This window comes from Elusimicrobium simillimum (assembly GCF_049639735.1).
In the GTDB taxonomy this organism is placed as follows: Bacteria; Elusimicrobiota; Elusimicrobia; order Elusimicrobiales; family Elusimicrobiaceae; genus Elusimicrobium; species Elusimicrobium simillimum.
Genome location: NZ_JBEVVA010000003.1, coordinates 1,266,101 through 1,323,771, shown reverse-complemented (window position 1 = coordinate 1,323,771; position 57,671 = coordinate 1,266,101). Strand labels below are relative to the sequence as shown.

At 36.3% G+C, this 57,671-nt stretch carries 50 protein-coding genes, 2 tRNA genes and 2 pseudogenes (2 of these 54 running past the window's edge); 31 read left to right on the top strand and 23 right to left on the bottom strand.

Annotation, left to right across the window (positions count from 1 at the left end):
• From AAIR98_RS06960 to AAIR98_RS06950, 3 genes are all read left to right on the top strand, one after another.
• Positions 1 to 856, top strand: partial view of a heavy metal translocating P-type ATPase gene (locus AAIR98_RS06960; protein ID WP_423971473.1) — the end only. The gene continues 1,613 nt to the left of window position 1, outside the view; only the last 856 of its 2,469 coding nucleotides appear in the window; its start codon lies off the left edge, out of view; it ends in the stop codon at positions 854 to 856.
• Between the two features lie 224 nt (positions 857 to 1,080).
• The gene (locus tag AAIR98_RS06955) at positions 1,081 to 2,730 is read left to right on the top strand and encodes a phosphoethanolamine transferase (protein ID WP_423971472.1); all 1,650 of its coding nucleotides are present in this window, start codon (positions 1,081 to 1,083) and stop codon (positions 2,728 to 2,730) included.
• Between the two features lies 1 nt (position 2,731).
• Positions 2,732 to 3,442: a phosphatase PAP2 family protein gene (locus tag AAIR98_RS06950; RefSeq protein WP_423971471.1), complete on the top strand. Its 711-nt coding sequence runs from the start codon at positions 2,732 to 2,734 to the stop codon at positions 3,440 to 3,442.
• 44 nt (positions 3,443 to 3,486) lie between these two features.
• Here AAIR98_RS06950 and AAIR98_RS06945 read toward each other — a convergent pair whose 3' ends face one another.
• Genes AAIR98_RS06945 through AAIR98_RS06930 form a run of 4 tightly spaced genes read right to left on the bottom strand, consistent with a single transcriptional unit; the run spans position 3,487 to position 6,485 of the window.
• On the bottom strand, positions 3,487 to 4,050 hold the full coding sequence (locus AAIR98_RS06945) for a thermonuclease family protein (protein WP_423971470.1): 564 nt from the start codon (positions 4,048 to 4,050) through the stop codon (positions 3,487 to 3,489).
• 58 nt (positions 4,051 to 4,108) lie between these two features.
• A complete protein-coding gene (locus AAIR98_RS06940) occupies positions 4,109 to 5,188 on the bottom strand; it encodes a metallophosphoesterase (RefSeq protein ID WP_423971469.1) in 1,080 nt (359 codons plus the stop codon).
• A gap of 10 nt (positions 5,189 to 5,198) precedes the next feature.
• Positions 5,199 to 5,939 (bottom strand): SDR family oxidoreductase, encoded by a 741-nt coding sequence (locus tag AAIR98_RS06935; RefSeq protein WP_423971468.1) that lies wholly within the window; start codon positions 5,937 to 5,939, stop codon positions 5,199 to 5,201.
• A gap of 9 nt (positions 5,940 to 5,948) precedes the next feature.
• Entirely contained in the window at positions 5,949 to 6,485 is a 537-nt protein-coding gene (locus AAIR98_RS06930) for a flavodoxin family protein (protein WP_423971467.1), read from the bottom strand.
• A gap of 120 nt (positions 6,486 to 6,605) precedes the next feature.
• Between AAIR98_RS06930 and AAIR98_RS06925 the strand changes: the two genes are divergently transcribed.
• Positions 6,606 to 7,064 (top strand): MerR family transcriptional regulator, encoded by a 459-nt coding sequence (locus AAIR98_RS06925; protein ID WP_423971466.1) that lies wholly within the window; start codon positions 6,606 to 6,608, stop codon positions 7,062 to 7,064.
• On the opposite strand, the gene AAIR98_RS06920 is transcribed toward AAIR98_RS06925, so the two are convergent.
• Positions 7,061 to 7,708, bottom strand: a complete 648-nt coding sequence (locus AAIR98_RS06920; protein ID WP_423971465.1) for an outer membrane beta-barrel protein — start codon at positions 7,706 to 7,708, stop codon at positions 7,061 to 7,063. The genes AAIR98_RS06925 and AAIR98_RS06920 overlap by 4 nt on opposite strands.
• Before the next feature lie 157 nt (positions 7,709 to 7,865).
• Between AAIR98_RS06920 and AAIR98_RS06915 the strand changes: the two genes are divergently transcribed.
• The 4 genes and pseudogenes from AAIR98_RS06915 (at position 7,866) to AAIR98_RS06900 (ending at position 12,247) form a co-directional block, all read left to right on the top strand.
• Entirely contained in the window at positions 7,866 to 8,327 is a 462-nt protein-coding gene (locus tag AAIR98_RS06915) for a MarR family transcriptional regulator (protein ID WP_423971464.1), read from the top strand.
• A gap of 194 nt (positions 8,328 to 8,521) precedes the next feature.
• A pseudogene (locus AAIR98_RS06910) lies at positions 8,522 to 9,780 on the top strand (MFS transporter).
• A gap of 313 nt (positions 9,781 to 10,093) precedes the next feature.
• Complete coding sequence (locus AAIR98_RS06905) at positions 10,094 to 10,873, top strand: hypothetical protein (RefSeq protein ID WP_423971463.1); 780 nt, start codon at positions 10,094 to 10,096, stop codon at positions 10,871 to 10,873.
• Positions 10,874 to 10,903: 30 nt separating this feature from the next.
• Complete coding sequence (locus tag AAIR98_RS06900; protein ID WP_423971462.1) at positions 10,904 to 12,247, top strand: hypothetical protein; 1,344 nt, start codon at positions 10,904 to 10,906, stop codon at positions 12,245 to 12,247.
• A gap of 522 nt (positions 12,248 to 12,769) precedes the next feature.
• On the opposite strand, the gene AAIR98_RS06895 is transcribed toward AAIR98_RS06900, so the two are convergent.
• From AAIR98_RS06895 to AAIR98_RS06870, 6 genes are all read right to left on the bottom strand, one after another.
• Positions 12,770 to 15,016 (bottom strand): AAA family ATPase, encoded by a 2,247-nt coding sequence (locus AAIR98_RS06895; RefSeq protein ID WP_423971461.1) that lies wholly within the window; start codon positions 15,014 to 15,016, stop codon positions 12,770 to 12,772.
• A 17-nt stretch (positions 15,017 to 15,033) separates the two neighbouring features.
• A complete protein-coding gene (locus tag AAIR98_RS06890; protein ID WP_423971460.1) occupies positions 15,034 to 15,516 on the bottom strand; it encodes a protein-tyrosine phosphatase family protein in 483 nt (160 codons plus the stop codon).
• Positions 15,517 to 15,612: 96 nt separating this feature from the next.
• Positions 15,613 to 16,671 (bottom strand): hypothetical protein, encoded by a 1,059-nt coding sequence (locus tag AAIR98_RS06885; protein ID WP_423971459.1) that lies wholly within the window; start codon positions 16,669 to 16,671, stop codon positions 15,613 to 15,615.
• Positions 16,672 to 16,802: 131 nt separating this feature from the next.
• The gene (locus AAIR98_RS06880; protein ID WP_423971458.1) at positions 16,803 to 17,636 is read right to left on the bottom strand and encodes a type I restriction enzyme HsdR N-terminal domain-containing protein; all 834 of its coding nucleotides are present in this window, start codon (positions 17,634 to 17,636) and stop codon (positions 16,803 to 16,805) included.
• Positions 17,637 to 17,731: 95 nt separating this feature from the next.
• The gene (locus AAIR98_RS06875; protein ID WP_423971457.1) at positions 17,732 to 18,181 is read right to left on the bottom strand and encodes a hypothetical protein; all 450 of its coding nucleotides are present in this window, start codon (positions 18,179 to 18,181) and stop codon (positions 17,732 to 17,734) included.
• Between the two features lie 62 nt (positions 18,182 to 18,243).
• Entirely contained in the window at positions 18,244 to 18,693 is a 450-nt protein-coding gene (locus tag AAIR98_RS06870) for a hypothetical protein (protein WP_423971456.1), read from the bottom strand.
• A 351-nt stretch (positions 18,694 to 19,044) separates the two neighbouring features.
• Here AAIR98_RS06870 and AAIR98_RS06865 point away from each other — a divergent pair, with 351 nt between their 5' ends.
• From AAIR98_RS06865 to AAIR98_RS06855, 3 genes are all read left to right on the top strand, one after another.
• Positions 19,045 to 19,848: a hypothetical protein gene (locus AAIR98_RS06865; RefSeq protein WP_423971455.1), complete on the top strand. Its 804-nt coding sequence runs from the start codon at positions 19,045 to 19,047 to the stop codon at positions 19,846 to 19,848.
• A gap of 116 nt (positions 19,849 to 19,964) precedes the next feature.
• Positions 19,965 to 21,269, top strand: a complete 1,305-nt coding sequence (locus AAIR98_RS06860) for a site-specific DNA-methyltransferase (RefSeq protein WP_423971454.1) — start codon at positions 19,965 to 19,967, stop codon at positions 21,267 to 21,269.
• Between the two features lies 1 nt (position 21,270).
• A complete protein-coding gene (locus AAIR98_RS06855; protein WP_423971453.1) occupies positions 21,271 to 21,708 on the top strand; it encodes a DUF5681 domain-containing protein in 438 nt (145 codons plus the stop codon).
• Positions 21,709 to 21,750: 42 nt separating this feature from the next.
• Here the strand turns inward: AAIR98_RS06855 and AAIR98_RS06850 are convergent, their stop codons facing one another.
• Positions 21,751 to 24,300 (bottom strand): AAA domain-containing protein, encoded by a 2,550-nt coding sequence (locus tag AAIR98_RS06850; protein WP_423971452.1) that lies wholly within the window; start codon positions 24,298 to 24,300, stop codon positions 21,751 to 21,753.
• 179 nt (positions 24,301 to 24,479) lie between these two features.
• Between AAIR98_RS06850 and AAIR98_RS06845 the strand changes: the two genes are divergently transcribed.
• The 3 genes from AAIR98_RS06845 to AAIR98_RS06835 are packed head-to-tail and all read left to right on the top strand — an operon-like array spanning position 24,480 to position 25,322.
• On the top strand, positions 24,480 to 24,692 hold the full coding sequence (locus tag AAIR98_RS06845; RefSeq protein WP_423971451.1) for a hypothetical protein: 213 nt from the start codon (positions 24,480 to 24,482) through the stop codon (positions 24,690 to 24,692).
• 5 nt (positions 24,693 to 24,697) lie between these two features.
• On the top strand, positions 24,698 to 24,895 hold the full coding sequence (locus tag AAIR98_RS06840) for a DUF5681 domain-containing protein (protein ID WP_423971450.1): 198 nt from the start codon (positions 24,698 to 24,700) through the stop codon (positions 24,893 to 24,895).
• Entirely contained in the window at positions 24,885 to 25,322 is a 438-nt protein-coding gene (locus tag AAIR98_RS06835; RefSeq protein WP_423971449.1) for a DUF2924 domain-containing protein, read from the top strand. Before AAIR98_RS06840 ends, AAIR98_RS06835 begins: the two co-directional genes overlap by 11 nt.
• Positions 25,323 to 25,336: 14 nt before the next feature.
• Here AAIR98_RS06835 and AAIR98_RS06830 read toward each other — a convergent pair whose 3' ends face one another.
• Complete coding sequence (locus AAIR98_RS06830; protein ID WP_423971448.1) at positions 25,337 to 26,365, bottom strand: trypsin-like serine peptidase; 1,029 nt, start codon at positions 26,363 to 26,365, stop codon at positions 25,337 to 25,339.
• Between the two features lie 83 nt (positions 26,366 to 26,448).
• Here AAIR98_RS06830 and AAIR98_RS06825 point away from each other — a divergent pair, with 83 nt between their 5' ends.
• Positions 26,449 to 28,113 carry a recombinase family protein gene (locus AAIR98_RS06825; RefSeq protein ID WP_423971447.1) on the top strand — a complete coding sequence of 555 codons (1,665 nt, stop codon included), beginning with the start codon at positions 26,449 to 26,451 and terminating at the stop codon, positions 28,111 to 28,113.
• Between the two features lie 60 nt (positions 28,114 to 28,173).
• Entirely contained in the window at positions 28,174 to 32,733 is a 4,560-nt protein-coding gene (locus AAIR98_RS06820) for an AAA domain-containing protein (RefSeq protein ID WP_423971446.1), read from the top strand.
• A 323-nt stretch (positions 32,734 to 33,056) separates the two neighbouring features.
• Here AAIR98_RS06820 and AAIR98_RS06815 read toward each other — a convergent pair whose 3' ends face one another.
• Together AAIR98_RS06815 and AAIR98_RS06810 are read right to left on the bottom strand one after the other, a co-directional pair.
• Entirely contained in the window at positions 33,057 to 34,037 is a 981-nt protein-coding gene (locus tag AAIR98_RS06815; RefSeq protein WP_423971445.1) for a carboxymuconolactone decarboxylase family protein, read from the bottom strand.
• 204 nt (positions 34,038 to 34,241) lie between these two features.
• Positions 34,242 to 35,612 (bottom strand): TrkH family potassium uptake protein, encoded by a 1,371-nt coding sequence (locus AAIR98_RS06810; RefSeq protein WP_423971444.1) that lies wholly within the window; start codon positions 35,610 to 35,612, stop codon positions 34,242 to 34,244.
• 124 nt (positions 35,613 to 35,736) lie between these two features.
• Between AAIR98_RS06810 and AAIR98_RS06805 the strand changes: the two genes are divergently transcribed.
• The 3 genes from AAIR98_RS06805 to AAIR98_RS06795 are packed head-to-tail and all read left to right on the top strand — an operon-like array spanning position 35,737 to position 38,221.
• Positions 35,737 to 36,234 (top strand): sigma-70 family RNA polymerase sigma factor, encoded by a 498-nt coding sequence (locus AAIR98_RS06805; RefSeq protein ID WP_423971443.1) that lies wholly within the window; start codon positions 35,737 to 35,739, stop codon positions 36,232 to 36,234.
• The gene (locus tag AAIR98_RS06800) at positions 36,231 to 36,806 is read left to right on the top strand and encodes a hypothetical protein (protein ID WP_423971442.1); all 576 of its coding nucleotides are present in this window, start codon (positions 36,231 to 36,233) and stop codon (positions 36,804 to 36,806) included. The genes AAIR98_RS06805 and AAIR98_RS06800 overlap by 4 nt, the downstream gene beginning before the upstream one ends.
• A gap of 38 nt (positions 36,807 to 36,844) precedes the next feature.
• Positions 36,845 to 38,221, top strand: a complete 1,377-nt coding sequence (locus AAIR98_RS06795) for a hypothetical protein (RefSeq protein ID WP_423971441.1) — start codon at positions 36,845 to 36,847, stop codon at positions 38,219 to 38,221.
• Positions 38,222 to 38,277: 56 nt separating this feature from the next.
• Here AAIR98_RS06795 and AAIR98_RS06790 read toward each other — a convergent pair whose 3' ends face one another.
• Positions 38,278 to 38,733, bottom strand: a complete 456-nt coding sequence (locus AAIR98_RS06790; RefSeq protein WP_423971440.1) for a MerR family transcriptional regulator — start codon at positions 38,731 to 38,733, stop codon at positions 38,278 to 38,280.
• Positions 38,734 to 38,848: 115 nt separating this feature from the next.
• Between AAIR98_RS06790 and AAIR98_RS06785 the strand changes: the two genes are divergently transcribed.
• The 4 genes from AAIR98_RS06785 (at position 38,849) to AAIR98_RS06770 (ending at position 47,794) form a co-directional block, all read left to right on the top strand.
• The gene (locus AAIR98_RS06785; protein ID WP_423972041.1) at positions 38,849 to 39,862 is read left to right on the top strand and encodes an alpha/beta hydrolase; all 1,014 of its coding nucleotides are present in this window, start codon (positions 38,849 to 38,851) and stop codon (positions 39,860 to 39,862) included.
• Between the two features lie 93 nt (positions 39,863 to 39,955).
• Entirely contained in the window at positions 39,956 to 40,312 is a 357-nt protein-coding gene (locus tag AAIR98_RS06780) for a cyclophilin-like fold protein (RefSeq protein WP_423971439.1), read from the top strand.
• Positions 40,313 to 40,420: 108 nt separating this feature from the next.
• The gene (locus AAIR98_RS06775) at positions 40,421 to 41,335 is read left to right on the top strand and encodes a Fic family protein (protein WP_423971438.1); all 915 of its coding nucleotides are present in this window, start codon (positions 40,421 to 40,423) and stop codon (positions 41,333 to 41,335) included.
• Positions 41,336 to 41,893: 558 nt separating this feature from the next.
• Positions 41,894 to 47,794, top strand: a complete 5,901-nt coding sequence (locus AAIR98_RS06770; RefSeq protein ID WP_423971437.1) for an alpha-2-macroglobulin family protein — start codon at positions 41,894 to 41,896, stop codon at positions 47,792 to 47,794.
• A gap of 12 nt (positions 47,795 to 47,806) precedes the next feature.
• Here the strand turns inward: AAIR98_RS06770 and AAIR98_RS06765 are convergent, their stop codons facing one another.
• Positions 47,807 to 48,538, bottom strand: a complete 732-nt coding sequence (locus AAIR98_RS06765; protein ID WP_423972040.1) for a DUF5131 family protein — start codon at positions 48,536 to 48,538, stop codon at positions 47,807 to 47,809.
• Between the two features lie 28 nt (positions 48,539 to 48,566).
• On the bottom strand, positions 48,567 to 49,586 hold the full coding sequence (gene tcmP, locus AAIR98_RS06760; protein WP_423971436.1) for a three-Cys-motif partner protein TcmP: 1,020 nt from the start codon (positions 49,584 to 49,586) through the stop codon (positions 48,567 to 48,569).
• A gap of 168 nt (positions 49,587 to 49,754) precedes the next feature.
• Here tcmP and AAIR98_RS06755 point away from each other — a divergent pair, with 168 nt between their 5' ends.
• Positions 49,755 to 50,669 carry a Fic family protein gene (locus AAIR98_RS06755; protein ID WP_423971435.1) on the top strand — a complete coding sequence of 305 codons (915 nt, stop codon included), beginning with the start codon at positions 49,755 to 49,757 and terminating at the stop codon, positions 50,667 to 50,669.
• 305 nt (positions 50,670 to 50,974) lie between these two features.
• Here the strand turns inward: AAIR98_RS06755 and AAIR98_RS06750 are convergent.
• Positions 50,975 to 51,049, bottom strand: a tRNA-Arg gene (locus AAIR98_RS06750).
• Between the two features lie 282 nt (positions 51,050 to 51,331).
• On the opposite strand from AAIR98_RS06750, the gene AAIR98_RS06745 reads away from it, so the two are divergent.
• The 3 genes from AAIR98_RS06745 (at position 51,332) to AAIR98_RS06735 (ending at position 52,667) form a co-directional block, all read left to right on the top strand.
• Complete coding sequence (locus AAIR98_RS06745; RefSeq protein WP_423971434.1) at positions 51,332 to 51,805, top strand: PC4/YdbC family ssDNA-binding protein; 474 nt, start codon at positions 51,332 to 51,334, stop codon at positions 51,803 to 51,805.
• A gap of 346 nt (positions 51,806 to 52,151) precedes the next feature.
• Positions 52,152 to 52,433 carry a hemerythrin domain-containing protein gene (locus AAIR98_RS06740; protein ID WP_423971433.1) on the top strand — a complete coding sequence of 94 codons (282 nt, stop codon included), beginning with the start codon at positions 52,152 to 52,154 and terminating at the stop codon, positions 52,431 to 52,433.
• A gap of 143 nt (positions 52,434 to 52,576) precedes the next feature.
• Positions 52,577 to 52,667 (top strand) — tRNA-Ser (locus tag AAIR98_RS06735).
• A 167-nt stretch (positions 52,668 to 52,834) separates the two neighbouring features.
• Here AAIR98_RS06735 and AAIR98_RS06730 read toward each other — a convergent pair.
• The 4 genes from AAIR98_RS06730 to AAIR98_RS06715 are packed head-to-tail and all read right to left on the bottom strand — an operon-like array spanning position 52,835 to position 55,639.
• Positions 52,835 to 53,992, bottom strand: coding sequence for a tyrosine-type recombinase/integrase (locus AAIR98_RS06730; RefSeq protein ID WP_423971432.1), 1,158 nt, complete (start codon positions 53,990 to 53,992; stop codon positions 52,835 to 52,837).
• Position 53,993: 1 nt separating this feature from the next.
• A complete protein-coding gene (locus AAIR98_RS06725) occupies positions 53,994 to 54,653 on the bottom strand; it encodes an ATP-binding protein (protein ID WP_423971431.1) in 660 nt (219 codons plus the stop codon).
• Positions 54,628 to 55,389, bottom strand: coding sequence for a hypothetical protein (locus AAIR98_RS06720; RefSeq protein WP_423971430.1), 762 nt, complete (start codon positions 55,387 to 55,389; stop codon positions 54,628 to 54,630). Before AAIR98_RS06720 ends, AAIR98_RS06725 begins: the two co-directional genes overlap by 26 nt.
• A 7-nt stretch (positions 55,390 to 55,396) precedes the next feature.
• The gene (locus AAIR98_RS06715; RefSeq protein ID WP_423971429.1) at positions 55,397 to 55,639 is read right to left on the bottom strand and encodes a hypothetical protein; all 243 of its coding nucleotides are present in this window, start codon (positions 55,637 to 55,639) and stop codon (positions 55,397 to 55,399) included.
• A gap of 276 nt (positions 55,640 to 55,915) precedes the next feature.
• Here AAIR98_RS06715 and AAIR98_RS06710 point away from each other — a divergent pair, with 276 nt between their 5' ends.
• From AAIR98_RS06710 to AAIR98_RS06695, 4 genes and pseudogenes are all read left to right on the top strand, one after another.
• A complete protein-coding gene (locus AAIR98_RS06710; RefSeq protein WP_423971428.1) occupies positions 55,916 to 56,383 on the top strand; it encodes a helix-turn-helix domain-containing protein in 468 nt (155 codons plus the stop codon).
• A pseudogene (locus tag AAIR98_RS06705) lies at positions 56,284 to 56,571 on the top strand (LexA family protein); the annotation flags it as partial. The gene AAIR98_RS06710 and the pseudogene AAIR98_RS06705, both read left to right, overlap by 100 nt.
• A gap of 201 nt (positions 56,572 to 56,772) precedes the next feature.
• Entirely contained in the window at positions 56,773 to 57,192 is a 420-nt protein-coding gene (locus tag AAIR98_RS06700) for a hypothetical protein (protein ID WP_423971427.1), read from the top strand.
• Between the two features lie 49 nt (positions 57,193 to 57,241).
• Positions 57,242 to 57,671, top strand: partial view of a hypothetical protein gene (locus tag AAIR98_RS06695; protein ID WP_423971426.1) — the 5' portion only. It continues 503 nt past the right edge of the window; only the first 430 of its 933 coding nucleotides appear in the window; the start codon lies at positions 57,242 to 57,244; the stop codon falls past the right edge of the window.

Sequence of the window (57,671 nt, the reverse complement as noted above, 5' to 3'; positions counted from 1 at the left end):
TGAATCAGGCAATATACCGCTGTACTTTGCGGAGGATAAAAAACTGCTTGGCACAATTGTTTTGGCCGACACCATTAAACCCGCCAGCCCAGCCGCAGTAGAAGAATTTAAAAAAATGGGACTTGAGGTTATCATGATTACGGGCGACAATACCGCCACGGCCAACGCCGTTGCCAAAATTGCCGGCATAGACAAAGTAATAGCGGAGGTTTTGCCCCAAGACAAAGAACGTGAAGTGCGCGCTTTGCAGGAGCAGGGTAAAAAAGTAGCCATGGTAGGCGACGGCATAAACGACGCGCCCGCCCTTGCCCGCGCGGACGTTGGCATAGCCATTGGCGCGGGTACCGACGTCGCCATAGAATCCGCGGGTATTGTGCTTATGAAAAGCAGTTTAACGGACGCTGTGGCGGCCATTAAGCTAAGCCGCGCGGTTGTGCGTAATATTAAACAAAACCTTTTTTGGGCGTTTATTTATAACACCATAGGTATACCCGTGGCGGCGGGGGTGCTATACCCAAAGTTTGGCGTTTTACTCAGCCCAATGATAGCGGCGGCGGCTATGAGCTTTAGTTCCGTTTCCGTAGTAACAAATGCGCTAAGATTAAGGTTTTTTAAAACTGATTTTGAAGATAAAAAGGAGAATTATATGAAGAAAACAATAAAAATTGAGGGTATGAGCTGCGGCCACTGCAGCGCGGCCGTAACAAGAGCGCTTAAGAGTGTGGCGGGGGTAGAAAGCGTGGAAGTAAACCTTGCCGCTAAAGAAGCTGTGGTTAAAGCGCAGCCCACTGTAACGGACGATACACTACGCTCCACAATAGAAAAAGGCGGCTATAAAGTAACAGATATTAAATAAAAAAATCTCCGCAAAAAGCGGGAATGCTTATTGATTTAAACGGAACCCCCGGCTTACCGGGGGTTCCGTTTAAGTTTTATCTTAATTACAAAAATGTAATAGGTGTGTAAGTATTATGTGCATAGTATAGTTTTAAAATATAATTAGCCTGTTAAACACCAAAAGTGAAATATGCGAAGCAGGTTACGCGGTTATTTTATATTGAAATAATTAGAGAGAGATATATGCTAAAAATATTTAAAAAACTTAAACAAAAATTAAACGTAAAAAGCAGTCATTTAATTATAATAACAGCCTTATATTTTGGCTTGGTATTAAACCTTAGTTTATGGCGGTTTGTTTTACAGCATATAGAGATAAATCTTGGAGGAATTTTATTTTTTTCTTCTTTTGCGCTGCTTATTTTTAGCTTGCTTTATATTATATTCAGTATTATAGTTGTGCCTTATATAGCCAAGCCGCTTATAATGGCGCTTTTGCTTATTTCAAGTTCTACAAATTTTTTAATGTTCCGTTTTGGCGCTTTTATAGACGTGGACATGCTGCGTAATACCTTTGAAACTACCGCCAGAGAAGCGTCAGATTTTTTTACACTTCCTTTTATCATTACTTTTGTTATTACCGGGCTGCTGCCCGCGCTGCTGCTGGTGTTTACAAATATTAAATATAACTCTTTATATAAAGAGGTTAAGTTTAGGGCAATATCTGGTGCGGTGTTGCTGCTAATATCTGTAATATTCGGTGTTTTTGTTTATAAAGATTATGCCTCTTTCGCGCGTAATAACAGAGAGTTTAGAAAGCTGGTAAACCCCAGCAATTACATATACGCCACCTTTAGATACGCACAATCTTTATATCAGGTAGAAAAGGCGCTTGTGCGTATTGACGAGGATGCCGCCCTTGCCCCTTATGAGGACGACCTTATAACAGTAGTTGTGTTTATAGTAGGGGAAACCGCCAGAGCAAAAAACTTTTCTCTCTACGGTTATAAAAAAGAAACAAACCCTATGCTTGCCAAGCGGGACATCATAGCCTTTAAAGAGGTTGGGGCCTGCGGCACCTCTACCGCGGTCTCTGTGCCGTGCATGTTTTCAGACAAAACCCGCAAAGATTTTAGCGTTGGCGAGGCAAAGTATACAGAAAACCTTGTCGACCTGGCCATGCAGTCCGGTTACGACGTAATATGGCTGGAAAATGACGACGGTTGTAAAGGCGTTTGCCAGCGTGTTTATACCGAGGATATGCGTAACCCCGGCAACCCCAAATACTGCGACGGCCGCTATTGCAAAGACGAAGTTCTTATACATGATTTAGAAGACAGACTGAAAAAGATAAAAAAAGATACATTTATAATTTTGCATACAATGGGTTCGCACGGGCCCACCTACCACAAACGCTACCCCGATGAATTTAAAAAGTTCACCCCCACCTGCGACAGCGCCGATATTCAAAAGTGCTCTAAAGAGGCCGTTATAAACACCTATGATAACACCATTTTATATACAGACTATATAATATCAAGCACCATTGATATTATGGATAAATTTCCGTTTGAGGGTGGGGTATTGTATGTGTCTGACCATGGGGAATCTTTGGGTGAAAATAATATATATTTGCACAGTCTGCCCTATAAAATAGCGCCCAAAGAACAGCTGCAGGTGCCCATGGTTTTGTGGATGTCTGAGAATATGAAAAAGTGGGATTATATTGACTATGACTGCCTTAAAAAAGAAGCGCGGCAAAATACTTACTCGCATGATAATATATTCCACTCAATAATAGGACTGTTGGAGATAAAAAGCAAACTTTACGATAAAAATATGGACGCTTTCAGCTCTTGCAGAACAAAAGAATTGCCGGGCTATACTAAGTAAAATGAAAATACAAAAACAACTTATAATTACAGCCTTGCTGCTTGGTGTAGTTTTACTGGCGGAGCAGTTTACATCCATGGACATAAAAGTACAAAACATGTTTTTTGATTTTAGTACTTGCTCGTGGGTGTTAAATAAAAGCGTTAATACGGTTTTACATTTTTTGTTGTATGACGGTATAAAAATATTAATTATAGCTTTAAGCATATTGGTTATAGGATTGTTTGCTTATTCTTTTAAAAACACAAAATTAAGGCAGTACAGGTATGGCTGCCTATTGTTTATTTTAACAATGGCTTTGGTACCGCTAACGCTGGCCGGCGCTAAAAAATATACTAATGTTTACTGCCCCGCACAACTGGCGTGCTACTGCGCGGACAAACCTTATGCCAAAGTTTTTAGTTCCTATCCGCCGGATTTTGACCGCGCGGCAAATAAAAAAGGCAGGTGCTTTCCTGCCGGGCACGCCAGCGGCGGGTTCGCGCTTATGTGTTTGTTTTTTTGTTTTAAAAGGAAAAAATATAAAATAGCCGGGCTTATTACGGGTTTATCTTCAGGCTTGGCTATGGGTATATACCAAATGCTGAGGGGTGAGCACTTTCTCACACACACTTTAATAACAATGCTTGGCGCATGGTTTATAATATTGCTTTTGGTTTTGTTTGTTAAGCGGGTGAATAAGAAATTTCCCGCCGTAGCTATGCTTGATTAAATAACAGGTAAGCAAAAAGGCGCCAGTTGTCTGCGCCTTTTTATTTATTTTTTATTATTTTTGCGCCAGGTCCAGGGCGGGGTGGGGTTTTTGTCTTTCCACAAACCTATTTTGTCTTGGCGGGCGCGGTATTGTAATTCTTCCAACCTTTCGCAGCCTAATGTTTTGCAGTATTGCGTGTATACCCAGGCATGGCCATCTTCTACCATATTGCGGTTTATATCGGTATCATTAAACCTAACCTTAGCTACAGAACGGCCGTATTGGTCTATTTCTAAAACATTTAAAGTAACTTGTTGCCCGGCTATCATGGCAGCTAAAGCCTTGCGGGAAGCATTGCCGTAAACTTGTTTTGTTTCGGGCGCGTCTATGCCGTATAATCTTACTTTAAGCTGTTGCTTGTCTGCGTTTAAAACGGTAATAGTGTCGCCGTCTGATACCTTTATAACTTTGCCCTCTACAGTGCCTATAACGCGCGGGGCATCGTCATACTTTAAACTGTTTTGGGCGAAAAACGCGCCTATGATAAGCGTTATTACAAGCGCTATCAGTTTGTTAAGCTGTTTGTTTAATTTTTTATTGCCTGATGTTCTTTTACATTTAGCCATAAGATATTTTAACAATAAAAAAGGCGCCCGTGGATAAGCGCCTTTTTTATTATTGTTATTAGTTTGCAGGTTTTAGGGTTATAAGGGTAAGCTCGTTATTTGTACCTAAACGCATTTTGGGTAAAAACGTGCCCACGCCCTGTGATACATATATGCGTGTGCCTTTATACTCCGCCAAGCCTTTGTTGTACGGGAACGCCGCCTTAGCCAAAAACGTAGCGGGGAATAACTGCCCGCCGTGCGTGTGGCCCGCTATTACCAGGTCAACGCCGTGTTCATTCATATACTCCAAGCCCCAGGGGCCGTGGTGTAAAACTACTTTGGGCATGTCACCGCTAAGATCTAGCGTAGGCAAAGTGTCTTTAATAGTTTCGTCTGTTACCTGGTGCGGGTCGTAGACGGAATCGTCCGCTTTCATATAGTTAAGGCCTATAAGCTTTATGCCGTTGGTAAGCAGAGTTTCGTTCTGTAAAACCCGCACATTGTTTTCCCGTATCTTAGCTAAAATTTCAGGCAGGCCTACGTACACGTCATGGTTGCCGGATACAAAGTAGGCGGGGGCCTGTAAATCTTTTAGCGGGGTAAACATGTTTTTAGTTAAGGCAACTTTACTGTCCGTTATGTCGCCTGTGATTACAACTATATCAGGCTTAAGCTCATTGGTTTTATTAATTATTTTTTGCAGGTAATTTTTGCCGCGCGCGGCGCCAAGGTGCACGTCCGTAATTTGCGCTACGCGAACCTCTTGTTTAAGATTTTTTAGCGTTATATCAACGCTGACAGTTTTGAAAACAGCCGCGTTAATAAGCGAGTACACCGCCACCGCCGCCGTTAAACCTATTATAACCCACGCGCTTGCGGAACGTGGCAGGCGGTGTATAAGGTTAATAACCTCAAAAATAACCATAAAACATGTGAGGTATAAAAATATACCCAACCAGGCCGACGTTATGTTATAGTACGCGTTTACAAGCACGTTGTCATACTTTGTAACCAACTGCATTACTATAAGCGCTGACGCTATGCCGGCGGCAAATAAAGCGTACAGCCATATTTTGCTTTGCAGGCCCCCGCCAATGCGCCACGGCAGGTAAATATTTAAAACTACAACAAGAGCTAATTGTAAAACCATTATCATTAAGCGTCTCCTAAAATTCCTGCGTGGTGGGCCTTATCACAATTTCGCTTATGCTGGTATTATCCGGCTGCGAAATGGCGTAGGCTATGGCGTCGGCCACGGTTGTGCCCGGTATTTCATGTTCCGCGTAGCCTGCTATAGTTGCTTCTTTGGTGGCAGGGTCGCTGGAGCAGTATTTAAGTTCTGACTCTGTGTAACCGGGGGAAACTATGGTGCTTCTTATTTTGCCAAGGTATTCCATGCGTATGCCTTCTGATATCGCCCTTACCGCGTGCTTTGTGGCGCAGTATACTACGTTACCCGGCGCTACTTTTAAACCCGCTATAGAGGCTATGTTAATAATATGCCCTTTGCCCTGGGCCTCAAACAGCGGCAGTACGGCGGCTACGCCGTAAAGCAGGCCTTTTATGTTTACGTCTATCATATTATCCCATTCGTCGGTTTTTAAAAGCGAGAGGGGGGCTGCGGGCATAATACCCGCGTTGTTAACCATAACGTCAACCTTGCCGTACCTTTTGGCGGCGGAATCGACCATATTTTTAAGTTCTTCTTTATTGGTTACGTTTACTACGTAGTAGGAGGCTTTGCCGCCTTTTGCCTCAATATCGTTAACTATGGCGTTAAGCCTGTCTTCTCTTCTGGCGGCTAAAACTAGTGTCGCGCCCTCTGCTGCTAACTTTTTTGCCGTTACTTCGCCCAGGCCGCTGCTGGCGCCTGTTATAATTACTACTTTACCCTTTATATTTCCCATAATACTCTCCTATATTTTTTTGCCCATGTTGTAGGCGGCTTGCATAAATTTTGTATTTTTTACTTCTCCCACGGCGTTTACGCCGCTGGCGAAAAGCGTGTCTTTTATTTCTCCGCCTTCAAGGCAGTCAATAAAACTTTGTACGCCCGCTACGGTGGTTGCGGTGGTGCTCTTACTGCTGTCAAAGGCTGTCATGATAACATAGAAATCTTTGTTGCTCATTTCCGTATAGCGCGGGCAAGAGCGGTCTATAAGCGTTTTAAGCTGGGCTGACATATTGTAAAAATATATGGGTGTGGCAAAGACAATTATGTCCGCCTGTACCATTTTATCAAGAATGTCCGCCGCGTCGTCTTGGATAACGCATTTAGCCGTGTTCATGCACGCCATACAGCCTTTGCAATAAGCTATATTTTTACCGCTTATAAATACTTTCTCAGCGGTGTGTCCGCTTTCTTTTGCGCCTTTTATAAACTCGTCACAAAGAATGTCTGAGTTGCCGCCCTTTCTTGGGCTGCCTGAAATAACTAATATTTGTTTTGCCATATATTTTATTAAGCCTCTCATTAAAAACATTGTACAAGTATAGTATAAACCTTAGAGTTAACTCTAAGTCAAGCTTTATTTTTTAATTGTGCTATAATAGGGGTAACAAACGGAGGATTTATGAAATATACCATAGCCCAAGTAGCCGAGATTTACGGCTTAACCGCGCATACGCTGCGCTATTATGATAAAGAGGGTTTACTGCCTTTTGTGGACAGGACGGACAGCGGCATACGCAGCTTTAAGGAAAGTGATTTTGAATGGCTTAGCATAATAACCTGCCTTAAACAAACAGGCATGCCCGTGCGGCAGATACGAGAGTTTATAGAACTGTGCCAAAAAGGGGATAGCACCGTAGGGCAAAGGCTTGAGCTGTTTAAGCAGCAAAAAAAGAATATAGAACAGCAAATGGCGCTGTTAAACAAACACTTAGAAAAAGTTAACTTTAAAATCTGGTATTACAACACGGCGGCAAAGCACGGTCTGGATTATGTGCAAAAACATAAAAAGTATCTTGCCGCGCTTAAAAAAGAAAACTGTTCTACAAAGCAAAAATGCACAACCTGCGGAGTAAGCTAAAACTTGCGAAATAAACGCAGTGAAAATGAAAAATAGTTAGCGCGCGGGTAGAGGCGCACTCTGTCGCCGTTGGATATGTTTTTGTCTACTTTAAAAGTGTTGTGGTTGTACCTTAACTCAGCGCCGGTGCCCCACTTCTTGCCAAAGTAATATTCCGTGCCAAAACCTAATTTAGCGCCAAAACCAGTGTCTTCAAACTCTTCTCTTTTGGCTAAATCAGCGTATGCTTTAAGAAATGCTATGCCTATAGAAGCCGCGGTATAATATTTAAATTTGGCGGCGGGATTAAAATAATATCTTGTTAAAAACATTATATTTGAAATATTTGTGCCCACTTCTTCTTCTACGCCGCTGGCGATAACGTCGGCAAATTCATTGTGGCCCGTTTGCAGTCCTACGGCAATGCTGCTGTTAAGAAAGTAAACCGCCTCCAAATTACTGCCAACGCTCCATTTACCAAGTTTTGCGTCATGCCTTACGCCAGTGGTTAGGTTATCCACATAATATTCCCCGCCCCAGGTGCCCAAAAACGGGTAGGCTGTGGATATTGAGACGCTTAACTGTACGTCGCCTTTTTTATATTCAACCGCGCATAAAGGGGACAGGGGCATAAGCGCGAGTAAAGCCAGCAAAAATTTTTTCATTAAATATAACCTTTGACAAATTATTTATACAAACAGTATAACAAAAAAATATACCGAGCGGTAGAATTTTTATAATCTTATTTACCATAAAGGTTAAAAGCTTTAAAGAAACAGAAATAAAAAGTTATAATTAAAATATCAGGCAGGTGATGGTTATATGAACAAAAGAGCGCAGGTTCTGGCGGGTTTTAGGAATATATATAATAAGATGTCCTGGCTTAATAAGCTGAAGATGGAAGACTGCCTTAAAGGTTATAAGTCTTCTGAGGTGCACTGCATTGAATATATAGCCGGCAACAGCGGGGCCAATGTGACAACGCTTGCGCAGTATTTTTACATGACCAGCGGCGCAATAAGCAAGCTAACTAAAAAATTATTGAAAAAAGGCCTTATAGAAAGTTACCGCAGCCCGGATAACAAAAAAGAAATTTATTTTAAGCTCACTAAACGGGGTAAGGCGGTTAATAAAACACATGAAAGTCTGCATAAAGAGTTTGCTAAACGTGATAAAGTTGTGTTTGACAGTGTAACCGCCCAGCAGTTTGACAGCATACTTAGCTTTGTGGAAAAATACAACAAACACCTGGACACTGAAATAAATAAACGCGGCGCTAAATAAGCGCCCGGGATTAAATTTAAGCGGTAAAGCGCGGCCCGCCCCACAACGGGGGCGGGCTATATTTTTATTGCCATTTTGTTGACAAGGAAGCAAAATAGTGATATTATAATTATGCTTCCATGGAAACAAAAGCATGGTTTGTCAGAAGAAAGATAACCTGTTTGTAGGGCCTATTAAAAGGAGAAGTAATTTTTATGTGTAAGAAAATTCCGTTTTCAAAAGATTTTATGCTTGTGGCGGCGGGGCAGATTATTTCTATATTCGGCAACCAGATATTAAGGTACGCCCTGCCGCTGTATTTGTTGCGGGAGACAGGCTCCGCGGCTTTGTTTGGCACAATTTTGGCGGTCTCTTTTATTCCTATGCTTATATTATTCCCTATAGGGGGGATAATTGCCGACCGCGGTAATAAAAGAAATATTATGGTGATTTTGGATTTTAGCACTGCCGTGCTTATATGCTTGTTTTATTTGATGGCGGGAAAGGTGGGTGTTGTGCCCCTTATCGCTGTTACAATGGTTATTTTGTACGCAATACAGGGCGCCTATCAGCCGGCAGTGCAGGCCAGTGTGCCTGTTTTGCTGGAAAAGAAGTATATAATGCAGGGCAATTCTATTATTAACCTGATAACGTCTTTGTCAAGTATGGTGGGGCCGGTGGCGGGGGGATATTGTTTTCCGTCTTTGGGCTGGCGCCTATTCTTTATGTAAGTATTGTTTGCTTTTTTGCTTCGGCGGTAATGGAAATTTTTATTAATATTCCATTTGAGAAGAAGAAAACAACCTCAAATATTTTTGTTACCGGGTTTAATGATCTTAAAGAAAGTTTTAACTTTATGTTTAACAGACAGCCTGTTTTGTGGAAGTTATCTTTAATATTCGCGGCTATTAACTTGTTTCTAACGCCTTTAGTTTTGATAGGATTTCCTGTTTTAATTACCCGGTATTTGGGGTTTGGGCAGGATAGCGCCAGCCGTTTATACGGCTACGCGCAAGGCGCTATAGGCGCGGGCGCCGTGCTGGGGGGCCTGGGCGCGGGAATGCTGTCAAAAAAGCTAACTTCAAAGGCGTGCCCGTTTATTTTAGCGGGCTGCGCTTTGTCTATGCTTGTGGCTGGTGGCGCGCTGCACGCGTTAAAAGTGCCAATGGTGGTTTATATTATGCTGGTGGCGGGGGGAAGTTTATTAGTGGCGTTATCTACATTATTTCAAATTCAGGTAATGACATATTTGCAGCTTTTAACGCCCAAAGACTTAATTGGCAAGGTTATTTCATGTTTTATTTGTGTTTGTATGTGCACGATTGCGTTGGGGCAATTTATATATGGCATTATTTTTGACAATATAGACGGTAATATGTATTCCCCATTTTACGCGGCGGGGTTAATAATACTGGGTATTACAGTCTTTACCCATCGTATTTTCTACGGGATAGAATCTGAATATTTAATGTGATCTAGTAAAGAAAAGATACTGGGGTTGATGAATCTATCAAAGTTTCTGTTCTATTTATATTTAAAACAAAAAGATAAAAAAAGGAGAGTAGCTTATGAATAAGAATATTAAAACAGTAGAATCTTCGCATATGTTTAATCTAGATCATTGTGCAACCATGGAAGAGCAGCTTGAAGAAATAGTGGGAAAATTATGAAATGCGTTAGTTTTTATGATAGAGATATTCAATTCTATTTGCATTACAAAGACTATGAAAACTACAAGTCTGCTCCAATTCCTTAGAAAAATATCGGGGAATTGGTAAAATAGAATTATGCAGAAATATTCAAATAATAAAAAAAATATTGAGACGCTTTTTTATCCAACAATGTGTGGAATAAGCAGGGCATCCCTTTTTCTTGCAATAGCATTAAATGGTAAAAATAAGATTAATATTGAATCATGGGACATTGTAGATGGCGCCTCTCTCTTTTCCCTTCCAGTAAAATCAGAATCTTTTCTGGAGATATTTGATGAATTCAAGAGTTTTGTAGTAAAAAATTCGTTAAGAGAAATGATAGAGCTATTCGAAAAAACGATGGTAAAGATATTTAGCTTTTTTCACTCAATTGATAATGACAAAGAGACAGCTGGTTTATCAATGGGTACGGCGGTTAAAAATTTTTCTAGAAAATCTTTTCCTGAGAAATTAAAACAAGTTGCTTTGTTAATAAATAGTCAGAAATTAGACCTGGCTTTTTTGCAGGCTATACAGGATATAAGAAATATAATAACCCACAATATGAGCATCGTGGACAAGGAAAATCTTATTTTAGTTCTCCCGGTTTTTAATAGTATAATCAAAAATATAGATACAGGTGAGGAAGTTCAGGTCCCATTAGGTAGACACATAAAAGCACCAAACGGGTCTTTGGAATTTTCTTTTTCCATAACTATGCAAAATAAAATTTTTAAAAAGGGAGAAATTGTTTCTTTTTCTTCTGAAGAAATATATTATTTACTTTTTGCAATGATAATCTCAGTAGACGTTTTAAAGAAAGAAGTTGTCAATTCTTTAGAGAGCAGGAAAAAAATATGGACTCAAAGTCTTTAAGGAAATAATTTTAAATTATTATAATAAGATATGGAAAAGGAACAAGATAAACTTAACGCAATGGCCGATGAGAAGATATTGCACCTTCTTGATGCAGAAACTGATTTGGCAGAAAAGAACCTACAAAAGCATGGTTTGAGTTTCCAAGTGCTAATATTTGCAGTCGCGGCATTGATATGGTTATTTTTGGAAATGCTCTCAGATACGAGTGCAAATCCTTTTTGTTTTCCTAGTGTTTTACAACTTTATATCTCTTTAGTTTTAGTTTGGCATATTTGTATAGTCGTATGGTTTAGGGTGGATATGCTTGCAATCAAGAAACGGGCACTAATATCCACAGAACATCTTTCAGTTCTAGTATATAGTTTAACTCCTTCTTGTTGGCTTTTATCCGTTATATATACTTTTGGACTTGCCGTATTGTGGCTTTTCTTTCCACTGCCTAAAATTTATTATTTTTTGATTCCAATAAGTCTTATACTTTGGTCTTTATTCTTCTATTTGTTTTTTTATATGAATATAACTTATGGAAAGCATATTTCATATACTATCCCGAACTCAAAATATAATTATATTGATCGTGTGGCTTTTATTGTCATAATTATTGGAACAGTACTATCAGTTTTTGCCTGTTTTAAAGAATTGGATTTGAACATGGTAGATATAAAATATGCATTTATGTTATTTGCGATAACATTTTTAATAGATAAGATATTAGCAATTTTTTCTAAGAGCAGGCTTTATAATACTACGATCAAAATCAAAAGAGACTTTTTGTCCAATAGAATTAGTGTCGCGACTGTGCGGAAGAGACTGAGGTTTTTTATAACGGGTGAAACATGTGGAGAAGCAATTGAAAGCGAATTACAGCGAATTCGCGAAACTATAACGGCCAAAACGATTGATATTCCATTTAATACTTTGAAAAATCTTTTACCTGAGCTTCTCTCCTATCTAAAAAATAATGAGAAGGCAGAGATAGGTGTTGATACTATTATTTGTAGAGATCTTTCATTTTTATTAAATTTTATAGCCTGGAAAAGAAGCGAGATTGAGCGAATAAAAATAGAATTAAAGATCTTGGAAGATGATTATCAAAAATTTGACTATGATTTTAGATTTCAACTTGGTGAAACTCCCGCTCCTTTTCAAATATATGAAGATCTCTCTGATGAGTTGGCCATTATAGAAGGCTCGGTTAATATCTTGGAAGAGCAACAAGTTAATTTATTTAAAGAATATATGAACTGCTTTGCTAAAATTATCCCGGCTGTGAAAGAATACTCCCCGTTAAATAGTCTAGAAAAGATTGAAAAAATTAAAATTCTATTAAAAGAATATGTAAAAGGGAGAAAGAGTGCCTCTGGAAAATAGGTGATTGTATAGACCTATACAAGAATAGTAAGGGGTAAAACCACAAAAACTCTCGTGGTAGGAATAATTTAAAAATGCAAAAGGGGCACACTTTTAAGTGTGCCCCTTTATAATGGTGCGCTGCAATGAAGTGCGTCTAGCTTACAGCAATGGCGGAGGTATCTTCGCAGTTATTCCCTGTTAACAGGGAAAATACATGTTTTAAAGGGTTTTAGTGGCTTCTTTTTCGGTGTTGAAGTGCCTTTCGCCTATATAAATGAAAGAGTAACATTTCAAATTCCCTAAGAATAAAAATAGGGTATAGGTCTTTAAGGGCTACGGAATTTAATTATAGTGTGTAGGGATTCTGCAATGAAAGGGCTACCTCCCCATGTGTTTAAAACATTTGAGTTTAAGAGGTATTTTTGCCAATACAAAAGGCCATAATTCCCGCGTTCAGAAAGTTAGTGGATTTGCTATTAAAATACAATTATTTTGTCATTTTTCGCAATAAATTCAGATTGTATTTTTGTTTTCGGTTTTTTAAGCGGAGAGACTGTCTATTTGGCCCTTGAATTTAGACTCAATGTATTTGCACACGGTTTCACAGGATTTTTGTAGTTCCTCTTCACAAATAGGTTTTTCTAATCGCCAGTTTCCATGGGATAGGTCATTAATCATTTGTTGCAAATACGCATTGCTCTTAAGGATATCGTTTTCTTGGATAAAATCGTCTAAATTTTTATCTCTGTGTTCGGTAAATTTGCATATAGTTTCCAAAACATGTCTGATAGAATTAGGAATTGTATGTAAGAATGAACATTCTATACCAGGTATTAATTTAGAAACATATAAAATATCTTCTAAATGGGAGTAGTAGGGAAGCAATGCCTTATTCCCCATTCTTTTTAATTCTCCTTCTCTAGAGATAAAAAACTGTCCATTTATAACATGATTCCTTATAAGGGTACTCATAAATTCTAGACTATGTGTAAATATTATTATTCTTTCTCTCTTTATTTTGGGGAAAAGGCGAGAGATGTCCTTTATTATGTTACAAACGGCATAGTTATATCTGAAATCTAGGCTTGAAATTGGGTCGTCAATTATGAAAAAAAGATTTTCATACTCGCTATCATTTTCTATTAAGGAGTGTGTCATTGCCAAATAAAAGCAAAAGCTTAAAACCCTACGTTCACCTTCGCTAAAAAAATAGCTTATTTTGTCTTGGATAGAAGTGTCTTGGAATGTTATTTCTCCACTTTCAACATCAAAAGAATATTTGTTTGGGAAAAAACTTTGAATTAGTCTAGAGAATTCATTATAGACGATATCCTTTTTTAAAGCTTTTTCATTGTTTTCTTTTTCTTTTATAGATACTTCTAAATCATTTTTATCTTTGACCAGTTTAAATAATTCTTCAATCTGCTCTTTGTTTGCTTTTTTCAGATCATTTAAGCCAGAGATGCATAATTGTCTTTTAAGCATTCTAATTTCATTGCTGATTTTTGATTTCGCAGTATTTATCCCAAGAATATGAGCATTACATTGTTTTAAAATGCTTTCCAATGTCGTGAAATTATTTTTAATATTTTTTATGTCGATATTCTCATGTATATTAGAAGCAATATCTTTCTTTTTTTCATCTAATTGTTTTATCAGTGTATCCAAAGAAGGTTTTATATTCCCCAAAAGATCTACATTTGGAAAAGAAACATTAGAATAAGACGGCAGATAGCTTTTTATCTCATCAAAAGCTGTTTTAGCTACTAAATAATTTTTTTCTAATAGAATTAAGCTTTTGTTTAAGCTTTCCGAAAGGGTTTTAAATTTATCTATTTCTTTTAATACTTTTGCTTCTTCATCATTGAAATAATTCTCATATATCTCTATGACCTTCAATGCTGCATCAGTCAAGTTTTGTTCGCAGAAAGGGCATTTAGAATCCTCTATTTTTAAGGCTAACCCGGTTTCATAGAAGCCTGAATTAGCAGATATTCGTTGTTTCACGATCTCAGAAATGGTGCTCTTGGAATAAGAAGTTTTTAAAAGAGTTTCTACATTATCTAGAAATTTTTTATCAAGTAAAAAAGATATTTCTATAATATCCTTAGTTTCTGGCATGCTAGAGGATTTTTCATAAGAAGTTTTAATGGTCTCAATGGAGGGCAAGGTCTCGTCAATTGGAGTGATAAAATTTTCATAAGTTATTTTGGAAAACTCTTCAAGACTGGCGTATACTTTTAAAGCTTTTAGTCTGTCCTGAAGTTTTTTGATTTCTCGCTTAAGAGCATTTTCTTTTTCATCAAATTGTTCTTTTATTTTTGTTAACTTTTCTTTTTCTTCTTTTAAATCTATTTTCTCTTTACCAACTAAAAGTATTTCCCCAGGAACATCTAATAATGCGGTGGTATAAGAATGTGTTTGTAAATTGTTTTTAATAAAATGTTCATTAAAAACATGAAATATATAAGAACCCCTTTCTGGAATATTAACGCCATTGCTGCGATTCAGTTCTGCCTTAAAAGAATCTTTGGTTGGGGAGTTTTTATTTTTAACAGAAAAATAAAATTCTCCATTTGTTTCGCCTAAAGATATTAATTCAGTTGGAATACTCTCTAAAATGCTATCTTCTGGTTTAAACAAATTAAAAAGACTGCTTAAAAAAGTTTTTCCCCTGCCATTTTCTGCAAAAATCCCCATTTTCAATGAGTTAACCTCATATTTTGCATTTAAGTTTTTATGAGGACCTATTTTGCTTGCTTTTATTTCAAATTCTATATCTGCCATATCTGAATATCACTTCCTTAAAAAATAGGCGCTACGACTAAATCTTGCCAATTATTATTTAAATAAAGTCTTATTCCTAACCCCAGGTTAGCATTAGGATATATTTTTATAAAATCTGATTCTGCTTTTTGAAGATTTTCTTTAGAAATAGCTTCTTTTCTAGCTAAATATAATAGAGCAATACCGCAAGAGCGAGATGCGCCTTGGTTACAGTGAATGAGTATTTTATTGTTTTCTATATGTTTATCTATAAAATTCATAGCTGCATTCATGATCGGATGTGTAAATTTAGGAAGGAATTCCCTTTCCATGTCTACCATATTTAGAAATAAATGTTCTGAAGTTTCTGCGACCAGATATTCTGGATGATTCTGAGGAAGACTACCTCGATAGCCTAAATGTTTTTGATGGCAAGTTTTGCAAGCATGAATGGTTTTGAAATTTTGAGGAGAACAATCTATATCACTCCCAACAAACAAGTTTTTATATATTTCTTTCATAAATACCCCTTTGACCGTTTTGTATATAATTTATGTTACCAAATATTAATTATCGGGTATTGCAAAAAAAATACTGTATTGGATATTTAAAGTTATTTATTTGCTGTTTAAGCGTGACAATATGCTGAGTAATTTAACGTTGTCTGGAGTGGATAGATAAACAGGTTCTTTTCTGTTGGAAAGCAAAAAGGAAATTAGCTTATATCTTTCCATGATTCTGATTTTCATTATATTTTTAAAAAGAATTTTTGTTGTTCCTGTACCGATAAGTATCAGACACTTATCGGTTAAAAGAGTGTCAACCTCTTCTTTTTCCTTGAAGCCTTTTTTTGTGTATTTGATAGTGTTGCGGGAATATCTACCTAGTGTCGTAAAGGTTATAACTTTACCATGGCCTTCATAGTAACAATCTTCTTTAATTTGAAAGGACGGTTCAATTTTTGCGGGTTCTGCGTGAAATTGTCTGTTTTTATCTAAAAGTTTTTCAAACTTATCCTTATTTTCTTCAGTCAAATTTAGTGTTGTTATAAGCTTATTTATATAATTCAAGGCTTCTAATGATATTTGTGTATTTAGTTCCGAATTAAAGATTTGAGAGATATAATATGCATTTATATTTTTTAAATCAAAGGGATTTGCTATTTTTTGCAAAATTGCTATGCTTTCCATTTCTTGCTCCTCTACACCGTCATCAAGTATTTCGGTATAAAGCCTAAGAATAATACGATTTTCGTGCTTTCCAAGGTTAGGTTGCAAATTAAAAGAGTTAATTGTTTGATTAAAACTTTTAAAATCCATATCCTTTAGCATTTTAAACAAAGGCGCGTATTTTTTATTTTTATTTCTTTGCATAATCTTTATAACAATTATGATTATGAGTGGAATCAGTGTAAAAATTAATAGAGTGGGGGATGATAGTAAGCAAATGACAGAAAGTATTATTGAACCCCATAAGCATGTTTGGTAAAAACCGCCGGGTTTTGGAGTGGAAAGGTTAGGGGTGGGTATTTCTGTTAAAAAGGTTTCATCTTGTGTATAACCAATATTTGTTTGAATCACATCTATTGTGTCATCTGATGGATATAACTCTCTTGCTACTATTTCAGCTGAAATAAGATTTGTTCCCTTAGAAAAAAGTCCTTTTGTCTTATACATATTAGCCCCTTAAAAATGCTCATGTTATTATTTTATATTACTAAATTTAATAAAAAATGAAATTGCTTATCTATCATAACTGAAAAAAGCGAGGCTGTTGGGCCTCGCTTTTTGCATTTATTACTTTACTATTAAGACGGTTGGTTTTCTGAAGGAGTTTCTGTTGCTGGTGCAGGTTCTTCAGAGGGCGCAGTCTGTTTTGCGGCAGAGTTAGCGGCTTCTTTTTGCTTGTTTTGCTTGCTATAAAATCTTTTGATCTTGGCAAGAGTTTTTACGGCATCGTCGCCTTCAAGTATTTCTCTTTTTAAAACTTCTGCTTTAATGATTTTTTCTATCTCATCATTGTCTACCTTAACTCCGTCAGCAAATTTGCGCAACTCTCTTTTAATTGCAGAAAGTACAGGTTCAGATAAAATTAAACCACCGACAACGAACCTGTTCACGCACTGGGTTTTTTCGTAAAAGTTTTCTCTATGGTCTTTAGAAAGGCCGCCTTTGCAGAGGACAAAGATTTTTTCTAAATCATCCTCTTTTTTAGCAGATACTTCTAACATATTAAAAGAGCAAACTAAATCATAGCTAATGGGTTGTTCAAATTTAATTCTATAAATTTCCCAATCTATACCGTTGGTAAGCGCCACCCACGGAACACCTAATTTTGCGCCATAGTCCACTACTTGTCTTAAGTGGTTATCTTTCAGGGTTGTTCCGATAGACTTACATTCAATTATAAACTGAAATTTGCCTTCTATCTTTATGGCTAAGTCACACCATGTGCCTTTAACAGCAAGTTCGCTGGTAACTTCAAGATACTTGTCGTAACCAAAGATATCGGACATCATGTCGCTTATTATAACTACTGTGTCGCTTTCATTTAAATCTCTATCTTTAGCTACTTTAAGAATATTTTGGTATTTTGTTAAATTAGCATTTATTCTCTTGTCAGCTTTTGCTGTTATTGCCATTTTAGAACCCTCCTAATAATTAAACTTATATAGTTATTTTAATATATAAAAACAAAATTGGCAAAGGCGAATTTCTTCGCCTTTGCAATGTGTAACTAAGCGGCTTCTTTCTTTTCAGGGTCTCCGTTTATAATACTTTCTAATAATTCAGGTGTCATAGCGCGCTCTTTGTTAATTTCCATTATTTTAAAGTATTCTTCTTGTGTGATAGCAAAATTAGTTCCTACACGCGCTTTTATTAAGGCGTTATTTGGGATAATTTCTTTAATTTGTTCACGCTTGATAATAGGTTCAAAATCTAGCGTGCGCACCATGTCTGCAAAAAGTTGCCCTTTCTCTTCAAACACGTCAAGTATTACAAATTCAGATACTATCCCGCCTTGAGGCCCAGAAATCAAAAACAGGACTACATCGTATTTTTGAATTTCTTTTTTATGTTGATTTATGGACCAGATGTAGTAATCGTCCTCTTTAATATCATCAATCAACTTTTTTCCTTTTAGCCAGTCTGCATCGGGGTTGCCTTGAAAAATCCAATATTTCATAACGCCTCCTTTTAAATCTGAAAATGGAGCCTGAAGCTGTTAATAGACAGGCTCCATATATTTTATTTTGCAATTAAGTTAGGGTAAGGCAATTTGCCTGTTCGTAAGTAGTTGGAGAAAATCTTCTCATTACGAGGGCATTGATTTTTGGCTAATCCGCCATAAGCGGAAGCGTTTCTTAAACATGTTATTTCAATCTCATAGCCGCCGTCTACTGGGGTTTTTGTTACGCGGTATCCATAGGTTATGCTGTAAGCGCTATTGTCGTTAGTGGGGTTATACGTGTCAATTAAGTGGTCATTGGCTGTTTGTATTTTCATGGAAGAATTTTTAGCCACGTAACTGTTTGCTCTGCCCCAAGCATCTGCTATATCGGCTTTGGCTATAACAACTTTATTTGTTTCATTTTGGATAGAATCCAAATATACCTGTTCTTCTGAAGTTAATTGTGCTGTAGTGGCACAGGCGGCCATAAAAAGTATGCTCGCCAGTATTACTATGTTTTTTTTCATTTTTTTCTCCTTTTGATTTTTTGAACACCTCCTTTTTGACAATAAAAAAGGCGATGATCGTATGAGAGAGATCAAGCACCCATAACGAAACATCGCCCGCCATGCCCCGGAGGGCATGGCAAAGTTGGCGAGTTCGTTTTTGGCTTTGATCTCTGCTTTGCTAATTTCTTAACAAAACTGCGCCGGGCTGTCCGGCTTCCAAAAACAAATTCTTAAATTGTATTTACATCCTGCTAATTCAATTTTACTAAAATTAGCCCTTCTTTACCTCCCACACACATTTACGCTTATTTCCCGAAGTAAATCAAGTCCTTTTTTGCAAGGTCGCTTGAAAAATTATAGAGTCTAAATATGAAACCTACTGATAAAATAACTTTTAAACATAATTACAGAATATCTGATGCGGATATTGAAGACAACTTCCTTGAACTATTGGAAAATGAAAAAATAAAAAATGAGTTTGAAAAATATAAGGTTACCTTTAAAGAAGTTATTCCTATTCTTCGACAAATAAATGAATATCCTGTGACGTCTAAAAATAAAGCCGCTTTTAAATTTGCAGAGTTGGCCAAAACTATTCCAGAAATTACAGAAAAATATTATGATTTTGAAAAAATGACCGTGGAGCAAGTGATTCCAATACTAACTACAAAAACAATAAAAATTGATTTTGCCAGTAAGGATAAGATCTTGAAGAATTTGCACGAATCTTTGAATACCATCTCTCGTACTAGGTATATTTTGACTCAAATATATTCATTGCTGCCAGAAGACAAGGATATGCAAGGCTACCATAACAGATATGCACCCTTTGAAACATATTCCTCTACCCGCCGAATTAAACGCATCATCTTTTTGCTTTCTGGGTATTTATACACAAAAGGTATAAAGAAAATTCCTACTTCAGCCAAAATAATAGGGGAGCTTTTGTGGACAGTTATTCCCCAGGATACGAATGTCGTAAGTAATGAGTATATTTCTACGATGTTTAAAAGAGAAAAGAATTGGGCTCAATTTATAGAGGAATATGCTGAGATTCAAGGCTTTCCTATTAAAACAAGAGATAATTTAACTCAAAAGTTACTTATAAAATACTCTCTTGCAATACCTCCTTCCGTAAGGATGGTTTCCAAGCGAAAAAAGCGAATTTCCTAATCAAATATATAAAAATATAGGACAAGCCAATTTTTTTTGAAATTGGCTTGTCCTATACTGCTTTTTTTCTACGCTGTATACTATTTCTGACGTAAATTAAATAAAGGAGATACAGTATGTCAGAAAAAGAGAATTTAAAGTTAGAATATCTGCCAATCGGAGATATAAAGCCTTATAAAAACAATCCGCGCAAGCATAAGGAAAAGCAGGTCCGGCAAATAATTAATTCAATTAGCGAGTTTAATTTTAACAATCCCATTATTCTTGATGAAAACAATGAGGTCCTAGCTGGACATGGACGCTTATTGGCCGCGAAGAAACTGCGAATAGAGAAAGTGCCTACTATTAGGCTTACTCACCTTACAGCAGAACAAAAACGCCTTTACAGGATAGCAGACAACAAACTCACAGAAAATGGCGAATGGGACAAGGATTTGCTTAAGCTGGAGTTTAAGGAATTGGAGGATATAGAAATATCCCTTGATATAACAGGCTTTGAAATGCCACAAATAGAAGGTCTGGTTGTTGGCAAAGAAGAACTGGATGAAAAATTAAACAACATTCCAGAGGTTGAAGATGATGAGATTGTTTCAAAATTAGGCGATATTTGGCAGTTGGGCAGCCATAGGATAATATGCGGAGATTCTTTGAAGCGGGCAACTTTTGAGGCTTTGATGGAGGATAAAAAAGCCGATATAATCTTCGCGGATAGCCCGTATAATCTTAAAATCAATGGTCAAGTTTGTGGCAAAGGCGCAGTTAAACACGAAGAGTTTGCTATGGCATCTGGAGAGATGTCTTCAGAGGAATTTCAGAACTTCCTACGGACAACATTTGCTCTGCAAGCAGAATTTTCAAAAGATGGCAGTATCCATTTTCAATGCATGGATTGGCGTAACGTAAAAGAAATTATGCTGGCCGCAGAGGACGTTTATACCGAGTTAAAAAATATCTGCGTATGGAATAAGGATAATGGCGGAATGGGCAGTCTTTATCGTTCTAAGCACGAACTTGTTTTTGTCTTTAAGAATGGGACTGCGTCGCACATAAACAACGTGGAACTTGGCAAAAATGGCCGTTATCGCACAAATGTGTGGGATTATGCCGGGCTTAATTCTTTCAGCGGGGATAGAGATTTGTTAAAAATCCACCCCACATGTAAGCCCGTTGAAATGATCCGCGACGCGATTTATGATGTTTCTAGCCGCGGAAATATCGTTTTAGACGCGTTTTTGGGTTCTGGGAGTACTCTTGTGGCGGCAGAGAAGACAAAACGCGTGTGCTATGGAATAGAGCTGGAGCCAAAGTATATCGATACAACAATAAAACGCTGGGAAGCGCTAACTAGAAAAGACGCCATTCATATAGCCTCAAATCAAACCTATAAAACCAAACTTAAGGCCATAAAGGAGGACAAATAATATGGGAGACAAAAACTATGATGTTGGATATGGCAAACCTCCAAAAGAGCATCAATTTAAACCTGGGCAGTCTGGCAATACGCGCGGACGGCCTGTGAGGTTAATACCTCGTGTAAGTTTACTTCCAGAAGAAATATGTAATGCTCTGAATTGCTCAGTCAACATAAAGGAAGATGGAAAGCGGCGGGCTATTAGCGTGAAGGAGGCCATTGCTAAAAGATTAGTAAATGATGCGATGAGTGGTAAAATATCTGCTGTAAAATATATTGCGCGAATGACAGCCGATTTGGATGTGGATTATATGCGTGAAAGTTTGCATGAAATTGCCCAGATGAATGAGGAAATAAAAAAAGCTCATAGAAGACGAAGAAAACAGAGAGAACTAAAAAAGTTTGAAGTATTGGAAGAACTCCAAGTAAATGATGAGAATGAAGGATAATTAAAATGGGCGGGGTTATTTTCATAACTCCGCCCATAACAATTAAGAAGAAGCCATGATTTCGTTTAGCTTTAATTCTAACAGCTCTTGTTCACGACTACCAGTGGTTTCGAATCTTATAAATGGAAGGTTATATTTTTCCAATATTCTATTTTTTAAGATATCGCGCTCTGCTTGACGTGTTCCTTTGGCATGGAATGACGCGCCATCAACTTCAACTATTAGGCGTGGTGTTTTTCCTAGTTTCTCAAAGATAAGGAAATCAACATGTGTTAGTGAGTTTGCAGCATATAGCTTTTCATTTGCTTCTAGCTTGTTTAAATTGCGGAGTATCATTCTTAACGGGACATGTACAGATACATCAAATTTTCTAAATCTTTCCATATTTAAAACATCACATATTAAGTTGTACATTAGATTTTCGCTGTCATATTCAGATATTTTCTTTTTATTACGCAAAAACTCTTTTCTCTTATCGGAATAGCATTTATACAGATAGTCAAAAACAGAGTATATTTCACTATTAACAATTTCCAAGTTATTATATTGGATGTAGCGCATAAGATCTCCAATATTTTTGTCTATAGCCTCATCTCCGCCATTAACTATGACAATTAGTTGTTCAATTGCGCGGGAAACGGCAACATTTAAGCGGTTTGCATTATCTGCAAATTCAGTAATTTTATTATCAACGGTTGATAAGATTACTATCTCTTTTTCGCGCCCTTGAAATTTGTCCACAGTATCTGCCTGAATACCTGTTTTTGCAAAAGCTCGTTGCAGTTCATTTGTTTGATTTCTATAAGGAGTGACAATTCCTATAGAGGTTGGAATGCACCCTGCAGTTTGTTGGGGTATAATTTCGTTCTTAATAACGTCAATTTGACGCTGGTTAATATTACTACGTGCATGATTTCCCGGAGTTGTTTTATAGAGAATAAGAGGTTGTTTGTTAAATTTGTTTTCAGTAAGTACGATTAATTGATTGTTATAAAATTTTTTGTTGCAAAATTCTATAATTTGAGGGTGGCAACGGTAATGTTCATGTAAAAATGTTTTTGGAGCAGTTGGAAACATTTCTGAAATAGAAAGTAGTAAGCTGTGAGTCTTATATCTGTAGCTTTCAGGTAGTTTGAATTTATGAAATATGTCATCTGTAACTCGAGCCGAAATACGATCAACTACGTTCGGAAGCTGTTTTTGATCTCCCACAATAACACCTTTTCGTGCACATGAAAGAGCCAATGCCCCAGTAGCTATATCAACCTGCGAGGACTCATCAATAATCACATAGTCATACATAACAGTATGATTCAGACTACTGCGTAGTGAATATGTTGTACTAAGGATTACAGGATATTCAGAGATAACTTTTTGAGCATTTCTCCATAAGTCTTCAAGTTTAAATTTGGTTCGTTCAGTATTTTTATATTTATTGGCTAGTTTATTGCGAAAGAGTTTTGCAGATAAACTTGAATAGTCTTTCATTTTTTTTGTGAAATCAAAATTATCTATATCTTTCTGAAGCGTTGAGACGGGTTCTGTCAATTCGTTGATTTTTGCTCTATACCATCGCTTTTGACAGAGGGCGATCATCATTTCGGGGTCACTATAGAAAGTCTTATTTTTTACACCATATTTAAGACGGTTAATAATTCTTCCAAAAAATCCAGGCATTTTGTTACGTTCAATATATTTTTCGCATAAAAACCATAATTGAAGCGCTTTAGTTGAAGATGTTGGTTTTAAGTATAAAGATACAGTTTTGTCGTTATAATCACAGTATTCAACAAAATGCTTGTGTTCAAGCTCAAGAGAGTTGAGCTCGCTACGCAGTTTTGATAATTCATTTTTCATTAAAAGAGTATCATTTAGTGCTGTGTAAAGAGATTGAAGCGTTTTCTTGATTTTATTTTCTTCTTCAACTGTAAGTTTCCATGGCGTTAAATTCGGAAGAGGTTTTTGAGAGTTGATAAATTCCTGTTTGTTGTCAGCGTTGCCTAGACATGCGGCGATAAAATTGAAACCATATTTTTCTAATTTTTCAAACACATTAAAAGTTGCTGAATTATTGTTTGATACTACAGCAACACTTTCGCCATTCATAATTGCATTTGCAATGATATTTAAAATCGTTTGTGTTTTACCGGTGCCGGGAGGTCCTTCAATTATTGAAAGAGTATTTTCCATAGCCTTATCTACGGCACTCTTCTGGCTTATATTAAAGCCAAAAGGGAATATGGGAGTAGTTGTTATTTGTTTTATGTTCTTAAGCACTCCTGTTAAGAATACTGCTAGCATGCTTTCCTGGCTGACAAAATCTATTTTATTATAACGGTTTAATAATATGTTACCACCCTCAGGATCGCTTAGGCTAATAGTTTCGGCTATTTTTTTGAGATATTTAAAACGGTGAAGTGCAGTGGCATTTGACAGGGCAGAGGGTCTGATTTGCACCTTATCCGCATTATAACGGTAAGTTTGTCCATCTAGGAATGTTATTTCTATCTTATTACCATTTCGGATGCAAGCACTTACCCTATCAGTTTTATCCTCGCCATTTATAATAATTTGTTCTTTGTTTTTTAACATATGCAGTAGCACAACCCCAAAATAGTTTTTATGATAAAAATTTTAAAAATAATATATTTCTTAGCTTCATGGTATCAAAATATAGTAATCAATGTACATTAAAAGACTATTTCTAACTTAAATATAAACTTGACTTCTCTCCCTATAGTAAGCGGTAATGTGTTTAGGAGGAAGTTATTATGAAAAAAGAAGAGAAAATTAATTTTTTAAAGCAATCTTATAATGTTTTAGAAGGTTTGGCTAAAGATATAAATCAGAAAATGGATGATGCAAAAAGTGGGCTTGAGGAGGAGAACGCCAATTTAATAATAGGCAGTCTCTCCGGTATAGAAGAAACTGCACAACATTTAAAAAATATTTATGAAGCTATGCTATTTATACATCGGAATTGATCTTTATGACTAGAGTGCCACCTATTGAACAAAGATTTAAAAAAGGGGCTTCTGGGAATCCATATGGACGCCCTAGAGTCACAGAGCGGGATGTCTTTATTTTAACAACAGCTATTTTTGAATTGCTTATAAAATACAAAAACAAAGATCGTAGTGTTCAATATAAACTGAAGAGAATTAAGGAGATTTTAGATGAGAAGTAAAATGGTTTTACCCAATAGTTTTGAAAAGCTAGGAAAGCTTAAATATGAAGATTTATGCGTCTTATGGCGCAGATATTATGACAGTGAGTCTAGAGCAAAAAGCTCCATGTTAAGGCCACTATGGTATAAAATCCAATGTGAAAACTTTAATATGCGACTTGATCAAAAGTATATAACCCGCCTTAACAAATATGCTAATAATCCTGAGGAATACATTCAAAGAGCTAATAAAAGTAAGTATAACTTAAGTTCAGGAACAGAAATAATAAAGCAATATCTAGGACAAGAGCACAAGCTTACAGTTAAAGGGGAGAAAGAGTTTGTGTATAAAGAGCAAAGTTACCGCACATTATCAGCGGTAGCTAAAGCAATCTGTGGCAAAAAAGTCAGTGGGCCTGACTTTTTTAATATCGTAAAGCAATTGTGAAAATTTGATATAGATTAGAGATAATTTTCGAAGTTTAAATCATATTCAGGAAATATTTCTTTTGATATCTTTTTTATAAAATTTGAAGATATTGCCATATAAAAAGGATGATGGATTGTCTTAGAAGTGGATGCATCGGAGGATCCTCCTTCATTAACAACTATTCCTGCAATATGACCTTTTAACGAAAAAACGGGACCCCCACTATTCCCGGGTCTTGTTATTGAGGATATGAGAATACACTCACAATTGTCAGTGGTATGATTGCCGATTGCATTTATTTCGCCATTTTGGGAAATTATTGTTGCTTCTCTCAATCCCGTATTAGGTGGATATCCAAGGGTTAGTGTTTGATCGAGTATATATGCCTCTCCTAGATATGGGTATGTGTCATAAGTTAATTTTTCCGATAGAATAATAAATCCAATATCGTATTTAGGATGTACAACATGCTTTTTTATAGGGAGGTTTTGGTTTCCTAGCCAACAGGAATGTTCCTCTAAATCTGTAATATTGTGTTTACAAGTTAGAATTAAATCGGGGGCAATAAGTACTCCCGAACCCGTTCCACATCTTTTATTTGAAAGGTATTTGCCCTCTATTCTTATTGTATATTTAGAAACTAAATTTTTCAGAAAACTACTGCCAAGAACTTCTCCTAGCCAAAATAAATTATTTTCCTGTAAAGAGGTAAGTTCGATATGGGAATAATAACAGAGGTGCATAGGAGGGCTTCCCCCTTTTAAAGAAGTTCCCGCATCAGACAAATATCCAGCATTCTCAAATTTTTTTATTAAAGAATAAATACTTTTTTCATATTGATAAGGATCAATAGATTTATTTTGCGTATTGTGATTTTTTAAAAAAGTAAAAAGATTCCCTATGGAAAGAGGTCGCAAAGTTCCTTTTTCTATAGGAAGAGATAATAACCCTCGGTTTTCTGTATTATTTGATGGACTAAAGAAGTTTAGGATGCTAACTGATAGAAATTGTAGTTCTTCTTGTGATAAAGGTCTCAATACTGAGTATATAACTTGTCTCATTTCTTTAACCTCAATTTGCTTGACTTTTTCCGCTTAGTAAGCGGTAATGTGTATAGGATTATTATAGTAAAAAAGGTCTAGATATGAATAAAGTTAATTGTGCGATATATGTGAGGAAATCTACGGAGCATGGACTGGAGTTAGAATTTAATTCGCTGCATAATCAGGAAGAGGCCTGTAAGGCTTATGTGGCTAGCCAAACCTTTAATAGATGGGGTTATCACAAAACCTACTCCGATGGTGGAATAAGCGGTGGGACCATGGAGAGGCCTGGGCTTCAGAAGATGCTTAAAGATGTCCGGGATGGGAATGTGAACATGGTAGTAGTTTATAAGGTGGATAGGCTCTCCCGTTCTATAGTGGATTTTCATAAAATGATTCAGGAATTAGAGAGATATAATTGTAATTTTGTCTCTGTCACACAGGCTTTTGACACTAGCAATTCTATGGGAAAGCTAACACTTAATATGCTTCTCTCATTTGCGCAGTTTGAGCGAGAGGTAGGGAGTGAGCGTGTTCGTGATAAAATAGCCGCTACAAAGGCTAAAGGCATGTGGGTAGGGGGAACTCCACCATTAGGATATGATTTGGTGGATAAAAAACTGATTCCCAACCCTAAAGAAGCGGAGATGGTTAATAACATATTCAATAAATACTTGGACTTGGAAAGTATCTTGAAGTTAAAAGATTGGACTGTAGAGCAAGGTTATAAAGCAAAAGAGTGGAAGACTAAGAAAGGGCATATGAAAGGAGGCAAGCATTTTTTAGTTGCAACATTGCATGAGTTTCTTAGGAAACAGCTTTATATCGGTATGATTGAACACAAAAGTAATAATAAGGTGTATAAAGGGCAGCACGAGGGAATTGTTCCCAAAGATGTTTTTGATAAGGTTCAAGAGATGTTAGGGCGGAGATATGAAAATAAGGTTAAACGAAAGAAGTATGAGTATGCTAAATGTCTATTTAATAAAAATCTTGTAACCGCTGATGGAAAAGTATTTTTGCATACAAGCAGTAAAAAGTCAGCTAGAAGATTCAACTATTACTATATCAGAGGTGGAAACTGCATCCCTACAGAACAAATAGATAAAATAGCCTTGGCGGCCATTGGGCAAATCAGAGATGTTAATCTGAGGGATATGCTTCCAGAGGATACTAAGCTCGCTATTAAGCATCTTGAGCCCTTTCATATGTCTAATGTAAAGAACTTTTTAAGTAAAGGATTATATTTGAAAAAAGAGAACATTTCGGAATTGATGCTACATGTAAATATATCCGAATTTATCAAATATACTCAAAGGAATAATAACCCGAACTATCTTAATGATATAAGTATTAGAAATGACGGTGGTATTACCCCCTCAAATGATAAAAAAGAATTAATCATAAAAGTAGAATTTGTAATTGATAATACGAGTAGTACAAAACTTAAAAATACGTGTAGCAATAACATTTTGACAATAAGCCAAATGAATGAAAGTTTAGTGCGGGCAATAGCCTATGGTTGGAAATTTGCCAAAGCTATGGAATCGGGGGAAACTGTAACGGAACTAGAAAAAGAGTCGGGCCTCCAACGCAGACGTATTTATAAATATATAAATCTAACCTATCTATCTCCTAGAATCATTGAAGATATTTTTGAAAACAGGAACCCCAAAAATACAAAACTTAATGAAATATTGGACATCGCCTCTAGCAATTCCAGCTTTATAGAGCAGGAGAGAAAATGGTATAAAAGAGAGGAATAAATTATGATAGAATAAAAATAATACTTTTGTACTATTGGGAATAAGTGCTGAATTTCAAAAATGAATACGAACGAACAAAAAATAAAAGAGAATACCAAAGAAATTGAGTTTGTAAAACAAATCTCCAGGTATTTCATGGACTTTTTGGAAACGGACTTTAAAAAAAGAAGGTATCCAAAAAGAAGTGTTAAGCATGTAAATAAGGACAATCTCTTAATTGGAATATCTCTTGCAAAATATCCTTCTTTTGTTAATGTTGTATGGAAAAATCTTAATAAAAATTTTGAAAACAATATATCTATCCCAGCAAATACCTATAAAACAAAGATACCGCAAAACGTTTTTAAGCTAATTGAACTCCAAATTGAAAAAATTTCAACTGTCCAAATAGAAAAAGTTTTAGAAACTATCAGACAAATAATTTTAAAAAGCATTAGAGATTGTAACTCGGATTTTGAATTAACTGTTGGAAAAGTCACTCCATTAATTAACAATGTTCTAAAACAGGAAATTGTGGTTCCATTTGCGAAAAATATTGAAACCTCACTTCTTCAGTTAAGTGCGGATGATCTTAATGTGATTTTTCTTGTGGAAGAAGAGTTGACAGAGATTTTATTTTCTATGTTGTATGGAAAGCTAATAGATATTATCCAAAAAGAAATTCTTAAGGACGAGATTGATATTGTAAAAGAATTTTTTGCTGTTTTCAGAATAAAAGATATAAAAGAAGCAATACATACGTTCTTTAAAAGCTTTCAGGTAGGGGATTTACGTTCTGAAGTGCTTGAATTGAAACGCAACAATAGAATTTTAGACAAGCAGGAACTTTATCTTTATTTTTGTGATATAACCTACGCAAAAGAAACTTTTCCTATATTTTATATTCCAATTGAAGTTGATTCTGATAATACTATAGAGTTTGCCTCTCAGGTATATATTAATAAAAGGGCAATTGATTTTATTGTTCAAGAATACAACAAAGTGAATGATAAGAGCGGCACCATAGACGCTATTAAAGAGAGAATAATATATCTAGCGCATCATACCAATGATTTTCCTCAACAAATCAATAAAATACTTGAGGAGATTACAACGTTTTTTGGATTAGATAAAAAAATAGATATAACTTCTTTTGAAAAACAAATTTCCAAAGGGCTTTTTTGCAATATCTCAAATAGTTGTTATATCGCTTTGTTTGATAGGTCTGACGAGGCTCTTGTTAATGATTATGAGGAGATTTTGGACCTTTTGGCTAAGGAAGACTCTGCGTTAGTTGCATCTTTTGGTACTCTTATTAATGATTTTATATATAAAGAGCCCGAGTCTTTTACAGCAGAAATAGGTGAAAAATGGGACAGTTTAACAGTTGGTGATAAACTTGTTTATAATACCCCTATTCCTCTAAATAGTGAACAGCGTTCAATATTATCCGCCATAAGAAAAGATGGGTGCAAATATATCGTGGTAGAGGGCCCTCCGGGAACAGGGAAAAGTCATACAATTACGGCAATAGTATGTGACGCTATTTTAAGACATCAGTCAGTTCTCGTTCTTTCAGATAAAAAAGAAGCGCTGGATGTAGTGGAAGATAAGATAACTGATGCTATTAATAAAATTCGTGACAATAAAGATTTTCAAAATCCTATATTAAGGCTGGGAAAAACTGGTTCTACATATAATCAAATACTTAATACGGGAAGTATAAACCAAATACGTTTATTTCATAAAGTTATAAATAAAAAGTTTTTAGAAATAGAAAATGAAGTTGAAAAATTAAATACAACGTTAAAAGAGGATATTCAAACGGAAATCATATCCTATGAGGAAATTAAGCTTTCAGACCTTTATGAGTTAATGCAATTAGAAAAACGTTTTTCTTTGGCTAATATTTCTATCGATACAAAAGAATTTTTTAAAACAATTCAAGCTATAAAAGATTTATGTGATATTAGGGAGTGCTTGTTATCTATTAAAAGTGGTCTTGCCATTGAGGAAGTTCCAATTTTAAAAATATTAGATTTTTCTATATCTGATTTTAAAACAATTAAAGAATTCCAGGATTATATTAATTGCTTGAAACTTTTGATAAAAACTTACGATAAGTTAAAAAATGTTTATACTTACAACCTCAATAAATTTAACATTTTTACGGAATTTAGCTCGCCGGATTTATGGCATTTGAATAATATTTTGGAAAAATATGAGAAAGAGAAAACTCCTGTTTTTGGATTTTTGTTTAAAAAGAAAAAAATTTTTACGATCGATACTGAATTTAAGCAAATATTTGATTTGTCGGCAGAAATAGAGCCGCACAAGAATTTGATTGACTTGGGCATAGTAAAAGCTATATCCAAATTTGCACAAGAGTATTATGCAAGTATTTGTACTAATCAACAAAAATACGATGTCATAAAGGTGTTGCATAAAATTATAACAGAAGAGAGTACTTTAAGCGAATTGCAAAACTTCTTTTCAGTAGAGCAACATATAATCAATCTTTCAAAATTTTTGACAAAATACCCTTCGATACAAGAAAATAACGATATTTTAGCCTCTTTCTCCAATTTTGAAAATAACTTTTTTACAGATTATTCAGACGAAGATTTTGAGACATTGATATCTTATTTAACTCTTAAACACAATGTTACAAGTGCTTTTGATGCTATCCCGCAAACTAATTACTCCGCGCGAAAGGATTATCTTGAAAAAGACATAACATATAAAATGGCATATATAATTGATGAACGTTTGATAAATTTTTATGATAATAACAAGGCTACTGCCACAACTCTGAAAAATATCATCCGCTCTAAACAGAAGTTTCCTAAAAATGTTTTTTCTAAGTTAAAGGAAGCCTTCCCATGTATTTTGGCCGGAATAAGAGATTATGCGGAGTATATACCGTTACAACCTGAAATTTTCGATTTAATTATTATTGACGAGGCATCTCAAGTCAGCATCGCCCAGGCCTTTCCGGCGCTGCTTCGTTCTAAAAAGGTGTTGATTTTGGGTGATAGAAAGCAGTTTAGCAACGTTAAAACCGCCCAAGCAAGGACAGAGGTTAATAGAGAATATACTAATAACTTAAAAGACTGTTTTGTCAAAAACATATCAACGGATAATGAAAAGCTTGTCAAAGTAGATAAGTTTAACATAAAGACATCTATTTTAGATTTTTTTGATTATATCTCAAACTATAGCACGCAACTTCTTAAGCATTTTAGAGGGTATAAAGAATTAATATCCTATTCCAATCGATATTTTTATAAAAATGACCTTCAAGTCATGAAGATAAGGGGTAAGGCGATAGATGATGTTCTTAAATTTTCTTTTATTGAACATGACGGAAGGGAAGAAGATGTTGCAAATACTAATACAATGGAAGCTGAATTTATAGTTTCCCAATTAAACTTATTAAAAGAATCCGGAGACGCTTCAACTGTTGGTATAATTACCCCACATACAAATCAGCAAAAGTTATTAATCCAATTGATTGATAAAACCATAAATAAAGATTATTTCTACGATACCTTAAAGCTGAAAATAATGACCTTTGACACTTGCCAAGGTGAGGAAAGGGATGTTATTTATTACTCTATGGTGGCTACAGAAAAGATGGATAGACTATGGGGCGTCTTTATAAAAGATTTAGCAAGCGTAGATATTGAGGAAGATGGCAAAATAAAAGCGCAAAGGTTAAATGTTGGTTTTAGCCGCGCAAAAGAACAAATGCATTTTGTACTTAGCAAACCTTTGGAATCATATGAAGGTGCAATAGGGGATGCTCTTAGACACTATTATGGCGTTTTATTGGATGTTAAAAAGGAATCAAGTGCAACTGAAACCGATGAAAATTCGGAGATGGAAAAGCATGTACTCAATTGGTTTTATCAAACTAGCTTCTGGCAGGAAAACAAAGATAAGATTGAGTTTAAACCCCAATTCGAATTAGGTAAATACCTTGCACAATTAGATAAAACTTATACACATCCTAACTATAGGGTAGATTTTCTTTTGATATATAAATCTTCGCCTAAAGAAGAGTGCAAAATAATAATAGAATATGACGGTTTTGAAGAACATTTTAAAGACCCTGAAGCAGTAACAAATTTGAATTATATGGAATATTATACAGATTCAGATGTTTTCCGTCAGAAAGTATTAGAAAGTTATGGTTATAAGTTTCTAAGAATAAATAAATTTAATTTGGGTGAAAACCCTGTGAAAGTATTGGATGATAGACTTAAAAATTTGCTTAAGAAAACAGATATCGCTTATGAACTCAAGGATAGTATAAGACAGACTTTTAAGGGGATTTCAAGTGGAGACATGAAAGAGTGTCCCAAATGTAAAGAAATCCGCGCTATCGGCGATTTTAAAGATGATAAACTGATTACCGGTCATGGAAGAATTTGTAGACATTGCAAAAATGATTTTACATATGTGCCGGAAGAGCATGACCATTATAAACCTCCAAAGGTGTTTTTTAATACTGGTGGACATGAAGGCTGCCCTATTTGTGGATCAAGCATGCGTTTACGGAGAGGAAAGTATAACAACTTTTATGGCTGTTCTCGGTTTCCACTATGTCGGGGCACAAGGTCTGCAAGGGGATCATAAAGTAGTGCCTTTGGGAAATAAGGCATTGTATAGGTTGGTCATAAAAAGGCCGTATTTACCCAGAGTATAGGCCTATACAAGAATGGCAAGGGGCAAAACCACAAAAACTCTCGTCGGAATATTTATTAAAAAATACAAAAGGGGCACACTTTTAAGTGTGCCCCTTTAAAATGGTGCTTTTAATAGGAATCGAACTTATATCCCCAGGAGCAATGCCCCTCTTCAGAGGGGTATTAAATTTCTCATTCTGCCATACACATTTAGCCTTACTTTGGGGAGAAAGTCAAGGTGCTTTTTGTGAAACACCTTGACTAATATATGCCTTATTTATATTGTTCCTCCGTCACAGGTTCAAGCCAGACGGCTTTATTGTTTGGAACATTGGTTTCTATGGATATATGCGTAAACCAAGTGTTTGGCGCGGCGCCGTGCCAGTGTTCAATATCTGGCGCAATGCGCACGGTGTCGCCTTTCTTTAATATTCTTATGTCTTTGCCGCGTTCCTGATAGCGGCCTTCACCGGCGGTAACTAAAAGGATTTGCCCGCCGGAATGTTTGTGCCAGTTTGTTCTTGCGCACGGTTCAAATGTTACATTGCCTATTGGGGCGTTAAAAACATCATCATTGGCGTTTAGCATATTAAGATATGTCTGCCCGGTAAAAAATTTGCCGTAAGGGTTTTCTTCCCCGCGAGCAAAAATAGTATCAAGTTTTTCTTTGTTTGTGTTTTTGGCCAAAGATATTGCGGCTTGTATTTTTGCGTCTGAAATTCCGATATTTTTAGACATATTAATATGTGAGTTTAATTGCGGTTGTGCCCCTTCTAAAACAGAAAGCATGGCAAGCGTGGCAAGTTCTCTGTCCTGATGAGACAATACCCCGCGCCCGAAAATATCTGCAAACAAATGCTCTTTAAGAAACATATCTATGGCAGGCGCAAAATCCATCGCGCCGCCTTTAACTTCCGCGCCAACAAGCTCTGTTTGCACTTTGGCTCCGTAAGCGCGTTTGTCCGTGCCGGCCGGCAGGAATTTGCCCGCTTCGCCTTCGGTGTCTTTAATGCTTTTTGCCTGACGTCTTTTTAATACATCCATAAAAGCGCCGATTGCGTTTAAGCTGCGCGGAAAGCCCGCGTACGCATAGACTTGTACTAAAACTTCTTTTATTTCATTAACTGTTAATCCGTTATCCAAAGCGCTATTTAATGCAGGTGCCACTTCCGCCATATTGCCCGCAGCGCTGAATGCCGCGATATTTACTATGGCTGCTTCTCTTTTGCTTAGTAAGTTTGATTCTTGTGTCATGTTTTTATCCCCTTTTGTACAGCAGAAATTTAGACATACAACAACAAATACTGCCGATATAAGTATTAATGCTGCCGTAAAAATATACTTTTTTTGCATTTTTCCCTCCTTTTTAATATGTATGTTTATATTCTACAACTTAGAGTTAACTCTAAGTCAATAGTAATTTGGGAAAATGTGTGTGGAGGTAAAGAGTGGAAATTGTTATACGGCCAAGTCTTCTCTTTCGCAGGCACGGGGTTCTTGGTGCTGGCGTCTTAACAGTGACATTCCGAAGGTAATCACCCCGACGCGGCCTATAATCATTGTAAATATTATTATAATTTTGCCCAAAACGCTTAAGTCTTCTGTTATACCTCTGCTAAGGCCAACGGTACCTAATGCGGACGCCGCTTCAAACAACAGGTCGGCAAGAGTTGCCTTTTCCGTGCAGGCCAGTAAAAAAACGCTTACAAATAAAACCAGTACATAAAATATAAATGTTGACGTGGCTATATAAAGCCTGACTAAAGGGATTCTTCTGCCCAAAAATGTAATTTGCTCGCTTCCTTTAATTCTGTTATACACAACCGCCATTACCGCCGTAACTGCAGTGGTTTTTATACCGCCGCCTGTGCCGGAGGGGGAAGCGCCTATACACATTAAAACAATTAAAATTAAAACAGAAGCAAGCGACATCGTTTGCATAGAAGTTGTGTTAAACCCAACGGTAGTCATTGCAGACATTGTTTGAAAAAATGACTCAGCCAAATTAATATTATTTGTTATATATATGAAAAACGTGCCAAATACAAGCATTATAGAAGTGGCAAATAATATTATTTTTGTGGTATAGGAAATAGCAGTTGTTTTTCTTGTTACTCTGTTAAATAAATCTGTCACTACAATAAAGCCTATTGCCCCGCAAAGAGATAATATGGAAATAACAATGTTTATTGTTTTGCTGTCGGCAAAACTTTCCAAACTGTTTGGAAAAAGGCTAAACCCCGCCGTACAAAAAGCGGATATACTGTGAAAAACGCCATAATACAAAGACTGCCAAAAACCATAGCCGTGGTGGTTAAAATAATTAAATAAAAAAACCGCGCCTGTAATTTCAACAAGTAGGGTAAAAGTAACAACGGCCTTTAAAAAATCTTTTAACCGCAGGTTGTTTGGTAAACTGAATTCAACGTTTAAAACTTCTTTGTGGCGGTGCGCTATTCTTTGGGAAAGAGAAAGATGTAAAAATGATGTTATTGTCATGTAGCCTATGCCGCAGGCTTGTATTATAAGCAGAACAACAACTTTGCCAAAAAATGTGTAGGAGTTTGCAAAGTTTACGGAGTTAAGCCCCGTGGTTGTAACAGCAGAGGCCGATGTAAACAAGTTGTCCAGCAAAGAAACGCCGTTATTTGAAATAAAAGGAATTGAAAGTAAAACCCAGCCTATTATTGTATAGAGAAAAACCGTAAACGTCAGGTTTTGATAAGGTGAAAGATGGAGAAGGAAAACCAAATATTTTTTTAAATTACCTTTTAAAAAGTTTTTTAACCTGCTACTCGGGGGCTCATCAGAATTACTGTTTATTTTCATACTAACATTATAACAATATTAAAGGTTTATAACCAAGATAGTACTGTTTTGCTATTCTTTATATATAAACTCAAAATATTTTGTGATACTTTTTTAAAAACTGCATACTAATAGCGGAGAGGCTATGTTAAACTTCGATAAAATTTATGATGAGTACTATGATATTGTGTTCTCTTATATAATAGCAAGGGTTAGAGATGAATCCTTGGCGGAAGACCTTGCCGCAGGTTTATGGCGGCGGGTTTTTGAAAAACTGCATTCCTACGATGACTCCAAAGGGATAATGCGCCAATGGCTGTTTGGTATCGCCAGAAACGAGATTAATATGCACTACCGCTTATATTATGTGAAGAAATTCCTTTCTCTTACTGATTTTGAGGAATCAACCCCTTCAAATGAAAAAGAGCCGGCCGCGCAAGCGGAAGAAAGTGAGCTTAACGCAAAACTGCTTAATGCAATGGCAGAACTTAAAAGTAAAGAAAGAGATATAATAGCGCTTAAATTTTATTCAGGTTTAAATAACCGAGAAATTGCTTCTCTGATAAATATCGGTGAGTCTAACGTCGGTACTATAGTAAATAGAGCGATAGCAAAATTAAGATTTTTGCTGGAGGAAGTATGAAAAATAAAGATAAAGAAATAATAAAACAATATCAGGACTCAAGGTTTGATTCTGACCCGGGCAGAAAAGGCAGAATATACGCTAAGGCCACCGCGCCAAAACGTGGGGGCAACTTTAAATGGGCGTATGCCACAGGCGCGTCATTTGTGTTGTTGTTTGGTTTTTTTGTCGGCGTTTACAGCGACAGAATATTTTCTTCCAAAACCCAAAGCGGTATTATTTGCTCCGTTATAGAAACCGATAAGCAAAATATTATTGTATCTGCTGCGGAGCCTCAAACACCTTCTACCCAAGATTTAACGGAAGAAGACTGCGCCGAAGTTAATACAAAATATCTGCTTGCGCGGGCCGCAGGAGAGCAAAGTATACTTCTTGCAAGGGCAAAAAACTGTCCCACAGCGTCCGAGCCTATAAGCAGCTATGACAGTAAAATTATAGCCGCCCTGGAGCGTGAAATGACGATGTATTCCAAGGATATTTTTTCTGAGCAGGATATGAATAAATTGCGTGTCTGCACTGATAAGTACAAGCCAAAAGTAGAGCCGCTGTTTTTATATAAAGTTGCTTGCTAAGAAGTAAAATAAACTAAAAATTGAGTATAGGAGATAATATGATAAAAAAATTTATTTTTATCAGCATGGCGGCGCTTTGTCTTATTTTGCCTTGTATGGCGCAAGATAATGCGGCCTTTGCTGAGCAGGAGAAAATAGATGTAGTGTTCTTTACATCACCTTATTGCGGATATTGCAAAAGATGTATGGCGGAGTTTATTCCAAGCTTTATAGAAGCAAACAAGGACCGAATAAACTTTATAGAGCACAATATCTTTGAAGAAGGCAAAAATGGCATATTTTATGACGCTGTGAAAGAGTACAAGCAACAGTCCTCAGGTGTGCCTGCTATGGTTATAGGGGACCATTACTTTTTAGGCTATCCTTACCAAATAGGTAATACCGCGCAAATGGCTTTAGACGATGCTATAGCAAAAGGCCAAAAGACAAGAGTAAGAAAACTCGCCATTGCCGCACCTGAGCCCCAACAAGAACCTGTAAAAAAAGAGCTTACCCCCGCAAAGAAAACTACTGTGGCTAAAGTTGAAAAAAAGGCTGAGCCTAAAAAGGAAATAAAGAAAGAGGAGCCTCTGCCCGTTGCGCCCAAAGAGGAAATTATAATACACGAAGACTCTTCTCAAAATGTTTCGCCGTTGGAATCTGTTAAAGAAAATGGGCCTTCAACAACAAAAAGTATCTTTGAAAGTATCACGCTGTGGGCGATTGTAGGCGCGGGCCTTGTGGACGGCATAAATCCGTGCGCATTTGCCGTTATAGTATTTTTTATATCTTTCCTTGCGGTTTACAAATATGAAAAGCGGGAAATTCTCATTGTAGGTATATGCTACTGCGCTTCAGTCTTTGTAGCATATATTTTGATGGGGCTTGGCCTGTTTAATTTCTTATATGCTATGGGCTCTTTTTATTATGTTATTGTAGCTTTTAAGTGGCTTACTATTATTTTGTGCGGCATCTTTTTCTTGCTTAGCGTTTATGATTTATTAGCCTATAAGATAACAGGCCGTGCGGACAAAATAATATTGCAACTGCCCAAAAGTTATAAAGAATATATCCACAAAGTAATGCGCTTTTTCCTTAAAGACAAAGAAAAAAGCACTCCGCGCCTTATAATGGCCTCCGTCGCTGTTGGTTTTGTAGTCTCTTTAGTAGAGGCTGTCTGCACAGGGCAGGTATATTTACCTACAATAGTGTTGATACTAAAAGAGGCGGACGCTCATTTTTGGCGTGCAGTTGCATATTTGTTGATTTACAACTTAATGTTTATAGTGCCGCTGATAGTAGTATTTGTGCTTACGCTGCTTGGTTATGAGTCCAAAGGTTTTAACGATTTTCTAAAAAAACACTTGGCCTTAACTAAGTTGCTGCTTGCAATGGTGTTTTTAGTATTGTTGGTCCTATTGCTAATGGCTATGTAGGAGACAGGAGTAAACATATTTAGAAGTAAATCCCCGGGCTTAACCCCGGGGATTTACTATTTAGCCATTTTGGTAAGAATTTTTGTTTTAGCCTCAATATCTTTTTTAACTTCATCTCTATATTTTTTCTTTTTATGTACAGCTTCAAGCCCTTCTTTTTGTGCCGTAGAGTAGTACCATATCTTAAAATTTATTTTATCTAAATGCTTTTGTAAGGTTTTTATTTGCTCTTCCACCTCTTGTTTCTGTTCTTTAAACAAGTTTAGGCGTTTGTCTACGCTGCGCTGGCCTTGCATGCACAGGTCGATAAACTCTTTTATTTTTTTTACGGGCATACCTGTTTCTTTAAGACAGGTAATTATGGAAAGCCACTCAAAATCGCTCTCTTTAAAATTGCGAATTCCGCTTTCAGTTCTGTCTACAAAAGGCAAAAGCCCTTCTTTATCATAATATCGCAGTGTATGTGTTGACACACCGTATCTCTCAGCTACCTGGGCTATAGTATATTGCATAAATTCCTCCGATTAAACAAATTGTAGCATAAATTTAAAACAGGGCTTGACTTAGAGTTAACTCTAAGGTTTATACTATTATTATATAAACAAAAAGGAGAATGTTATGAAAATAATGGCTGTAACAATTGTAGTCTGTCTGCTTGCCGCTGTAGCGGCATGGAAGTTCTGCCAAAATAAGAGCTGGGATAAAGTATTTGCAAAAAGTGATAAAGTGGATGTCAAAAAAGTCAGCTTTAAAAACCGCTACGGTGTGGAACTTGCGGGTAATATATACATACCTAAAAATAAAGAAAGCAGGCCTTTGGCGGCGATTGCCGTATCAGGCCCGTTTGGCGCAGTTAAAGAGCAGGCGTCCGGGTTGTATGCCCAAACAATGGCTGAAAAAGGATTTATTACCTTGGCATTTGACCCGTCTTTTACGGGGGAAAGTAAAGGAAGTCCGCGTCATGTCGCCTCTCCCGATATAAACAGTGAGGATTTCAGCGCGGCTGTAGATTTTTTAAGCATTCAGCCTGATGTTAATCCTGATAAAATTGCTATTATCGGCATTTGCGGTTTTGGCGGAATGGGATTAAACGCAGCGGCTATGGATACAAGGATCAAGGCAACGGTTACTTCCACTATGTATGATATGAGCCGCGTTAACGCAAACGGTTATTTTGACGCTATGGACGGGGAAGAGCGTTATAAACTGCGCCAAACTCTTAATGCCCAGCGCACTAAAGACGCTAAAAACGGAACCTATGCTGTAGCGGCAGGACTGCCTGACAGTCTAACCGGGGATGAGCCCCAGTTTGTTAAAGACTATTTTGGTTACTATAAAACAAAACGCGGCTATCACAAACGTTCAATCAACTCAACCTCCGGGTGGAACATGACATCTGCTCTTTCTTTTATTAATATGCCTATTTTGTCTTATTCTGGGGAGATTAAAAACGCTGTTCTTCTTATTCACGGAGAGCAGGCTCACAGCCGTTATTTCAGCGAGGATGCATTCAAAAAGCTGCAAGGTGATAATAAAGAGCTTTTGATTATTCCAAATGCAAATCATGTGGATTTATATGACGGTATGGATAAAATCCCATTTGACAAAATTGAAGAATTTTTTAATAAAAATCTGAAATAATTGCTTATGAAAAAATTATATCTGCTTACTACAATATTTGTCTGCGCGCTCCTTGCATGTCAAGGAGCGGCCGCAGATACAAGCGGAGGAGAAATGCAAATAAAATTTATTTTGGGAGAAAATGTTCTGAGCGCTGCCATGAATAATACTAAAACTGCTCGGGATTTTTTAGCATTATTACCCCAAGAGGTGACATTAACGGATTATGCCCAAAAAGAAAAGATATTCAATCTGCCAAGCCGCCTCTCTACTGAAGGGGCGCCGTCCGGTGCAAAACCAAAAGCGGGTGATATTGCATATTATGCCCCCTGGGGAAATATAGCGATATTTTATAAAGACGCGCCTTATGCAGACGGGCTTATTATTGGTCATGTTGCAAACGGTTTGAATAAATTTGAAAAAGCAGAAAATGATTTTACGATACGAATTGAAAGGGTTGAAAATAATTAAAAAGGAGGTTGTAGGTAAATATTTTCAAAAAAATAGAACTTGACTCCTTGGTGTTTATAGTGTATAGTTGTGTTATAGGCAAACTATACATCTATTTAGGAATTTTTTATGAACTGGATTTTAGAGAATATTATTAAGAAGAACAAACAGTTGAACAAAATATTGCGCAACCCGCAGGCCAAAGAAGAACTTAAAAAATGGCTTCTTACTGAACTTGCCTATACCTCAAACCATATTGAAGGTAATACTTTAACGCGCCATGAAACCGAAATGGCAATTACTAAAGGTATTACTACTGCCGAAAAGCCGATAAAGGATTATATGGAGGCCACTAACCATGCTGATGCTTTTAAGCTGGTTTTAGAGCTTGCATGTAAAAAAGAGGATATAATTGAAAATGATATCCTGAAAATCCACAAAGAAGTATTAAAAGGCATAAATGAAGAATATGCCGGCAGGCATAGAACTGTGCGTGTTAGAATATCAGGCTCAACAGTAGTTATGCCTAATCCATTGAAGGTGCCTGATTTAATGAAAGAGTTTGTTAAATATATAAACTCTAAGGAAATATCTGTGCCTCAGATGGCCTTGGAAGCACATTTCAAGTTTGTATCTATCCACCCGTTTATCGATGGTAACGGGCGTGTAGGTAGATTGCTTATGAACTTGATACTTTTGAAGGGCGGCTACTGGCCTATAATTATCAGACCTAGAGATAGGAAACAATATGTCAACTCTATTGAAAAAGGCCAGCTAACGGAAAGTTTGGAGCAATATAATAGCTTTATGTTCAAGGCTTTTGAACGCACGATAGATACTTACATTGATATGTTTGATAACAGTAAGCCTGACATACAGCATAATAAACTTATGAAGATAAGCCAATTTGCCAAAGCGGCGGGAGTGCCTGTTTCAACAATTCGCTATTACCTGCGTGCTGGTAAATTGAAGCCTGTATCAAAGACACAAGGCGATTATATGTTGTTCTCATCTGAACAAATCAGCGCAATAAAAAAGAAATAATATTTTTTAATAGCGAAAAACAGCGGTTTAACTTATGGTTAAACCGCTGTTTTTACGTTAGGGATAGAAGTTCGATTCCTGTTGTGTCAAAATCGCATTTAGTGTACAGTTGCTAATATAGTCAACTGTGAACAAGTTGTGACTCTGCGAAATTGGGCAAGGTATAGGTTCGACGATAAAAGGGCGTATTTTTCCCCTTGTATAAGCGATACAAAACGGAGACTCTGATTTTTTAGACGAAACGTCGACGAGGGATATTTTAAGACAAACAAAAAACGTCGTCGGTATACCGACGACGTTTTAGATGGTGCTTTTAACAGGAATCGAACTTGTATCCTCAGGATCAATGCCCCTCGTCCGAGGGGTTTTAAATTTTTCATTCTACCATACACATTTAGCCTTACTTTGGGCAGGAAGTCAAGTCTATTTTACTAAGACTTGATTAGCGGGGAAATATAGTTTATAGTTAATGTGCGAGAAATTAATGAATGTCAAAAGGCTAAAGGCCTATAATTTTGTATAAAATTAATATATATTTAGTATTTCTTTGAGGGGTATATGAAAAAAATATCTTTGTTTGTTTTTAGTTTGTTTATCTTAGCATCTTCTTTGTTTGCCCAAACATCATCTGTTGATATTGCTATAAAGGATATTCAAGAGAATTTGTCTAATAAGCAGTATGAATCTGCATATAGGAAACTGCAAAAAATTTCTAATCCTAAAGATGCAATAGAGGCGGCTAAGTTAAATTTGTTTAAAATGGATTTTTATTTGGAAATTCTAAAAAGTTATGACTATAAAGAAGACTGGATTGCTAATGAAGATGAGAAAAATAATCTATTTGTTCCAATAAAAGAGAATGCTATTAAAGAAGAAGTGGAAGATACTACTATAAAAGCCGGTCTAACCAATTCACAGAAACCTCCTTTCTTATTTATTGATAAAAATAATGCAGAAGCGGAGTTTGAAATTGCGTTTAATAATATTTGGAAAAATAAAGAAACGTTAAGAAATGTACCGGCAAGTAAGGTTAGGTTTGTTGTGCCTTCGGATAATGATATTTCTAAAAAATCATTACAATATGTTTTGAACGCTGCGGTATATGTATGGGGAATGCGCGAATCTTTAGGAAATTACGATAATTTGGTTAGGATAAATGATTCCTCTTATGCTCCTAAATTTACAAAAGAACTCTCCTTTGATAAAAAATTATATGTATTAGACTATATGCTACATTCAGCAACAGATGATGAAATGGATTATTTTGGTGTTGAAAGAGTTTTACTCTCTCTCAAATATGATAACCCTCTTGAAAATAATTCGAACTTAAAAGAAATTATAAAACAAGAGTATAAAGATATAGCAGATTCGTTACTTGCAGCAAGGGATTCGGGCAGAATAAATTTTAATAAAGACAATATTGGCTTCTCTGTAAATAAAGCTGAGCTGATTTTTAAATATTTGCCTCTTCTTTCAAAAGCGAAATCTATTAGCAGCAAAGATAAGATACTAATTTGTAAAGATCTTGTGGATAGTTATGGGGATATCTCTGAACTTTATGGTTGCAAAAGTATAATTTATGATAATTTTAGGCCATATGTTCATATGGGCGCAATGGCTACTATGGAACAAAAACCTAATGTTCCTTTTGATGTTAAGTTTTCCTCTAATAGAAGAACAAAGTTACAGCTCTATAAAATTAACCTTGGAGTGGGAGTTAATCCATATTCTTTCACCAAAAGAAATGATAAGTATGTTTCTGGTATTTTATCTAACGGAGGATATGGGCAACCTGTCAGAGAGTGGTATTATGAGCCTGAGGAGGATGAAAGTGCCTCTAAATCTGAAATTACTATAGATCCGATAACTGATAAAGGATTTTATTATCTTAAAGCTGTAACGGTGGACTATATAGAAGAAGAAAAAGAGTTTATCAAAAAATATATTCTTCCTATTTGTGAAAAAACAGAAAAAGATGATGATTCCTTTTTAGGAGATTATAGATATAGAAATTGTCTTACCACAAACCGCAGTGTCCTCAATGAACAACCACAGAGTGGCATTTATATAAACATTACAGACATAGCGTTAATTGTAACAAGCGGTATAAATATGTCTGTACAAGATGCATATAGCGCTTATGTTAAGGAAGAAAATCCTGAACCGGGAATTTTTACTATTTACCCTTTAGATATTGCAACAGGTTCTCTTTTAAATGAGGGGACTTTAAAATACGAACTTTCAAATCCATCTGAGAATGGGAAAAAACAAATTAAAGATCTTGATAAAATGCCTTTTGAAGTTAAGCTTCCGTTAAACACTCTTAAAGATGGGGTATCTTTACTTCCCGAAGTGGAGAAAGACGGGGCGCATGCACTGATATCTCACCCTATAAAGTTTAGTTATAGAAACCCTTTTAACAGATACCTTATTTCAGTATTGAAAGATAAGCCCATATATAAGCAAAATGATGAACTTAAGGTAAGGCTTAAAGTATTGGAAAAAACTCTTAACGGGTTAAAAGCACCTATATCAGATGATAAGTTAAAAGTCCAGTTACTTAAAGGTTGGAGTAATATTAAAGATGAAAAAGAGCTTTCTTTAAATGAATTTGGCTCGGCTAACGCAACCTTCTTATTGGATGATATGGGGGAGTATACATTAAGGATATTTTATGGAGACAGCAATATTTATGAGCGTATTGAAGTCAAACCATATCAAGTTTCTGATTTTTATGTGCAGATAGATGATTATAAAAAGGTTCCACTCCTGAATGGCAATATTACACTAAACGGAAATATAAAGGATTATAACGGACGCCAAGTACCGGACAGCAAGGTTTCTTATAGTATTTATGTAAGAGACTATGAGTTGAATGCGCATATGTACCCTAATAGATTTCAGTTGGTAAGTACTGGTACTGCAGAGGTTAATAGGAAATCGGAATTTAAAATTGATTTTAAAACAGTTGTTGTTCCTGAGGAGTGGTACCGTAAAGGAAAAGAAAAAGATTATTCCTTTAACCAAGCCGGGCGCATTATGGAATATAAAATAGAAACCCGCGCCGAAAATGATCTTTTTGGAGAGGCGACAGGCGAAAAATATATCCTTGCCAGTGATAGAGCCACATTTTTTAATCTTAACTATGATAAAAATTATTATAAAAAAGGCGATGATATTGAGTTTGTTTTATCTGCCGCTACAGTAAATGATCTGTCGTATGACATTGTTGCTAAAACTACTGTTTCAAGGCTTGAAAATATACCCGAGCAAGTATCCGGTGATACTGACGGTGATTTGCAAAAACTATTTGCCTCAGCCAAAGCAGTTGAGGAAATTTACAGCAAGAAGGTAAAATTCAAAAACGGGAAATACTTTAAATTAAATTTAAAAAATATTAAAAGCGGTATTTATAGGCTTAAAGTGGAGGCAGGTAAAGATATATCCGAACATATTTTTATAGTAATTGATCCTGATAACATGAAAGATATATACTTACCTTCAATAACTATTCCTGAATATAATAACTACACATCAGGTCAGGAGGTGGAAATTTTGTTAGGTAGTAGTTTTGTTTCTGGGGATATCTTTGTTGGGCTGATGCAGGCGGATTTTAAGGAGGAGTTTCTTACTTTAAAAGCAAAGGGGCTTTATTTGGCCAAATTTAAGAAAGATGTAAATTATAAATCTGATTACTCCTTAAATTGGTTTTCTGTAAATGATTATAAAATATATAAATCTTCCGGCTGGTTTACTGTAGAAAAACCTAAAAGGAACGTTAACCTTGAACTTAACCTCTTCAGTAATTATATGCCTGGGGGAGTTGTAAATGGTGAAGTATTTGTTGAGGAAGGTCCTTTGCCGGCAGATGGTGAAATGTTGATACGAGTTTATAATACTGATTTAGATAGGATTTCTTCGGTAAACATGCACGAAAAACATGATGTGTCATTATCTCCAATGAGGTATTTTGGAAATGGATACAGAACCTCTTTCTCATATGAAAATAAAGAAGATTTTAATTTGCCTGAATCTTTGTATTTTTACGACTATCCTAAGAGAGAGAATATTTCCTTATATCTCAATGCCGTAAACTTTGCAAGAGATTTCTATATTAAAAAGAAAGAAGATCCAGTTTTGCATTATAGTATGGCTGGACCTGCAGACTCAGAAAGTTTCAGCCGAAGAAAAGATTCTGATATGTCAGATTCAAATTATTCCTCTAAGAAAAAATTTTCTTACGGCGGCCTTTTGAAAGATAGTGTAAAGGATTCTATTACTTTTTATCCTGACCTTAAAACAACAGCAGGTAAAGCATATTTTTCTTTTGAATTGCCGAATGCTACAGCAAATTGGAAAATTTTAGCTGACTTTGCTGATGCCTCGGACAACACAGGGTATACCTCTTCTGAATTCGGAGTTGTTAAGGAATTGAGTTTTGATATTATTTCTCCATTATTTTTACGAATGGGAGATATAGGCAGCATTATGGTGCCGATTACTAATAATACTGAGAAGTCTTTATTGGTAGAACTTCTTTTGGAGCAGAAGACAAAGGCTGGCTATCAACAAATTTTAAAACAGCAATACTCAATTAAAGCAAAATCTTCTCAAGTAATTCCGTACTCAATTATAGCGAATACAGAGGAAGATTTAGAATTTAGGGCTACTATAATAAAAGATAAATTCCAAGAGGTTGTAACTAGGATTATTCCTGTTAAGTCTAACGAGATAACAATTGTTAATACAATAGTTCAATCTATTGCACCTGGTAAAAACACTATATCCACGGAATTACTAGAAGGAATTGAAAAAATATATTTAGACCTTGATTTTAATATATTGGAACCTGGACTGAATAATATAAAAGAGGGCTACCGCTCTGATGAAGAAAAGGTAGATGGATATATGGATACTTATATTAAAGCGGTGTTATTGGAGTATGTATATAATAATAATCCAGATATATATGCTAAAAACCAACTTGCAAGAAAAGAATCGGAAAAAAATTGGAGAGACGAATATACCCCGAAAAATTATCTTGGTCCTTTAGCAACTAAAGCAGAACTTAAAGAAATGAAAGAAGCGGCTTATTCCAAATTTAACGATAAGGTAAAGGGGGCCAGCATCTATTATTCTTTTAGTGAAAGATATCCTCTATTGCTGACAAAAACTTATAAAATAACCGAAGATAAGCGACTTCTAGAGATGAAAGACAAGCTATATCCGATTTTAGCTAAAAATGCGTTCTATGAGACCCAAAGATTAAAGGATAAAGAGAATGGAAAGAAATTTAAATATGACTCTCCTAATGTATCAAAGGTTATATTAAAACAATATCCATTATTATCATATGATAAGAAGAGACTAAATGAAAAGATTGAATCTTATGGCTCGGATGTTTCTAAAGGTACTTTTTTTACAGGGCATGAATTAATTGAATATCTGTATAAATATATGGATTCTTATGAGGGGGAAGTAAATCCTTATGAAAATGCCTATCTTGCCTATTTCTATCATATGAAAGGAGATAGGAAGATGACTCTTCATTATCTTGATAAATTTTCAAAATATATCAAAAAAGATTATTTCCTTGGTGATCATATTGAGGAAAATTATAATAAAATGAAGTCCAGTATTTTAGACAGGTCTCCAGAGGTAACATCAATCTTGTTAATAGATATTTTGAGTTCTTTAGGAGGGGAATATATAGAGGAGTCCGCCAATATCGTTCGCAGTATAGTATTAAGGCCAAAATTGAGTTTTATGCATGATGACGAAGCGCTTGCTGCTCTTATTGTAATATTAGAGCAGTCTAAAGTTAAAAATTTTAATTCTGGTAAAATAGAATTTAGCGTTAATGGCGAAGAACTTAAGAACTTTTCTTTGGAGGGTGATGACAAATATCACTTTGAAGAGATTGAGCTTCAAGAGAGTATAAATAAAGCACAGATAGATATTCTGAACCTTTCTAAGAATCCTTTAGGCAGAGCATATTTGTCTTATTTGGATAATCCGCAAAACATTGAGGCAAAAAGTAGCGACGTTTTTAATATTAAAAGAGTGTACTATAGACGCTATTTAGAAGGGGCCAATTACAAACTTAAAGAGTTCTCCAAAGATGATGTGATTTCCTTAGATGAAGAATTGGAGATGCATATTGTTATAGCAACACCTTTTAGAATAAGAAATATGATCGTTGAAATACCCCGGATATCTTCTTTTGATTATAAAGAGGAAGATATTGGCTATAGCATAGATAAGGATTATAGTGCTCCTGATAAAATTGTTTTAAATATTAAGGGCGATATTAACGGAGAAAAGACTATAAAATATATTTTAAAACCATCTATGGCGGGAAATTTTAGCTCTCCGTCAATATCTTTAACTTTAGAAGCGCTACCTATGGTAATGTTGTCCACAAACGATAAAGGAGTTTTTACTGTTCAAGGTAAATAGTTCTTTTAGATTTTAGAATAGAGTGTCAGTTTGTAATATAGCAGGATATTCATGGCAAATTTTACCTTGTAAAAGGTTGCCGCTATTGTGTTTGTTAAATCCGCTCCATTGCTCAAAAAAGAAAGGTATGCTTTGTTCTGAGCATTGTTGTTTTATATTCAAAACCCATTCTTCCTGCATTGGCCTAGCATAGCGGCCGCTTTCTCCGCCAACAATTACCCAATCTATGCCTGACAAATCAAGATTGGGTAGTGGGGAAATTAATGGTTCGAGAGATAAAAACCTCGCATTGGCGCCACACTTTTTCAGCAAATCAATTCTGTTTGTATACTTATCGCTCTCTACAGTAACACCCATTATAATATTGGGAGACCAAGGCAGTTCTTTATCCAGTTCCAACAGGCGTTCCGGGCGTTTTGTGAGGACTAGAAACTTGTGCCAGTGAGCTTTATTCATTACATCAAAAACTTTTAAAATAAATCCTTTTGAAACTTTTTCATGAAAAAGATCACTCATTGAACAAACAAAAATTGTTTTTGTTTTCTTCCATTTAAGCGGGATAGAAAGTGAGCTTGAGTGCTCTGTAACCTCAAACCCATTTTTATAATGTGTTGTCCCAAGTGTTTTAAGCCTATATGCCACACGCTCCGCATAGCAATTTTTACAGCCGTCTGATCTTTTGCTGCAACCGGTTACAGGATTCCAAGTGGCTTCAGTCCAGCCAATTTTAGAAGAGTTTGCCATGCCATATTTTACTAATATTTGTTGTTTGTTATCCCAATAAAACATTCTTTTTTATTTTTTCCGCCGCAAGCAAATCATTTAAAACAGTTTTTAGGTGGGTGCAAGATATTTTCTTAAGTGCTGCAAATGTCTTTAAATCTTTAGTGCCTTTAGCAATTTTATCAATCAAAGCATTTTTAAAGGAAGAAAGTATCTTTTTTGCTTCAATAGTTCTATTTGTTATCGGAAGATCGTATTTCGAATAATTATCTATAGAAATATCCAGGCCGTTTCCCGTATAATTCCAGAAAATATTGTTTATTGCAACCATAGATTCTTGCTGTTCGCTTATAAGAAACAAGCCATTTATTCTATTAGAATCCTTTAAAAGTATATCTCTAACCCACTTTGTTTTTAACTGTGAAGACAACTTCTTTCTTATGGATTCTGTAAAATCATAAACCGTCTTATATCTATAGCAGCCTTTTGTAGTATATGTTTCAAAAAACTCTCGCCCTTTTCCTTTAAAAGTGTAGTAATTGGAAAAGCGGAACATGTGTGCTATAGGAAAGAACAATAAAATTTCAGCATTCCCGGCATTTAAAATAGTTTTTAGGTTTTCAAGCGATATTTGGGTGTAATAAAATGTATCTAAAAAGAAAAATTTATAACTATCTGCTTCCATAGCGGGAACAATCTTTTTGATAAGCACTTCATATTTACTGCAGTAAAAGGTGATTTTTGCGTTTGGCGGAAGGTCTTCTTGCGATATACGCCATTTGAGGGTTTTAATTAAATCTTTGTTTGAATCATTAAAAATTACTTCAATTTCTAAGGTGCTACACAAAAGTTTGTTTCTCTTAAATAAATCTTTGATGATATCAATTAGGATTAAAGGACTACCGTTGTTTTTAGCGTTTTTGCCGCTGCCGCAACAGAGATCTGCAATGTAAATCTTTTTAGTCTGCGTCAGCATTCGTGATAGATAACTGCTTATATATTTTTCATAAATTAATGTTTTAAGAAACGTAACATTGCTCTGTTTCTTAAAAAACATTTTGCCGTTCATAGGAACTCCAAAGTCATTAATGACGGCTTCTCCGAATGATATTATACACACAAATATATCTAATGTCAAATAATTATAAAAATATAGAAACTGTGGGGCTTGACTCTTCGGTGTTTATAGTGTATAGTTAAATTATAGACAAACTATACATCTATTTTAGAGGTATTTATGAATTGGATTTTAGAAAATATTATTAAAAAGAATAAGCAGTTGAGCAAAATACTGCGTAATTCGCAGGCTAAAGAAGAGCTAAAAAAATGGCTTCTTACTGAACTTACCTATACCTCAAACCATATTGAAGGTAATACTTTGACGCGCCATGAAACCGAAATGGCAATTACAGAAGGTATTACTACTGCCGAAAAGCCGATAAAAGATTACATAGAGGCCACAAACCATGCTGACGCTTTTAAGTTGGTTTTAGAGCTTGCTTCTAAGAAAGAGGATATTTCGGAAAACGATATTCTCAAAATCCATAAAGAAGTTCTTAAAGGCATTAATGAAGAATATGCCGGAAGATACAGAACTGTGCGAGTAAGAATATCTGGATCAACGGTTATAATGCCTAATCCATTAAAGGTGCCTGATTTGATGGAAAAGTTTGTTAAGCATATAAACTCTAAGGATTTATCTGTGCCTGAGATGGCTTTAGATGCGCATTTTAAATTTGTATCTATCCATCCGTTTATCGATGGCAACGGGCGCGTAGGCAGATTGCTGATGAACTTAATTCTTTTAAAGGGTGGCTATTGGCCCATAATCATCAGGCCGCGTGACAGAAAGCAATATATCAATTCTATAGAAAAAGGCCAGCTAACGGAAAGTTTGGAGCAATATAATAACTTCATGTTCAAGGCTTTTGAACGCACGATAGATACTTACATTGATATGTTTGATAATAGCAAACCTGACGTGCAGCATAATAAACTTATGAAGATAAGTGAATTTGCAAAGGCGGCTGGTCTGCCTGTTTCAACGATTCGCTATTATCTGCGTGTCGGTAAGATAAAGCCTGTATCAAAAACACAGGGCGATTATATGCTGTTTTTGCCCGAACAAGTCAGTGAAATAAAAAAGAAATAATGCTTTTTAATAGTAAAAAACAGCGGTTTAACTTATGGTTAAACCGCTGTTTTTGTGTTGGGGATAGAAGTTCGATTCCTGTTATGTCAAAATCTGATTTAGTGCACAGTTGTCAATATTTAAAACCATGCACAAGTTGTGACTCTGCGAAATTGGGCAAGGTATAGATTCGACGGTAAAAAGCGATATTTTGACCCTTGCATAAGCCATACAAGACGGTGACTCTGGTTTTTTAGACGAAACGTCGACGAGGAAATTTTTGAGACAAATAAAAAACGTCGTCGGTATACCGACGACGTTTTAGATGGTGCGCCCAACAGGAATCGAACTTGTATCCCTTCCTTCGCAGGGAAGTGCACTATCCATTGTGCTATGGGCGCGTAAATCTTGAATATTTATATTTTAGCAAAATAACATAAATTTTCATAATTAATTTTAAAAAAATATGTTTTACAGAGGAGAAATATTTTTTGAGAAGAAAAACATTGCCGTATAATTAGCGCAAATCACTGTCCGGCTGTCCAAAGCGCATTCTAAACACTAACCAAATTTAGGTCTTGATTTTCCCTTTAATAATCATTACAATAATATTTAATACAATTATTATAATGTAATATATAAATATCTATCCAGTGGTGGTTAATAAAGGCGGAGGGTGCGGTATGACAGAAAGCAGCTTTATGATATTGCAGCATGTCGGGTCAATTTTTTCGGATGATAATATGGAAGAGGTCAAATTTTCCATAGACGCTTACAGGGGCTACAGATATGCCTCTATAAGAAAGTACTTAAAGTCAGACTCTTACAGCGGCGCTACAAGGGCGGGTATTACAATGACGCCTGAGATTATAAAGGGTGTTGCCAGCGCGCTTGAAAAGCTGCCCGATGACGCAACAAAAGTTGATGATATTGAGCTTGGCAAATTTGCCAAACGCCCGGGGATGAGCGTGATTGCCAGGATAAGCTCTTTTAAAGGCGCCAGAGGTTTGGATTTAAGACAATGGCAAGAAGATGATATTTATACAGGGTGGACAAAAAAGGGTATCAGGCTTCCGCTCAATAAGATGGGGGAGATTAAAAAGCTATTTAAAGATATGGTTGAATATTTCGCCCAAAAACCACAAGAGAAGAAATAGCAGTTGGGGTTGAAGTGCGTCTTAGGGTACCCTAAGCAAGACGCGAGATAAGTAGGCCAGAGTGCCTAAAGGTTGTAATATAATAGTAAAGCGCCGCGGGTTGTTTTAGCGGCGCTTTTTTAGTAGAAGAACGTTAGCTTATGTAATCACTTAAATATTGTTTTACATGCATATACGTATAAGTGGGAAAACAGTTTTAAACTACCTTTAAGGGGGAATTATGAAGTATGAATGGAGTGCCATTTTGGAAACAGGGCACAAGCAGGTAGACCGGCAGCATAAACTACTTATAGAAACTCTTAACGAGCTTCAAACCGCGTTTGAAGAAAACCGCGGGTAGGAAGTTTTGGCTAAAACGCTTGAGTTTTTAGTGGCCTATACCGTCAAACACTTTGAGGACGAGGAAAGATTGCAAAAAGAGAACGATTACGCTGATTATTTAGTGCATAAATCTTATCATGATGAGTTTAAGCGGGTTGTTGGCGGGTTTGTTACGCGTCTTAATAAAGAAGGCTATGATAATGAGCTTATGGCCGAGGTTATAACCGCTTTAGCCAGTTGGCTTAAAAATCATATCAAAGGGGAGGATTTTAAGATGGCGGCCTATGTTCTCCGTCATAAAAAATAATATATTTTTTAGCGTATATACGTGCTTGGTATAGTTGTGGCGCGTTTTTTTTGTGGCGTAGAAAATAATCTTCTATGTCTTAAAATTAAAATTTGATATAATAAGACTTGTAGTTTTAATTAGACCTATGTAACCCCCTTTAAGGAGAGATGGCTGAGTGGTCGAAAGCGGCGGTTTGCTAAACCGTTGTACTCGTTAATTCGGGTACCGAGGGTTCGAATCCCTCTCTCTCCGTTTCATTATAAACCCCGTTCTCTATCGAGAAACGGGGTTTTTGTTTAGCTTGTTGGTGCATGCTGTGTAAAGGTTTGTATGTTTTTATAACCCTCTGTCAAATAAAAATATTTGTTTTATTAAACACCGTTTTTGACACCGTTACTAGGCACCGCGTTAGGCACCGCCTAATATTTAAGAGCAACCATGTATTTATCCAGCGCTCTCAAGCGTTCTTTTTGCCTTGCGATAGATTTATTTTTTAGAGGAGCATATTCCATATCTGTATAATGTTCTATGGTAATTGCCTCATTATTATGCGCCATAGAGTTAGAAATATCTTCTAAGGCCGCGCCTTCCCCTTGTCTTGTTGTGCAATAGGATTTACGTAAGAGCTTAAAAGTGCCTCTTATTAAAACCGGCGTGGTTTCATTTTCCTCAATTTGCTTGTTAATATTCTCAAGGTTTTGTTTAAAACTGTTAGAGAAGTTAGTATCCTTATAGGGTTTATTGGAGCGGTCGGTAATTAAATAAAGGCTTTTAGAATCTATTTTTTTAATTTCATCTATAGTGCGCGGCGTTAGTCTTATAAGACGGCTTTTGCCGGCTTTAGGCGTCCAGCTTGTTATAGAGTTTTGTTTATCTTCTTTATTGGGGGAGACCCAAGCAAAACCGTTTGTCAAATCAAGCTTATTTAAAAGCAGATTATACACTTCTTCAGGGCGGCAGCCGGAGTCAAACCCTAACAGTATTGCCGCGCGCCATTTGGGCGGGCTGTATTTAAGCATAAGTTCTATTTCTTTAGGAGTAAATATTTTTACCTTTATTTTTGAAACCTGCAGTAATTTTACGGCGCCCAGGCTCATGTCAGGCACATAGCCGCGCTCTATGCCCCATTTTATAGCTGCTTTAAAACATATTAATACTTTATTTGCGCCATAGAACCCTACTCTTTTTAAAACGGCGTCCTTTTCTAACTCTGTTTTTAATATTCCCAGTTCTTTTATTGTTATATCGGCCATATAGCGCGGAGATAAAATTTGTTCTGTTTTATCAAAGGCATAAATATATTCTTGTATTGTACGGGTTTTATAGGCGTCGTTATATTTACTTTTATTTTGGCCTAACCATTCTAAGAAATGTGTTCTAAAAAATATCCATGACTTTGCGCCGTCGTAACGTTCTTTAAACTGTAACTTTAAATATTCTTTCCACGCTTTACATTGCTTTTCTGACTCAAGTTTATTCTCAGAAAAGTATTTGGTGAATATGCGGTTGTTAATCATTATTCGCCCGCGGTATTTGTTGTGTCCTTTTATTTTGCATACGCTGTTTCCGCTTTTCATTTTACTCTCCCTCACTCAGCCGGTAATCTTGGCCGCTTACTTCAATTGTATTGCGGCTGCCTACAAGGCCGGCTATGCGGCTGGCGCTGCGGTCTCCTATAACAGCGCCAAGCGCGCTTATACTCATGTTGCTGGTTATAATGAGCCCGCCCCGCTTATACTGCCAGCGCAGGTCTAAAATTTCAAATAAAGCGTAATTTAGGAAGTCTGTGTATTTTTCTGACCCAAGATCATCAAAAACAAAAATATCTTTCGAAAATTTTTCTATAATTTTTCTTTCCGTCACACCATCACGGCAGGCCCTCAACTCTCGGGATATTTCCGACGCGCGGACAACACGGGCTTTTGGTAAAAAACTTCGTATTACCGCCGTAGCGGCGTGCGTTTTACCGGTTCCCGCCGCGCCCCAAAGGTAAAAGTTTTCTTTGGGAAAGGCGGAGAGGCAGGAAAGCAGCTTCTTATTATGAAAAGTTTCCTTTTTAAAGTCTTCATAAGCTCTTAGCCCGCCTAAGTTTTTTATTTGCCGGGCCTTTTCTCTCTCTTCTTCTTGTATTGCCAATTCTTTGTTTCTTTTAATCTGTTCGCATTGGCAGGCGTAATACCCGCATTTTGGGCAAAAATGTTTTATTAGATTATTATATTTTGCGGCCAAATCTTTCATATTTAAAATTTTTTTCTCTGTTATAGTCTTTTCCTGCATAATAGCTGCCTCCGTTTAATTGTTTATCTATAGCGCTAAATACCCATCTGCGCAATGTTAAATTATCGTTTTTGGATTTATAACCTTTTTCTTCTTTGTAGGAGGAAAGATAGTTTATGGCGCTGTTTGTTCTTTCCTCTCCATATATCCCGATAAGGGCTGAATATTCTTTTTCTGTCAGTTTTATATTGTTGAACTCTCCAAAAGTTAATTTATGAACTTTTGCCTCTTTTTTAGTTTCTTTATTTGTTAATTTATCTTTAATTTCTTCTATACCTATTATGGGGTGTTTATTTTTTGACCTGTCTTTGTTCAAATTTTGCTTAGTGTGGTATTCAATTATTGCTACATCACATGGCGGGGAAGTGTTTGTTTTTTGAACACAAGACTGTTCATTTTTTAAATACTTATTTTTTTGGAACATATAATAGTTTGTTACAGTAATTCTTGTTTTATTACCTACTACAGCGTATTCTACACACCCAAGTTCTTTTAGTTTATCTAAGGCCTTTTTTAGAGTATTGCGCGACCCAAGGCCCAGGCGTAAGGCAAGCGGTTTTACTCCGCTTTCATATACGCCGTTATTTCTATTGACAACAAGTAAAAGTTTTGTAAAACAGTTAAAAATATTTTTATCTTCCCAAATATCTTTATTATCTTCTATTTGTCTATATAGTTTTATGTACCCTGTCGGCATAGCTTGTCTACCGTGCCATTGTGCCGCAGCAGCGCAGCTGGGCGTATTGTTTTACATCTTCAGGCACAAAAACAACATAACCGTTTACTCGTCTGATTAACGGAGAGAGCCCCTTTTTTGTATGTGTTTTATGCAGCGCCATTATGGAACACCCCAAAAACCTTGCCACCCCGCATCTTTTTATAAACCTGTTGCCCATAGTGTCGATCACCACTTCATCGGGGTTAAAAAACCTTAAGTCAAATGTCATAATACCTCCTAAATGTATATAAACCTTTGTGTCGTATTTGCTATAATAAAAGCCGATAGTACCTTTGCTGGTACTATCGGCGTGTGTTATATAGATATTGACAGGTGGCTTAAACCTACCAATATACAGTCCAAAATTTTTAGCCTTTTACTTTTTAATAACACACACCACTATTGTGGTTTTGCAGAAATCAAACTTAATTATCCTGCTTACTTAGTTTAGGTAATTTAATTAAGTTTGTCAAGATGTTTAATTTTTTACGACGGGGGGAATAGCATGAATAAAATAGAAGAATTATTTTCTACCATAAATAACGGCATGTTTAGGGGCTCGCAGATTAAAGTTGCGAAGGCCTTGGGCATAACCGACGCCAATGTTAACCGCTACGTCAAAGGGCTAACCAAACCCAGCCCTGACATTATTAAAAAAATGTCAAAACTTTTTAAAAGGCCGGAAGAAGAACTAAAGCTGATTTTTAATATTTCTAACAAGGAGCGTTCTTTTAAGCCTACACCTATTGTTGTAGCTCAAAGGGTCAACTTAGTGCCAATGCTAGGAGAAGTTTTTGCTGACAGATTTAAATGTATTGTGTGTGACCAGGAACCTGAATTATTTTTAGGTGTTCTTAAAGGGGGGATAATGATTATGCCCTCAAAGTTAAAGGCGATTGTATGGAGCCTGAGGTTAAAGAGGGCGAGTACGTTATCATCCGCCCCGGCCAGTCTTTTAGGGAGGGGGACATAGTTGTAGCCAGAATGGGCGAAGATTGCACTTTAAAACGTATTTATATTAAAGACAATCTTATCTATCTTGTGCCCGATAACCCTAAATACACAAAGATTAAGGGCTCTATTCATGATATAGAGATTATGGGCCGTGTTATTCACATACACAGGCCTGTAAGACGTGTTAAACGCCCTGATTTAGACTAATTTTCAAAAAAATTTGCATTTTTTTTTGAAACATGCTATAATATAAGTGTGTTATATAGATGTGGGAGAAATCTCCCTCTGAGTATAACGCATTTTTTTGCCCTACCAGATGATAACGGCTTATTCCATACGGAATAGGCTTTTTTTATTCCCTCCAAACTACCTATATACTAATCACCTTAATTACACCCGGAGTAAATTATGTTCAAGCAAGCCCTTGCGGCGGATTTAAGCACAATTTTTGGCGTAGACAATATTGTATGGGGGAAAGCTGAAGATATTAAACAGACAAACTGCCTGTGCGTACAGCTTTCTCTAACCAGCCCTATAAAGGGCGGCAGCTCTGACAAAGCCAGAATCAGCGGCACTATAGCTTTTATAGGTTCGCCTGAGGACGAGTGTTACGACTTTCTTTCCACACAAATAGAAGCCGCGCCGCTTGACGTAGAAAAACGCTTTTGGTTCAGCCGTATGGAAGAGGCCGTTAAAATAACCTTAGAAGACGGACGTGACTTTTATACCTACCGTCTGCCGTTTATCTATTTTTACGAGGCCGCTCCCCAGCAGCCCACAGGATTTATAGAGTACGCCAAAATATTTTTTGAGATGCTGTTGAAATAATTAAAAACGCGTTACTTTACACGCGGCGCATCAATAAAGGAGAAAATAAATGAATGATGTTTTATTAAACTTTGCATTTACAGTAAATGCAGAAGCACCGTTGCCGGAGGCTTCCACGGCTTTTTTACGCAATATGCTTGCGGTAGTTAAGCCTAAAGCCGGCGTTACAGGGGGTAGCATTGTGCGCTGCACAACACCTGCTTCAATCGCCGCGTTAACAGATAATAAAGAAGTAGAGTTCGCTTTAAAAGGCGGTCTTTCTTCTGTCTATGTATTGCCTGTGGCTTCTTTAGATATTGCTTCAATTATAGACAATACGGAATACGGCTTTTACACCATTGCCGTAGGGTCAGAGTTTAGCTCTGCCGAAGTTACCGCCAGAGATTTTGGCGCTTTTGAGGGCGTTACAGCTAAATCTTTTACGCTTGAGGCGGACGCCAAAGCCTTTGCCGCCATTGATAAACAGTGCGGATTCTTAG

Bases quoted from the DNA above. Each gene is read 5' to 3' on its own strand.
- AAIR98_RS06765 (WP_423972040.1), bottom strand. From the start codon at position 48,538: ATGGCAAACTCTTCTAAAATTGGCTGGACTGAAGCCACTTGGAATCCT.
- AAIR98_RS06805 (WP_423971443.1), top strand. From the start codon at position 35,737: ATGTTAAACTTCGATAAAATTTATGATGAGTACTATGATATTGTGTTC.
- AAIR98_RS06890 (WP_423971460.1), bottom strand. From the start codon at position 15,516: ATGAAAGAAATATATAAAAACTTGTTTGTTGGGAGTGATATAGATTGT.
- AAIR98_RS06885 (WP_423971459.1), bottom strand. From the start codon at position 16,671: ATGTATAAGACAAAAGGACTTTTTTCTAAGGGAACAAATCTTATTTCA.
- AAIR98_RS06790 (WP_423971440.1), bottom strand. From the start codon at position 38,733: ATGCAATATACTATAGCCCAGGTAGCTGAGAGATACGGTGTGTCAACA.
- AAIR98_RS06915 (WP_423971464.1), top strand. From the start codon at position 7,866: ATGAACAAAAGAGCGCAGGTTCTGGCGGGTTTTAGGAATATATATAAT.
- AAIR98_RS06925 (WP_423971466.1), top strand. From the start codon at position 6,606: ATGAAATATACCATAGCCCAAGTAGCCGAGATTTACGGCTTAACCGCG.
- tcmP (WP_423971436.1), bottom strand. From the start codon at position 49,586: ATGAACGGCAAAATGTTTTTTAAGAAACAGAGCAATGTTACGTTTCTT.
- AAIR98_RS06865 (WP_423971455.1), top strand. From the start codon at position 19,045: ATGAAACCTACTGATAAAATAACTTTTAAACATAATTACAGAATATCT.
- AAIR98_RS06920 (WP_423971465.1), bottom strand. From the start codon at position 7,708: ATGAAAAAATTTTTGCTGGCTTTACTCGCGCTTATGCCCCTGTCCCCT.
- AAIR98_RS06945 (WP_423971470.1), bottom strand. From the start codon at position 4,050: ATGGCTAAATGTAAAAGAACATCAGGCAATAAAAAATTAAACAAACAG.
- AAIR98_RS06935 (WP_423971468.1), bottom strand. From the start codon at position 5,939: ATGGGAAATATAAAGGGTAAAGTAGTAATTATAACAGGCGCCAGCAGC.
- AAIR98_RS06715 (WP_423971429.1), bottom strand. From the start codon at position 55,639: ATGACATTTGACTTAAGGTTTTTTAACCCCGATGAAGTGGTGATCGAC.
- AAIR98_RS06730 (WP_423971432.1), bottom strand. From the start codon at position 53,992: ATGAAAAGCGGAAACAGCGTATGCAAAATAAAAGGACACAACAAATAC.
- AAIR98_RS06830 (WP_423971448.1), bottom strand. From the start codon at position 26,365: ATGAGACAAGTTATATACTCAGTATTGAGACCTTTATCACAAGAAGAA.
- AAIR98_RS06795 (WP_423971441.1), top strand. From the start codon at position 36,845: ATGATAAAAAAATTTATTTTTATCAGCATGGCGGCGCTTTGTCTTATT.
- AAIR98_RS06875 (WP_423971457.1), bottom strand. From the start codon at position 18,181: ATGAAATATTGGATTTTTCAAGGCAACCCCGATGCAGACTGGCTAAAA.
- AAIR98_RS06895 (WP_423971461.1), bottom strand. From the start codon at position 15,016: ATGGCAGATATAGAATTTGAAATAAAAGCAAGCAAAATAGGTCCTCAT.
- AAIR98_RS06950 (WP_423971471.1), top strand. From the start codon at position 2,732: ATGAAAATACAAAAACAACTTATAATTACAGCCTTGCTGCTTGGTGTA.
- AAIR98_RS06700 (WP_423971427.1), top strand. From the start codon at position 56,773: ATGTTCAAGCAAGCCCTTGCGGCGGATTTAAGCACAATTTTTGGCGTA.
- AAIR98_RS06720 (WP_423971430.1), bottom strand. From the start codon at position 55,389: ATGCCGACAGGGTACATAAAACTATATAGACAAATAGAAGATAATAAA.
- AAIR98_RS06755 (WP_423971435.1), top strand. From the start codon at position 49,755: ATGAATTGGATTTTAGAAAATATTATTAAAAAGAATAAGCAGTTGAGC.
- AAIR98_RS06905 (WP_423971463.1), top strand. From the start codon at position 10,094: ATGCAGAAATATTCAAATAATAAAAAAAATATTGAGACGCTTTTTTAT.
- AAIR98_RS06850 (WP_423971452.1), bottom strand. From the start codon at position 24,300: ATGTTAAAAAACAAAGAACAAATTATTATAAATGGCGAGGATAAAACT.
- AAIR98_RS06800 (WP_423971442.1), top strand. From the start codon at position 36,231: ATGAAAAATAAAGATAAAGAAATAATAAAACAATATCAGGACTCAAGG.
- AAIR98_RS06785 (WP_423972041.1), top strand. From the start codon at position 38,849: ATGGCTGTAACAATTGTAGTCTGTCTGCTTGCCGCTGTAGCGGCATGG.
- AAIR98_RS06815 (WP_423971445.1), bottom strand. From the start codon at position 34,037: ATGACACAAGAATCAAACTTACTAAGCAAAAGAGAAGCAGCCATAGTA.
- AAIR98_RS06820 (WP_423971446.1), top strand. From the start codon at position 28,174: ATGAATACGAACGAACAAAAAATAAAAGAGAATACCAAAGAAATTGAG.
- AAIR98_RS06855 (WP_423971453.1), top strand. From the start codon at position 21,271: ATGGGAGACAAAAACTATGATGTTGGATATGGCAAACCTCCAAAAGAG.
- AAIR98_RS06860 (WP_423971454.1), top strand. From the start codon at position 19,965: ATGTCAGAAAAAGAGAATTTAAAGTTAGAATATCTGCCAATCGGAGAT.
- AAIR98_RS06780 (WP_423971439.1), top strand. From the start codon at position 39,956: ATGCAAATAAAATTTATTTTGGGAGAAAATGTTCTGAGCGCTGCCATG.
- AAIR98_RS06745 (WP_423971434.1), top strand. From the start codon at position 51,332: ATGACAGAAAGCAGCTTTATGATATTGCAGCATGTCGGGTCAATTTTT.
- AAIR98_RS06955 (WP_423971472.1), top strand. From the start codon at position 1,081: ATGCTAAAAATATTTAAAAAACTTAAACAAAAATTAAACGTAAAAAGC.
- AAIR98_RS06840 (WP_423971450.1), top strand. From the start codon at position 24,698: ATGACTAGAGTGCCACCTATTGAACAAAGATTTAAAAAAGGGGCTTCT.
- AAIR98_RS06770 (WP_423971437.1), top strand. From the start codon at position 41,894: ATGAAAAAAATATCTTTGTTTGTTTTTAGTTTGTTTATCTTAGCATCT.
- AAIR98_RS06825 (WP_423971447.1), top strand. From the start codon at position 26,449: ATGAATAAAGTTAATTGTGCGATATATGTGAGGAAATCTACGGAGCAT.
- AAIR98_RS06835 (WP_423971449.1), top strand. From the start codon at position 24,885: ATGAGAAGTAAAATGGTTTTACCCAATAGTTTTGAAAAGCTAGGAAAG.
- AAIR98_RS06880 (WP_423971458.1), bottom strand. From the start codon at position 17,636: ATGGCAATAACAGCAAAAGCTGACAAGAGAATAAATGCTAATTTAACA.
- AAIR98_RS06775 (WP_423971438.1), top strand. From the start codon at position 40,421: ATGAACTGGATTTTAGAGAATATTATTAAGAAGAACAAACAGTTGAAC.
- AAIR98_RS06810 (WP_423971444.1), bottom strand. From the start codon at position 35,612: ATGAAAATAAACAGTAATTCTGATGAGCCCCCGAGTAGCAGGTTAAAA.
- AAIR98_RS06845 (WP_423971451.1), top strand. From the start codon at position 24,480: ATGAAAAAAGAAGAGAAAATTAATTTTTTAAAGCAATCTTATAATGTT.
- AAIR98_RS06870 (WP_423971456.1), bottom strand. From the start codon at position 18,693: ATGAAAAAAAACATAGTAATACTGGCGAGCATACTTTTTATGGCCGCC.
- AAIR98_RS06940 (WP_423971469.1), bottom strand. From the start codon at position 5,188: ATGATAATGGTTTTACAATTAGCTCTTGTTGTAGTTTTAAATATTTAC.
- AAIR98_RS06725 (WP_423971431.1), bottom strand. From the start codon at position 54,653: ATGAAAGATTTGGCCGCAAAATATAATAATCTAATAAAACATTTTTGC.
- AAIR98_RS06900 (WP_423971462.1), top strand. From the start codon at position 10,904: ATGGAAAAGGAACAAGATAAACTTAACGCAATGGCCGATGAGAAGATA.
- AAIR98_RS06930 (WP_423971467.1), bottom strand. From the start codon at position 6,485: ATGGCAAAACAAATATTAGTTATTTCAGGCAGCCCAAGAAAGGGCGGC.
- AAIR98_RS06710 (WP_423971428.1), top strand. From the start codon at position 55,916: ATGAATAAAATAGAAGAATTATTTTCTACCATAAATAACGGCATGTTT.